The organism is Streptomyces sp. NRRL S-118 (genome assembly GCF_000716335.1).
Classification (GTDB): domain Bacteria; phylum Actinomycetota; class Actinomycetes; order Streptomycetales; family Streptomycetaceae; genus Streptomyces.
The window spans coordinates 143,793-200,664 of sequence record NZ_KL591005.1; the positions used below are offsets into that span (position 1 = coordinate 143,793).

Consider the following 56,872-nt stretch of genomic DNA (forward strand, 5'->3'; position numbering starts at 1 on the left):
ACCAGCGTCGCGATGAGCGCGCCCACCCCGACGTTCGTCAGGGTGGTGGCCACGCACAGGGCGCGCTGGGTGGCATCCCGCCACAGCACCCGCAGCCCCTCGGCCATCTCCGCCCGCAGGGTGGAGCCGGGAGGGCGCGGGGCCCGTTGTGGCGCCGTCACGCGCAACGAGGCCACCAGCAGCGCCGCCAGGACGTACGTGGCGGCGTCCGCCGCGTACGGCACGGCGGCACCCGCCACCAGCAGCACCGGCACCAGCGGCGCGGCGAGGAACCCGCCGGCGAACTGCTGTCCCGTCATCAGGCGGGCGTTGGCGCTCGCCAGCGTCTCCGGCGGCACCAGCGACGGCAGCAGCGCGGTGGCGGCATTGTCGAAGAGCGTCTGGAGCGTGGTGAGCGCGAACGCGAGCGCGAGCAACAGGCCTATCGACGCGTGTCCGAGGGCGATCGCGGCGGCGAAGCCGGCCATGAGCACCCCGCGGACGAGGTCGACCGCCCACATGGCGCGCCGCTGGTCGATCCGGTCGGCGACGGCCCCGCCCAGCAGCCCGAAGAGGAGCCACGGCAGGTAGCCGCACGCGGTCACCGCGGCGATCAGCAGCGGGTCACGGGTCAGCGAGGCGGCCAGCAGCGGCAGCGCGGCGGTGCGCAGCGAGTCGCCGAACTTCGAGACGACCGCGGCGGCCCACAGCCGCCCGAACCCACCGCGCCACGCGGGAACGGCCCGCGCCGGGCGCACAGCCTGAGCTTCCGCCACAACTCCCCCTCCGCGCCGGGCCGTCCGACACGACCAACGGTAGGGGGCACCACTGACAACGGGGCTGCGCCGGCCGGCGGGGGCCGCGACGGCAACGGGCTCCGCCGGTGGTGTCCACCGGCGGAGCCCGTCACTCACACATCAGATCTCGCCCCGCAGTTTGGCGAGCGCCTCGGCCAGGATCGCCTCGCCGTCCGCGTCGCTGCGCCGCTCGCGCACGTACGCGAGGTGCGTCTTGTACGGCTCCGTGCGCGGCGGGTCCGGCGGGTTGTCCCGGTCCTGTCCGGCCGGGAACCCGCACCGCGGGCAGTCCCAGGTGTCCGGAACCTGTGCGTCGCTGGCGAAGCTGGGCTGGGTCTCGTGCCCGTTCGAGCACCAGAAGGAGATCCGGAGACGCGGCGCGGATTCGCCCCGCTCGGCCTCCCCCATCGGCCCCGCCCCGACCCGGCTTCCCCGGATCGCGTTGCCACTTGCCACGGTCGTAACTCCCTGCGTGATGGTGCTCGAAGATGCCCCAGTCTACGTAAGGCCCAACGCGCGTCCAGTGATTGGAGTTACACCCGGCCACCGGACGCGGAACCGCCGGCTCAGCCGTCCAGCTTCACCAGCAGCGCAAGTACGACAATGCACGCGAACCACAGCAGACCGACCACTACGGTGATGCGGTCCAGGTTGCGTTCGGCGACGGACGAGCCACCGACGGACGACTGCATGCCGCCGCCGAACATGTCGGAGAGGCCGCCGCCCTTCCCCTTGTGCATCAGCACCAGCAGCATCAGCAGCAGGCTGAAGACGATCAGGGCGATCGAGAACCCCATAACCACGGCTGGACCCTACTTCCTGGCAATTCTCGGACTTCTGGACTTCTACGGACGACGGGGGCCGGGCTCACCCAGAGCCCCGGCCCCCGCAAGGGTACGACGGATCCGCCCTACCGCATACTCACACCTGCCGGTTCGCCACCAGGGCTACCGGGCACCGGCTCACTGGTCGCGGAAGCGGACGATCCTGACGAACTCGTCGGCGTCCAGTGCCGCGCCGCCCACGAGGGCGCCGTCCACGTCCGGCTGCGCCATGATCGCGGCCACGTTCGAGGCCTTCACGGAACCGCCGTACTGGATACGGACCTTGTCCGCCAGCTCCTGCGAGTACAGCTCGGCCAGCCGTCCGCGGATCGCCCCGCAGACCTCCTGGGCGTCCTCGGGCGTGGCGACCTCGCCGGTGCCGATGGCCCAGACCGGCTCGTACGCGATCACGATCGACTCGGCCTGCTCGGCCGGGACGTCCTTCAGCGCGCCGTCGAGCTGGGCGAGCGTGTAGGAGACCTGGTCACCGGCCTTGCGGATGTCCAGTCCCTCGCCGACGCAGAGGATCGGGGTGAGTCCGTGCCGGTACGCGGCCTTGACCTTGGCGTTGCAGAGCTCGTCGCTCTCGCCGTGGTACTGCCGGCGCTCGGAGTGGCCGACGGCCACGTACGCGCACTTCAGCTTGGCCAGCATGGCGCCGGAGATCTCACCGGTGTACGCGCCGGAGTCGTGCGCCGAGATGTCCTGGGCGCCGTACTTGATCTTGAGCTTGTCGCCCTCGACCAGGGTCTGCACGGAACGCAGGTCGGTGAAGGGGGTCAGGACCGCGACCTCGACGGCGTCGTAGTCCTTGTCGTTCAGGGCGAAGGCGAGCTTCTGGACGTGCGCGATGGCCTCGAGGTGGTTGAGGTTCATCTTCCAGTTGCCCGCCATCAGCGGGGTACGGGTGCTGCTCATGTAAGGGTCAGTCCTCCAGTGCGGCGAGGCCCGGAAGCGTCTTGCCCTCGAGGTACTCGAGGCTCGCGCCGCCGCCGGTCGAAATGTGGCCGAAAGCGTCCTCGTCGAAGCCCAGGATCCGCACGGCGGCGGCGGAGTCGCCACCGCCGACGACCGTGAAGGCCTTGGAGTCGACGAGCGCCTGGGCGACGGCCTTGGTGCCCTGGGCGTAGTCGGGGTGCTCGAAGACGCCCATCGGACCGTTCCAGAAGACGGTGGCCGCGTCGGCGAGCTTCGATGCGTACAGCTTGCGGGTCTCCGGACCGATGTCCAGGCCCTCCTGGTCGGCCGGGATCCCGGTGCTGGCGACCGTGGTCGGGTGGGCCGGGGCCTTGGTCTTCAGGTCGGGGAACTCGGCGGAGATCAGGACGTCGACGGGGAGGACGAACTCCACGCCCTTCTGCTCGGCGCGCGCCAGGTACTCCAGGCAGGCCGGGACCTGGTCCTCCTGCAGCAGCGAGATGCCGACCTCGTGGCCCTTGGCCTTGAGGAAGGTGTACGCCATGCCGCCGCCGATGAGGATGCGGTCGGCCTTCTCCAGCAGCTGGTCGATCACGCCCAGCTTGTCGGAGACCTTCGCACCGCCGAGGACGACGACGTACGGGCGCTGGACGTCCTCGGTCAGCCGCTTGAGGACGGCGACCTCGGAGGCGATCAGGTAACCGGCGTAGCTCGGGAGCAGCCGCGGCAGGTCGTACACGGAGGCGTGCCGGCGGTGCACCGCGCCGAAGCCGTCGCCGACGTAGACGTCCGCCAGGGCGGCGAGGCGAGCGGCGAACTCGGCGCGCTCGGCGTCGTCCTTGGAGGTCTCGCCGGCGTTGAAGCGGAGGTTCTCCAGGACGGCGACCTGGCCGGCTTCGAGGTTGGTGACCGCCGAGTGGGCCTCGGAGCCGATGGTGTCGCCCGCGAAGGACACCGGGCGGCCGAGCAGCTCACCGAGGCGGGAGGCGGCGAACCGCAGGGTGTAGGCGGGGTCCGGGGCACCCTTGGGGCGGCCGAGGTGGGAAGCCACGACGACCTTGGCGCCGGCGCCGGTCAGCGCCTTGATGGTGGGCAGCACGGCGCGGATGCGGCCGTCGTCGGTGATGGTGGTGCCGTCCATGGGCACGTTGAGGTCGGCGCGGACGAATACCCGCTTGCCCTCGACCCCTTGGCGGAGGAGTTCATCGATCGTCTTCATCTGTCCCTGTTGCTCCTTGGAGAATCGACGCAAGCGACAGGGCCCGTACAGCGCGGCGTTGCGCTGCCCGAGCCCTGTGCTCACATCGGGATGCCTGCCCTGGTGCTCAGACTGTCAGAGCTGGCCGCCGACGAAGACGGTGAGGTCGACGAGGCGGTTGGAGTAGCCCCACTCGTTGTCGTACCAGCCGACGACCTTGACCTGCTTGCCCTGGACCATCGTGAGCTTCGAGTCGAAGGTGCACGAGGCCGGCCAGTTGACGATGTCGGAGGAGACGATCGGGTCCTCGGTGTACTCGAGGATGCCCTTGAGCTGGCCCTCGGCGGCCTTCTGGAAGGCGGTGTTGATCTCGTCCTTGGTGACCTCGCGGTCGAGCTCCAGGACGAGGTCGGTGACCGAGCCGGTCGGGACCGGGACGCGCATGGCGATGCCGTCCAGCTTGCCCTTGAGCTGCGGGAGGACGAGCGCGGTGGCCTTGGCGGCGCCCGTGGAGGTGGGGATGATGTTCTCCGCGGCGGCGCGGGCGCGGCGCAGGTCCTTGTGCGGGAAGTCCAGGATGCGCTGGTCGTTCGTGTACGCGTGGACCGTCGTCATCATGCCCTTGACGATGCCGAAGTTCTCGTCGAGGACCTTGGCCATCGGCGCCACGCAGTTGGTGGTGCAGGAGGCGTTGGAGATGACGTGGTGGCTGGCCGCGTCGTACTTGTCCTGGTTGACGCCCATGACGATGGTGATGTCCTCGTCGGTGGCCGGAGCCGAGATGAGGACCTTCTTCGCGCCGCCGGCGATGTGCTTCTCGGCGTCGGCCTTCTTCGTGAAGATGCCGGTCGACTCGATGACGATGTCGACGCCGAGCTCGCCCCACGGGATGTCGGCCGGGTTGCGCTCGGAGAGCACCTTGATGGTGCGGCCGTCCACGGTGATGGTGTCGGCGGTGTGGCTGACCTCGGCCTTCAGACGGCCGAGGATGGTGTCGTACTTCAGCAGGTGAGCGGTGGTCGCGGTGTCACCCAGGTCGTTGACAGCCACGATCTCGATGTCTGCACCCTGCTCCAGCAGCGCGCGGAAGTAATTACGACCGATGCGGCCAAAGCCGTTGATGCCTACGCGGATCGTCACGAACCGATCTCCTCGTTAGGTACGCCGGTTTTCGACGCCGGCGAGTTTCATTAGGGATGTCCCCGACCGCTTACGACCCTACCTCTCCGGCAGCGCCGGAGTGACATCGAGCGCACCCGTACGTAGCCGGAACCCGTATCTACCGATGAGTACGGGTTCCGGCCGTCCGGAGCGGCTACAGAGGGTCAGCGGCGCAGTGCGGTGAGCGCTTTTCCGAGCAGCCGTGCGCGCTCCGCGGGGCTGGTCGCGTGCTCCAGTCCGAAGCCGAGCAGCACGGTGTCGCGGGTGGTGACGGCCGCCTGCGAGTGGAACAGCGCGGGCGAGCGGAGCCAGTCCGACGCGTTGCCGGGGCTGCCGGCCGGCGGCCCGGACACGGTCCAGGCGCCGAGCGAGCTCTCGAAGCCCTCGGCGTCCCGGGCGGTGCCGCCGACGACCAGCTGCGTGTCGTCGACGAAGACGCCGATCCCGCCGGTGCCCTGGTCGGTGACGTAGGAGAGGGAGAGCTCGACCTTCTTGCCGGCGTACGCGCCGAGGTCGACGGCGGCCCGGCGCCATCCGTTGGAGGCGCCGGTGAAGGCGTGCCAGGCGCCGGTGGTGCCGGTGGCGGTGCAGCCGTCGGTGCCGACGGTGAGGTAGTGGGAGAGGAAGGGGTGGCCGTCGGCGTAGAAGCCCTCCTCGCACTGGGTCGGGACCTCGGTGGAGGTGTTGCCGTTGGCGTCGGGCAGGGTCGTCCAGTCGTCCTGCCCCGCGGTGCGGGCCTCGATGATGACGTTGTCGTAGCCGGGTTCGGTGTCGTGGCTGAGGGCGAACCGGAGGGACGGTGCCGCGGAGGCGTCGACGCCGGTGAGGTCGATGGTGCGGGTGAGCCGCATCCAGGCGTCGTCGGCGTGGCGCGCGGCCACGAACGACGCGCCGTCGAACGGCTCGAAGGGGGTGCGCAGGCCCGGGTAGTCGCCGGCGGCGGCGCTGCGGAACTGCGGGAACCGGTCGGGGGTGAGGGTGTCGGAGGTGACCGTGTAGGCGCCGGCGTCGTCGAGCGGGTTGCCGGGCACCGCGGCGAGGCCGGCCTTCGTGCCGGCGAAGGGTCCGCTGCCGGCGAAGCCGGCCGGGTCCTTCAGCCCGGCGCGGTGGTAGGCACCGAGGTAGTACTGGGCGAAGTCGTCGGACTCGGCCCGCCCGATGTCGATCAGGCCGCCGGCCTGCTCCCCGGCGTTGACGAGCGTGCCGCCCTCGTTGAGGTAGTCGCGCACGGCGAACATGGTGGGGCCGCCGGGACGGCTCCCCGCGGTGTACCAGACGACGGTGCGGAAGTGGCCGAGGACGCCGAGCGCGTGCGGGGTGCCCTGCGTGGCCACGTCCCAGACCGCGGCCCTGCGGCCGGTGTCGGCGACCGCTCCGGTGTACGCGGCGGCGTGCCGCGCGGGCGCCGTGCCGCCCTCCTCGGCGAGCACCAGCACGTCACCGCGCGGGCGGGCGGCGATGGTGTACGTGAACGGGGTGGAGGACACGCGCTTGCCGTCGCGGGTGCGGCCGGTGAACCAGACCTCGACGGTGTCGCCCGGTTCGCCGTCCTGGACCTCGGCGCGGTACTCGTCGTAATAGATGTTGTCCTCGCCGCCGTACGTCTCGCCGCCCTCCCAGGCTTCGAGCCGCTGGTCGTGGACGCGTCCTCCGTTGACGCGGTACTTGAGCTCCTTGTCGCGCAGCGACCGGCGGGCGGTGACGGAGACCTCCTGGTCGTCGCCGTCGTCCGCGTACGAGGTGGTGAAGGGGTCGGGGACGAAGGCGGGCGCCTGGGCGCCGGCCGGGGAGACCGGGTCGTCGGGGCGGGCGGCGGACTCGGCGACGGCGAGCGCGAAGGGGATGTTCTTGGCGAACTCCTGCTGGATCAGCTTCTCGTCGTCGGGGAAGGTGAAGACGGAGGCGCAGTCGGCGGCCTCCCAGGCGTCGTCGGGGTCGACACGGGAGGCGGTGGCGCAGGTCGACATCTCCGGGGTGAACATCTGCATGCCGTTGACGTTGGCCGCGTGGCCGTCGGCCTCGCCGTTGGTGGTGTAGAGCTCGGAGGACAGCTGCGGGCGGTAGCCCGGGACGGCGGAGGCGGCGGGGGTGCCGGCCAGCGCCTTGAGGGGGACGTCGTCGGGGGTGTCGGTGCCGACCTGCCAGCCCACGCCGTAGAGGAGCAGCTGGGCCGCCGAGTGGTAGTTGATGCCGTACTGGAAGCCGATGCGCTTCTGGAAGGCGTCGAGCGCCTTCGTCTCGGGCTCGGACGACGGGGCGGGGCCGCGGTAGGTCTCGTCGGCCGGGTCGGGGGACGAGCCCTCGTTGTCGTAGCCCCACTTGTAGGCGAAGTTGCGGTTGAGGTCGACGCCGTCGCCCGGCGTGATCCTGCCGTCGCCGTTGTTGTCGCGGAGGTTCTTGCGCCACTGGCGGTGGGCGGGATCGGCGTGGGTGTGGTCGTAGCCGTCGGGGTTGGCGGAGAGGACGAACCACAGCTCGGTGGTGTCGACGATCCTGGTGATGCGGGGGTCCTTGCCGTAGCCGGCGAGGTAGTGGTGGAGCAGCCGCCGTGTCATCTCCGGGGTGATCCACTCGCGGGCGTGCTGGTTGGAGAGGTACAGCGCGGCGGGCTTGGAGCCGTCCTTGGACTTCTTGGCTCCCTTGGTGAGCTTCAGGGCGAGGATGTCCTGGCCGCGCACGGTTCTGCCGATGCTGACGACCTTGGTGACGCCAGGGTTCGCCCGGGCGGTCGCGAGGATCTCCTCCTTGAGTCCGCCCTTGCCGCCGTACGGGCGGAAGACGCCGTCCCCGGCGGCTGCGACGCGCTGCTCGGCGGCGGCGGGGACGGTGTGCTCGGTGAGGCGGACACCCTTGTCGCGCAGGCTCTCCGCCTGCTGCCCGGTGAGGTACAACTCGAGGGTCGCCGTGCCCTTTTCGGGGACCTGTTCGGTCAGCTCATGACCGTCGGTGCCGGCTTCGAGGAGGAGCGGCACCTGCGCCTTGCCGACCTTCGCGTGCCATACGGAGATGCCGTCGCCGTCCGCGTCCCGGTCGCGCGCCTGGTCCGCCCCGGCGACGGGTGCCGCCGCCAGGCCGGCTATCAGCAGTGAAGCCGCCGCGAGGATCGATCTCGCTCTGCGTCTCATTAGCCCCCCTTGCTGTTGTCTGCCACGAAAGTGAACAGATGCCAGGCTCATGACACTCCATGATCATGTCAATACCGCCTGGCACGGCGCGGCCGGGGAGCGGCTGGGCGCCGGGTGCGCGGTGGGAGGCGGCACCGCCGGGACGGGAGACGCGGACTGCCGGCGCCCCGTGGCGGGGCGCCGGCAGTCCGCGAGTGGGCCGGAGGGTCGCGCGGTGGCGCCGAAAGGACGGGGCCCCCGCCGGGGGCAGGGGGAGCGTGGAGGTGCCGCGGAACGAGGAAGCGGGCGGTGGTGCCTCCCCCGCCGTCGGACGCGGGGGGGGAACCCACCGTCGGCACCGCCTCGGCCGCCGCGGAGGCCGACCGAGCGGTGAGGACGAAGCGGTGTGCGGACGAGGTCCGGTCAGCCGACCAGGCCGTCGGCCATCTCCTCGGTCAGGTTGGACTCGGTACCCGGGATGCCCAGGTCCTGGGCCCGCTTGTCGGCCATGGCCAGCAGGCGGCGGATACGGCCGGCGACCGCGTCCTTGGTCAGCGGCGGGTCCGCGAGAGCGCCCAGTTCCTCCAGCGAGGCCTGCTTGTGCTCCATGCGCAGCCGCCCCGCCGCCGCGAGGTGCTCGGGCACCTCGTCGCCGAGGATCTCCAGGGCGCGCTGCACCCGGGCACCGGCGGCGACGGCCGCGCGCGCGGAGCGGCGCAGGTTGGCGTCGTCGAAGTTGGCCAGGCGGTTCGCGGTGGCGCGGACCTCGCGGCGCATCCGCCGCTCCTCCCAGGCCAGCACGGACTCGTGCGCCCCGAGCCGGGTCAGCAGCGCGCCGATCGCGTCACCGTCCCGTACCACCACGCGGTCCACACCGCGGACCTCGCGGGCCTTGGCGGCGATGGACAGCCGGCGGGCGGCGCCGACCAGCGCGAGGGCGGCCTCCGGGCCCGGGCAGGTGACCTCCAGCGAGGAGGAGCGGCCCGGCTCGGTCAGCGAGCCGTGCGCCAGGAAGGCGCCGCGCCACGCCGCCTCCGCGTCACAGGTCGCCCCGGACACCACCTGCGGCGGCAGGCCCCGGATGGGACGGCCGCGGCCGTCGACGAGCCCCGTCTGGCGGGCCAGCTGGTCGCCGCCGGCCACCACCCGTACGACGAACCGCGAGCCGCGCCGCAGACCGCCGGGCGCCATCACGATCAGCTCGGAACCGTGGCCGAAGATCTCGGCGATGTCCCGCTTCAGGCGGCGCGCCGCCATCGCGGTGTCCAGCTCCGCCTCGATCACGATCCGCCCGCTGACCAGGTGCAGTCCGCCCGCGAACCGCAGGATCGACGAGACCTCCGCCTTTCTGCAGCAGGTCCGGGTGACGGGAAGCCGGGAGATTTCGTCCTTCACCGCTGCCGTCATCGCCATGGGCCGATCCTTCCATGCATCCGAAAAATACGGTCGTACGCGGCGGCCAACAGCTCCGGGTCGTGCTTCGGCAAGCCGTCCTTCCTGGCCACCGGGGCCAGCTCGACCGCGGCACCGAGCCGCTGGGCGGCATCTGCGAGGGACTCGCGGTCGGGTACGGCGGCCTCGTCGGCCAGCACCACGTCCAGGGCGAGTTTAGGGGCGTGTCGTCCCAAAACCTCCAAATGACGCTGCGGGGAGAAGCCTTCGGTTTCCCCGGGCTGCGGCGCGAGGTTGAGCGAGAGGACCCGCCGGGCCTTGGTCTCGATCAGGGCGTCGAGCAGCTCGGGCACCAGCAGGTGCGGTATCACCGACGAGAACCACGAGCCCGGCCCGAGGACGACCCAGTCGGCGTCCAGCACGGCGGCGACCGCCTCGGGCACGGCGGGCGGATCGTTCGGCACCAGGTGCACCGACTGCACCTCGCCGGGCGTGAGCGCCACGGTCGCCTGTCCCCGCACCAGGTCGACGTCGTCCGGACGCGCCGGGTCGTGCCCCTTGACCAGGGCCTGCAGCTCCAGCGGAACGGCCGACATGGGCAGCACGCGGCCGTGCGCGCCGAGCAGCCTGCCGACCAGGTCCAGGGCCTGGACGTGGTCGCCGAGCTGCTCCCACAGGGCGACGATCAGCAGGTTGCCGACCGCGTGCTCGTGCAGCTCGCCCTGGGACTGGAAACGGTGCTGGATGACGCGGGCCCACGTCTGGCCCCAGTCGTCGTCGCCGCACAGCGCGGCCAGGGCCTTGCGCAGGTCCCCGGGCGGCAGCACGCCCAGCTCCTCGCGGAGCCGGCCGCTGGAACCGCCGTCGTCGGCGACCGTGACCACAGCGGTCAGGTCGCCGGTGATGCGGCGCAGCGCGGCGAGGGACGCGGACAGGCCCATGCCGCCGCCGAGGGCGACGACCTTGGGCTGCGCACCGCGTCTGCGGAGCGTACGGACCGGCAGGGTGCTCGTACGCCGGCGGTACGGCTTCACTCGCGCCCCATGTCCCGGTGGACGACGACGGTCTCGACTCCCGCGGCGGCGAGCCGGGCGGCGACCTTCTCGGACATGGCCACGGAGCGGTGCTTCCCGCCGGTGCAGCCGACCGCGATGGTGACGTACCGCTTCCCCTCGCGGCGGTAGCCGGCGGAGATCAGCTGGAGCAGCTCGGTGTAGCGGTCCAGGAACTCCTTGGCTCCCGGCTGGTTGAAGACGTACCCCGACACCTCTTCGTTGAGACCGGTGTACGGGCGCAGCTCGGGCACCCAGTGCGGGTTGGGCAGGAAGCGGCAGTCCACCACCAGGTCGGCGTCGACCGGCAGGCCGTACTTGTACCCGAACGACATGACGGTGGCGCGCAGCTCCGGCTCCTCGTCGCCCGCGAACTGGGCGTCCATCTTGGCGCGCAGCTCGTGGACGTTGAGGCTGGAGGTGTCGATCACCAGGTCGGCGTCACCGCGCAGCTCGCGGAGCAGGTCGCGCTCGGCGGCGATGCCGTCGACGATGCGGCCGTCGCCCTGGAGCGGGTGCGGGCGGCGCACCGACTCGAAGCGGCGGACGAGCGCCTCGTCGGACGACTCCAGGAAGACGATCCGGCGCGTGACCTGCTTGGCGTCGAGGTCGGCAAGGGACTCGCGCAGGCTCTCGAAGAACTGGCGGCCGCGTACGTCGACGACGACGGCGATGCGCGCGACGTTGCCCTGGGAGCGGGCGCCGAGCTCCACCATGGTGGGGATCAGCGCGGGCGGCAGGTTGTCCACGACGAACCAGCCGAGGTCCTCCAGACACTTGGCGGCGGTGCTGCGCCCGGCGCCGGACATGCCGGAGATGATCACCAGCTCGGGGATGGCCGCCTCCGCGGCCTCGCCGGCTTCGATCGTCGTGCCCGTACTCACGTGTGCTGCTCCGTCTTCTCGGTCTCGTGCCGGCTCTGCCGCTGGGTCGTGATCAATCATGGCTGGTACCCCCGTCGTCCTCTTCAATGATCTCTCCTGTCGCCGTGTTCACGGCGGGAGCGGCCGGAGCGGCCTGGGCGAGGGCGATGGCCACGGCTTCGGCGGTCTTCCGGCCGAGGCCCGGAACCTCGCAGATCTGCTCGATTGTCGCCTGCCTCAGCCGTTTCACCGAGCCGAAGTGCTTGATCAGCGCCTGCTTCCGGGTGTCGCCGAGCCCGGGGACGGCGTCCAGCGGGCTGGTCCGGATGCGCTTGGTGCGCTTGCTGCGCTGGTAGCGGATCGCGAAGTCGTGCGCCGTGTCCCGGACGCGCTGCAGGAGGTACAGGCCCTCGCTGGTGCGGGGCAGCACCACCGGGTCCTCCTCGTCCGGCAGCCAGACCTCCTCCAGCCGCTTGGCGAGGCCGCAGACAGCGACGTCGTCGATGCCGAGCTCGTCCAGGGCGCGCCGGGCGGCCGCGACCTGCGGCCGGCCGCCGTCGACCACCACGAGCTGCGGCGGGTAGGCGAACTTCTTGGGCCGGCCGTTCTCCTCGGCCGGGCCGGCCAGGACCTCGCCGCCCAGGCCGAGGCCGCTGCCCGCACCGGAGCCGGCCGGGCCGTCGGCGGCGCCGGAACCGTCCCGGCCGCCGGCCTCCTCCACCGCCCACTCGCCGGTCTTCTCGCGCTCGGCGAGGTACCGCTTGAAGCGACGGCTGATCACCTCGTGCATCGAGCGGACGTCGTCCTGGCCCTCGAAGCCCCTGATCTGGAAGCGGCGGTACTCGCTCTTGCGAGGCAGGCCGTCCTCGAAGACGACCATGGACGCGACGACGTCCTCACCCTGGAGGTGCGAGATGTCGAAGCACTCGATGCGCAGCGGAGCCGTGTCGAGGCCGAGGGCCTCGGCGATCTCCTCCAGGGCGCGGGAGCGGGTGGTCAGGTCGCTGGCGCGCTTGGTCTTGTGCAGGACGAGCGCCTGCTGGGCGTTGCGCCCCACCGTCTCCATCAGCGCCTTCTTGTCGCCGCGCTGCGGGATGCGCAGGGACACCTGGGAGCCGCGGCGGCCGCTCAGCCACTGCGTCACGGCGTCCAGGTCCTCGGGAAGCGCCGGGACGAGGACCTCCTTGGGGACGGCGTCGCCGGTCTCGTCGCCGTACAGCTGCTGCAGCGCGTGCTCGACGAGGCCGGCCGTGTCGACGGCCTCGACCTTGTCGGTGACCCAGCCGCGCTGGCCGCGCACCCGGCCGCCGCGGACGTGGAAGATCTGCACCGCGGCTTCCAGCTCGTCCTCGGCGACGGCGATCAGGTCGGCATCGGTGGCGTCGGCGAGGACGACGGCGTTCTTCTCCATGGCCCGCTTGAGGGCGCCTATGTCGTCGCGGAGGCGGGCGGCCTTCTCGTACTCCATGTCCTCGGCCGCCAGCATCATGTCCTTCTCCAGGCGGCGGAGGTAGGTGCCGGTGCGGCCTGCCATGAAGTCGCAGAACTCGTCGGCCAGTTCGCGGTGCTCCTCCGGGCCGACCCGGCCCACGCACGGGGCCGAGCACTTGCCGATGTAGCCGAGCAGGCAGGGGCGGCCGGTGCGCTCGGCGTTCTTGAACACCCCGGCGGAGCAGGTGCGCACCGGGAAGACGCGCAGCATCAGGTCGACGGTCTCGCGGATGGCCCAGGCATGGGCGTACGGCCCGAAGTAGCGCACGCCCTTCTTCTTCTGGCCGCGCATGACCTGTACGCGCGGGAACTCCTCATTGAGTGTGACGGCGAGGTAGGGGTAGCTCTTGTCGTCCCGGTACTTGACGTTGAACCGCGGGTCGAACTCCTTGATCCACGAGTACTCCAGCTGGAGCGCCTCGACCTCCGTGGACACCACGGTCCACTCGACGGAGGCGGCCGTGGTGACCATGGTGCGCGTGCGCGGGTGGAGGCCCGCCAGGTCCTGGAAGTAGTTGGCGAGCCGCTGGCGCAGGGACTTCGCCTTCCCGACGTAGATCACCCGGCGGTGCTCGTCGCGGAATTTGTAGACCCCCGGCGAGTCGGGGATCTGTCCCGGCTTGGGGCGGTAGCTGGAGGGGTCTGCCATGCTTCACACCCTACTGGCGCCCACCGACACTCCGGGTGTGGTCCCGGGCCCGTACCGGGGCCCGCGGAGCGCCCCGGTGGGGACGGGAACGCTCCGCGGGCCGGCCCGGGCGGGTGCTCAAGGTCGACGGCGGTGACGCCGCCGGGCCCGGGCGCCCACCAGGGCGGTGGCGACGGCCGCGGCTGCGGCTGCGGCTGCGGCTGCGGGGCCTGCCGGGAAGGGGCTGCCCGGGGCGGCGGCCGCCGAGGCGGTGGCAGCCCGGGGTGCGGTACCGCGTGCGGTACCGGAGGCGCCCGCGGTGCCGGGAGGCGCGGCGGAGGTGCCGTAGCCGCCGGCTCTGCCCTCCTTCGCGTACGGGGAGCCGGGGAGCTTGTCCGCGTACGCCGCCCGCACCCGGTGGCGGTACCCGGCGAGCGTGGTGCCGTCCGCCCCGACCGCGCGTATCGCGTCCTCGTCCAGCGGAAGCACCTCGGTGCCCCGGTGGACGTACCAGGCGTCGATCCGGGGCTCGCGGAAGACGGTGCCGCCGGGCAGCCGGCGGGCGCCTTCGGCGGCGTACCGGACCTCGTCGTCGCCGGTCGCGATGTTCACGACCTGCCAGCCCGCCGTACCCCGGCGGACGGTCCGGACGGACGCCTTCCGGCCGTCCGCGGCGACCGCCGTGGCGGCGTGGAACGCGACCCGGGCGACCGGGGCGCCCGCCCTCCCCGCCACGAAGTCGTGGGACAGGACCCGCACCGGGACGGCCCGACCGTCGATACGGGGCCGGCTGTCCCGCGCGGCAGCGGCGGCGCCGTCCCGGGCGAAGAAGCGGGAGAGCGTGTCGAGGGTGGCGGGAGCGGCGACCGCGCGGTCCGGGGTGCCGGCCGCTCCGGTCGCGCCGGCCCGGGGTGCGGCGAGGCCCAGCAGCGCCACGGTGGTCAGGGCGCCGGCGGCGGCTCGTACGTGACGCATGCCGTTCACGCCCCGATCCGGTAGAGGGAGTGGGTCCACGAGAAGGAGCCGTTGTCCACGTACCAGGCGTGGGACGCCCAGTTGTAGCGGTCGTTGGACGGCCACGGGTCGCCCCAGTACACCCAGTTCCGGGAGTCGTCGTACCCGTGCAGGACGTGCATGTGTCCGCCGCCGCCGGACCACTGGATGCGGGTCTCGACCGGGCGGTCGGCGTTGATCTCGGTCTGGACGGTCGAGTAGCGCAGCCGGCCGTCGACGTACGAGCCCGGTGCGACGCAGGCTCCCAGCGCGACCCGGTCGCACGTTGCCGAGCGTGGCCTGCCAGTTGGGGCAGTCGGAGCCCCGCCCGCGGTCGAGCGCGGCGTTGCAGAACTGGTTCTGGGGGAATCCGCGGCCGAACCAGGTGGCGATGGTGTTGCCGGCGGCGGCCCAGCACCGGTTGGTCTTCTGCTGGGCCTGCATGGTGATGCCCCCTTGGATCGCGTCCGGACGCTACTGTTGAGCATTGAACTGTTGTCGGGGGCAGGTCAACGCGCTTCAGCGGGGTGACATCGCGCTGTGAACCCCTCCGGTCGCGTGTGAACGGCGTGCCCCGCCCCACCGGCCCGCCCGCCCTCACCGGTGCCGTGTCGCACAGCCCCGTCGTGAACGTTCACCGAGGAGTCCCCCATGGCGCCACCGGGACACACCGAGGCCGATCTGGCGCAGGTCCTGCACACCGGCCCGTTCCACCTGGCGCTGCGCACGGCGCTCGCGGTGCGCGGCCTGCCGCTCCAGCGGGTGCAGCACCACCTCGCGCACCGCGGCATCAAGGTCGGGGTGACGAGTCTGTGCTACTGGCAGCAGGGGGCCCGCCGCCCGCAGCGACCGGAGTCCCTGAAGGCCGTGAGGGGTCTGGAGGAGCTGCTCCGGTTGCCGGCCGGCTCGCTGATCCGGCTGCTGGGCGGGGCCGGTGCCACCGGGGGTCCGTCGGAGGCGGAACGGCCGGCGACGCGCTCGTACCGCAACCTGGTCGGTGTGCCGGGCACCGTCGAGGAGCTCCTCGCGGGGCTGGAGTCGCCGGCGGACGGCGGGCTGCACACGGTGGGGCACCACGAGCGGGTGCGGATCGGGGCGGCGCGGGAGCTGGTCGGGCGGGACTCGCAGCACGTGGTGCGCGCCCATCGGGACGGCGTCGACCGCTACCTCGCCATTCACCACGGGGATCCCGGGTGCGACGCGGAGCGGGTGGTGGTGCGCGCGGGCGAGAACTGCCGGACCGGGCGGGTGCGGCGGCACCCCGGCACGGGTGTCGTCGTCGCCGAGCTGCTCTTCGACGCACGGCTGCGGGCGGGTGAGACGTACCTCTTCGGGTACGGCTTCGAGGACGGCACCGGCGGGGTGAGCGGTGAGTACGTGCGCGGCTTCGGCTTCGCGGGCGGGCAGTACGTGCTGCAGGTGCGGTTCCACGAGGAAGCCCTGCCGGTACGGTGCCGGCGCTTCGCCCAGACGTCGGCGGGGGCGCCGCGCGGTGCCCGGGGCGACCTGACGCTGAGCGGCCGGCATCGCACGGTCCACTTCGTGGAGCAGGGCGTGCGGCCGGGGATCCTGGGGATCGACTGGGACTGGGACTGATCGCGTGACCCGTCCGGGGCGGGGCGCGGCCCGGTTCCCGGGACCCGGGCCCCTGGGCTCGCCCCCGGTGCGGGTGTGCCGGGTGCGGTCCGGCGCCGGTCCCGACGCCGGCGCCACGCCGGTCCGGCGATGGTGCCGGCCAGGTGCCGGTGCCGGTGCCGACGGCAACCGGATCGGGAGCGGCAGCGGCAGGCTTACGCGTCGGGGCCGGCGACCAGCTTGCCGTCGGTGACCTTGACCGGGACCTCGGGCAGGGCCGCGGTGGCCGGGCCCTTGATCGCCTTGCCGGTGGTGACGTCGAAGCGGCTGCCGTGGCAGGGGCAGTTCCCCTCCACGCCCTCGACCTTGTCGAACACGCAGCCCGCGTGGGTGCACTGGGCGCTGAACGCCTTGTACTGGCCCTTGGCGGGGCAGCTCACGACCAGGCGCTGCTCGCGGTAGAGCTTCGCGCCGCCGACGGGTACGTCGTCCGCCGCACCGAGGTCGACCGGGGCGGTCGGCGTCGGGTTCTCGGCGTGTCCGAGCTTGGACTCGGTGGAGCAGGCGGCGACGCCGAGTCCGGCGGCTCCGGCGAGGGCGGCGCCTTTCAGCACGGAACGGCGGGCGGGCGACTGGCCGGGCATGGGTGCTCTCCAAGGAGGACGTCGGTGACGGAACCCGACGATACCCGCGTAGAACGGAGGGCCTTCCACGGGGTCTGTCCTGGCCGGAGCGGGATGGGTTACGTTCGGCCCCGTGATCGTCGTCGCCGGAGAATCGCTGATCGACCTGGTCCCGGAGCCGTCCGCCGCCGAGGGGGCCGGCCCCCTGCCGGCGCTGGTGCCACGACGCGGCGGCGGCCCGTACAACACCGCTGTGGCGCTGGGGCGGCTCGGCGCGGAGACGGTGTTCTGCTCACGGATCTCGACCGACGCGTTCGGCGAGGCCCTGCTGGACGGGCTGCGGTCGGCGGGCGTCGCGACGGATCTCGTCCAGCGCGGCCCCGAGCCGACGACGCTGGCCGTCGCCACGGTCGCGGCGGACGGCTCCGCCCGGTACGGCTTCTACGCGCAGGGCACCGCCGACCGGCTCTTCGAGCTCCCGGAGCGGCTGCCCGAGCCTGTGCGGGCGATCTCCTTCGGGACCTGCTCGCTGGCGCTGGAGCCGGGCGCGAGCGCGTACGAGGCGCTGCTGCGGCGCGAGGCCGGGCGCGGGGTGCCGACGGTGCTGGACCCGAACGTCCGGCCCGGTCTCATCCCGGACGCCGACGCCTACCGGGCCCGGTTCACGGGCTGGCTGCCGTACGTGTCGCTGCTGAAGCTCTCCGAGGAGGACGCCGCGTGGCTGGGCGGCTCGCCCGAGGAGTGGCTCGCGCAGGGACCGGCGGCGGTGGTCATGACGCGCGGCGCGGGGGGTCTGTCGGTGTGGACGCGTGACGTGTCCCTCTCCGTACCGGCGGTCCCGGTGGAGGTCGCCGACACCATCGGCGCGGGCGACACGGTGACCGCGGCGCTGCTGCACGGTCTGGCGGGCCGGGACACCGGCAGCCTGGACGCGCCGGCCTGGCGCGACCTGCTGTCCTTCGCCGCCCGCGCCGCCGCGCTGACCTGCTCCCGCCCGGGCGCGGAGCCGCCGTACGCGTCCGAGCTGACGGCACCCGCCTGGATGATCGATTCCAAGGGGTTCAGTGGTCGTAGGCGGTGAGCGCGCGCATGGTCGGCCGGCCAGCGCGGTCGTCGTTCCGGACGGCGGCGGTGAACGCGAGGATGCGTTGCAGGACTCGGACTGCTGCCCCGTCGGCGGTTCGGCCTCGGTGTCGTTCGGGGCCGAGCTGGCCCTCGAAGGTCTCGTTGACCGACTCGATGACCTGCCGCAGTGGTTCGAAGAGCGGTGATCCAGCCCGTTGGGGCTCGCCCTTGCGGGCCGGCCGCAGGAGGCGGATGCCCAGGTCGGCGAGTCGTTGTTCGAACTCGCGGCCCCAAGCAGTTCGTGTCTCCCATCAGATCGACGGACTTGCGCAGCCGCTTGTTGCAGTCGGGCTACCGGGGAGGCGCTCCGCGCCTCTGATCTGCGGCATGAAGCCCACGGTCGGTGTGCTCAGTCGGGCGCAACGGGCTGTTCGAGAAGCTCGTCCGGGACGTCGAAGCCGCAGCGCCGGTACAGCGACGCACTGCGCTCGGACGGCCACACGATCAACGTATCCAGGCCGTGAGTGCGCGCATCGCGGGTGACCACGTCGAGCAGGGCCTTGCCCAGGCCGCGGTTGCGCTGTTCCGGGGTGACGTAGAAGTTCGTCACGTAACCGAGGGCGTCGGAGCCAGGGTAGGGACTCGGGACCTTCTCCACGAGACACACGAACACGTGACCACACGGCTGGCCGCCCACTTCAGCGAGCCAGACACGCTACGGCCCCGCCATCCGGGAACGTAGCCACCGCTCGCACTCGGCGGTGAACCCCTCTTCGTCCTGCGGGACTTCGTCTCCGCCGTCCTCCACCTTGAACCGCCAGCGCATGGCTGCCAACGCAGGCGCGTCGTTGAACTCGGCCCGACGGATGACGACGTCACTCATGGGCCACACTCTCGCAGGCCGATCCGCCGGAACGAAACCGTTTACGAGCGTCCGGAGACCCCCTGGAATCGATCATCCAGGGACGTCCTGAGGGTCGGCCCGGTGCGCCGTGCCGGCCCTTGTCCGTCCGCCGCCCGCGGGATGACGATGGTCGGGGGGATCCGCTCACGCGAGTGAGGAGAAGCGGATGACGTGGAGCCTGAAGGGGCAGCTGTACGAATCATGCAGCTGCAATATGTTCTGCCCCTGCTGGTTCGGGGTGCAGGACCTGATGATCATGGACCAGGGATGGTGTTCCGGCCTGCTGGGCTTCCGCGTCCACGAGGGCAGCTCGGACGGCCTGTCACTGAACGACCGTGAGATCGTCCTCGCGGTCCACTGGCCGGGGCCGACGCTGTTCGACGCCGACGGCACCGCGCGGCTGTCCCTGGACGACGGCGTGGACGACGACCAGCACGCCGAGCTGGAGTCGATCTTCCAGGGCAGGAAGGGCGGGCCGATGGCAGTCATCGATTCCCTCGTCTCCGCCTGGCTGCCCACACAGCGGGCACGCATCGAGGTGACCGAGGACGGCGACACCGTGTCGCTCGCCGTGGAGGGCGCGGGCGACGTCCGCTCGACGCTTCTGCGTGACCCGGGAGGAACCAGCTTCACTCTGCGGGGCGGTGGCTTCATCACCGGCCTGGGCCTGGAGGAGGCGGAGCTCGCCCCGAGCGGATCCCGCTGGGCCGACGCGGAGATGCCCCACGGCTTCGAAACCAAGTCCGGCGCGCGGGGCCACTTCGCCTGGGCCGGGTGACGTGAACCCCACCGGTGGACCGGGGCACGCGCACCCCGCCCGCTGACCCGGACCCCACGGGCGGCCCGGGAGACATGCGCCCTCGCCGGGCGACTCCGGCCCTCCGCGCCCGGCGGTGGCCTCATGCGCGGAGGCCCCCGGGTCCGAAGTCCGACGGGAGGCCTCCAGCGGCCGAGGGCCCCGCGGGAGGGCACCCGTAAGCGGCCGAGGGCCCCGCCGGAGGGCACCCGTACCGGGACCGGCACGCGACCGGAGCCCTTCATCCGCCGGAGGCCTTCCTCGGCCTCACGGCCCGGCGCCGGAGGCCTACGGGCCGGAGCCTGCCTCGAAGGACGCAGCCGACGCGACGCGACCCGACCCGGCGGCTCGACCCTGCCCGGGTCGAGCCGCCGGGTCGGGGCGCCCGGATCCTCCGTGTCAGGCCTTGCGGGCGCGGGCCGCCGTCTTCTTCGCCGTGGCGGTCTTGGCCGTGGACGTCTTGGCCGCGGCCGCCTTCGCCGTCGTCGTCCTGACCGTGGCCGTCTTGCGCGCCACGCCGTCCGCCGCCGCGGTCTTCTTGGCCGCGCGCTTGCGCGCCGCCGGAACCGTCGGCGTCGCGTCGCTGATCCGCTCGGCGTCGAGGATGTCGCGCAGGAACTTGCCGGTGTGGCTGGCCGGGACGGCCGCGACCTGCTCCGGAGTTCCCTCGGCGACGACGAGACCACCGCCGCTGCCGCCCTCGGGCCCCATGTCGACAACCCAGTCGGCCGTCTTGATCACATCGAGGTTGTGCTCGATGACGATCACCGAGTTGCCCTTGTCGACGAGGTTGGACAGCACCTTGATCAGCTTCGAGATGTCCTCGAAGTGCAGACCCGTCGTGGGCTCGTCCAGCACGTACACGGTCCGGCCCGTGGACCGCTTCTGCAGCTCGGAGGCGAGCTTCACGCGCTGCGCCTCTCCGCCGGAGAGTGTCGGCGCCGACTGGCCCAGCCGGACGTAGCCGAGGCCGACCTCGGTGAGGGTCCGCAGATGGCGCGCGATCGTCGGGACGGCCTCGAAGAAGCCCAGGGCCTCCTCGATCGGCATGTCCAGCACCTCGGCGATGGACTTGCCCTTGTAGTGGACCTCCAGGGTCTCCCGGTTGTAGCGCGCCCCGTGGCAGACCTCGCAGGGGACGTACACGTCCGGGAGGAAGTTCATCTCGATCTTGATCGTGCCGTCGCCCGAGCAGTTCTCGCAGCGGCCGCCCTTGACGTTGAAGGAGAAGCGTCCCGGCAGGTAGCCGCGGACCTTCGCCTCCATCGTCTCGGCGAACAGCTTGCGCACGTGGTCGAAGACGCCGGTGTACGTCGCCGGGTTGGACCGCGGGGTGCGGCCGATGGGCGACTGGTCGACGTGCACGACCTTGTCGACCAGGTCGTCGCCGTCCACGCGCGTGTGGCGCCCCGGAACGGACCTGGCGCCGTTCAGCTCGCGTGCCAGGTGCGTGTACAGGATGTCGTTGACCAGGGTCGACTTGCCGGAGCCGGACACACCGGTGACCGCCGTGAGGACGCCGAGCGGGAAGGAGACGTCGATGTCCCGCAGGTTGTTCTCCCGGGCGCCGTGCACCGTCAGCCGCCGGGACGGGTCCACCGGCCGCCGCACCTCCGGCGTCGGGATGGACCGCTTCCCGGACAGGTACTGCCCGGTCATCGACTCCTTGTTGCTGAGCAGCTGCTTCAACGGGCCGGAGTGGACGACCTTGCCGCCGTGCTCACCGGCGCCCGGACCGATGTCCACGACCCAGTCGGCGACCTTGATGGTGTCCTCGTCGTGCTCGACGACGATGAGCGTGTTGCCCATGTCGCGCAGCCGTACCAGCGTCTCGATGAGCCGGTGGTTGTCGCGCTGGTGGAGGCCGATGGACGGCTCGTCCAGGACGTACAGCACGCCCACCAGGCCGGAGCCGATCTGGGTGGCGAGGCGGATGCGCTGGGCCTCGCCGCCGGAGAGGGTGCCGGCGGCGCGGTTCAGCGAGAGGTAGTCCAGGCCCACGTCGACCAGGAAGCGCAGCCGCTCGTTGACCTCCTTCAGCACCCGCTCGGCGATCTTCTTGTCCCGGGCGTTCAGCGTGAGCCGGCCGAGGAACTCGGCGCACTCGCTGATGGACATCGCCGAGACCTCGGCGATGGACTTGTCCATGATCGTGACGGCGAGCACGATCGGCTTGAGGCGGGTGCCCTCACAGGTGGGGCAGGGCACCTCGCGCATGTACCCCTCGAAGCGCTCACGGCTGGAGTCGCTCTCGGCCTCGCTGTGCCGCCGCTTGACGAAGGAAACGGCCCCCTCGAAGGCCGGTGTGGTGTACGCCCGCTCCCTGCCGTACCGGTTGCGGTAGCGGACCTCCACCTGGGTCCGGTGGCCGTACAGCAGCGCCTTCTTGGCACGGGCCGGCAGCCCGGCCCAGGGGATGTCGGTGCGGAAGCCGAGGGCCTGCGCCAGCCCGCCGATCAGCCGGCCGAAGTACTCCTTGGTGTGGCCGTGCGACCACGGGTGGATGGCCCCCTCGTCGAGGGAGCGCTCCTCGTCCGGGACGATGAGCTCGGGGTCGACCTCCATGCGCGTACCGATGCCGGTGCAGTCGGGGCAGGCGCCGAACGGCGAGTTGAAGGAGAAGGAGCGGGGCTCCAGCTCCTCGAAGGACAGGTCGTCGTACGGGCAGTACAGGTGCTCCGAGTACATCCGCTCGCGCTCGGGGTCGTCCTCGGGGAGGTCGACGAAGTCGAGCACGACCATGCCGCCGGACAGCCCCAGCGCGGTCTCGACGGAGTCGGTGAGCCGGCGCTTGGCGCTGTCCTTCACCGTCAGGCGGTCGACGACCACCTCGATGGTGTGCTTCTCCTGCTTCTTCAGGGCCGGCGGCTCGGCGAGGTGGATGGTCTGCCCGTCCACCCGGGCCCGGCTGTAGCCCTTGGTCTGGAGGTCGGCGAAGAGGTCGACGAACTCGCCCTTGCGCTCGCGCACCAGTGGCGAGAGCACCTGGAAACGGCTGCCCTCGGGCAGCTCCAGCACCTTGTCGACGATGGCCTGCGGCGACTGGCGCGAGATGGGGCGGCGGCACTCGGGGCAGTGCGGCTTGCCGATGCGCGCGAAGAGCAGGCGCAGGTAGTCGTACACCTCGGTGATGGTGCCGACGGTGGAGCGGGGGTTGCGCGAGGTCGACTTCTGGTCGATCGAGACGGCCGGCGAGAGGCCCTCGATGAAGTCGACGTCCGGCTTGTCCATCTGGCCGAGGAACTGCCGGGCGTACGAGGAGAGCGACTCGACATAGCGGCGCTGCCCCTCGGCGAAGATCGTGTCGAACGCGAGGGACGACTTGCCCGACCCCGAGAGCCCGGTGAAGACGATGAGGGAGTCGCGCGGGAGGTCGAGCGAGACGTTCTTCAGGTTGTGCTCTCGCGCGCCACGGACGATGAGACGGTCGGCCACGCCGGTCCGCACCTTTCTTGAGAGAAGCGGGGGCACAGCCCCCGTCCCAGACTCTTCAAGCCTACGGGGGGCCGCCAAATGGATGGATGCCTGCATTCAAGGATGCCTCCACCGAGCGTATAGCACGCGCATTCGATTTACGGCCGCGCTCTGCCACCTTCACCCGATCGTGTGGCGCCGCTAGGGTCAGCAGCATGATCGACCACGCGCATGACCTGGCCTCCGTACGCGAGGCGACCGACCGGCTCCTCAGTGCAGCCGCCTCTCTCGACAACGCGGCCGTCGCCGAGCCGTCACGGCTGCCGGGCTGGACCCGCGGGCACGTCCTCGCCCACCTGGCACGCAATGCCGACGCCCTCGTGAACGTCCTCAAGGGCCGTCCCATGTACCTCAGCGGCGAGGCGCGCGACGCCGACATCGAGCGCGACGCCCCGCGCCCGCTCGCCGCCCAGCTCGACGACGTACGCGACAGTGCGGCCCGCTTCCAGGCCGCGAGCGAGGTTCCGGCCGACTGGAGCCGCACGGTCGAGCTCCGCAACGGCGTGACCGACCGGGCCGCCCGGATCCCCTTCCGCCGCCTCGTCGAGGTGGAGCTGCACCATGTCGACCTCGGCATCGGCTACGAGCTCGAAGACCTGCCGAAGGAGTTCACGGAGCGCGAGATCGCGTTCCTCGCCGACCGCTTCTCCGGCAACCCGGCCGTCCCGCCGACCCTGCTGCTGACGGCCGGCCAGGAATGGCGCACGGGCGGATCCGGCGGCGGCGAGGTGACCGTCTCCGGACCGGCGGCGGACCTGCTGGGCTGGCTCGCGGGCCGCCGGGACGGGGCCGCCCTCGATGTCTCGGGTCCCGCTCTCCCGGCGCTTCCCCCGCTATAGGCTGGTGCCATGACGTACAGCGGAGTGGTCAAGGTCGGCGGGCCCGCCGATGTGCACGAGCTGGCGGACCTGATCATCTCCAAGGTCGCCGTCGGGCCGATGGACAACAACGCCTACCTGCTCCGCTGCCGCACCACAGGGGAACAGCTGCTGATCGACGCGGCGAACGAGCCGCGAACCCTGCTGCGGCTGATCGGTGACGACGGCATCGCCTCCGTCGTCACCACCCACCGCCACCCCGATCACTGGCAGGCGCTCGGCGAGGTGGTGGCGGCCACCGGCGCCCGTACCCACGCCGGGCGGTACGACGCCGAGGGCATCCCCGTCCCGACGGACGTACCCGTCGAGGACGGGGACACGATCCGGGTGGGCCGGGTGGAGCTGACGGCCCGCCGGATGGTGGGGCACACCCCCGGCTCGATCGTCCTGGTCTACGACGACCCGCACGGTCACCCGCACGTCTTCACCGGCGACTGCCTCTTCCCGGGCGGCGTCGGCAACACGCGCAAGGACCCCGACGCCTTCGCCAGCCTGATCCGGGACGTCGAGACGAAGCTGTTCGACGCGCTGCCCGACGAAGCCTGGGTCTACCCGGGGCACGGCAAGGACACCACGCTGGGTGACGAGCGCCCGCATCTGCCGGAGTGGCGCGAACGCGGCTGGTGAGCGCACGCGCCACATCGGTGTGCTTCCGTGCGCTCCCGTAACCCCCGCGCACGCCGGGTAGTTGGCGCGGCATGCGCCCACGTCATAATCCTTCCGCACCGCCCTCGGGGCGGTCACCGTCCATGAGACGGCTCGCCGCGGCCTCGCTCGCCGGGACCGCTGTCGAGTTCTACGACTTCTTCGTCTACGGGACGGCCGCCGCGCTGGTCCTGGGTCCTCTGTTCTTTCCCACCTTCTCGCCCGTCGCCGGCACTCTGGCGGCGTTCGGCACCTTTGCGATCGGTTTTCTTTCACGCCCGCTCGGGTCTGTTGTTTTCGGACACATCGGTGATCGGTACGGGCGACGTCCGGTCATGTTCGCCTCCCTCCTGCTGACGGGCGCCGCGACGGTCGCGGTCGGCTGCGTGCCGTCGTACGCGACGCTGGGCGTGGCCGCCCCCGTCCTCCTGCTCGTGCTGCGGTTCCTGCAGGGCCTCGGGCTCGGCGGCGAGTGGGGCGGAGCGGTGCTGCTGACGGCCGAGCACGCGCCGGCGCACCGGCGGGCGCTGTGGTCCAGCTTTCCCCAGGTCGGGCCCGCGGTCGGGTTCCTGCTCGCGAACGGGGTGATGCTGGCACTGTCGACCGTGCTGAGCGACGCCCAGTTCCGGGAGTGGGGGTGGCGCGTTCCGTTCTGGGCGGCCGGGCTGCTGGCCGCCGGCGGTCTGCTGCTGCGCAGCTCGCTGGAGGAGACTCCGCAGTTCCGTGACCTGGCGGAGACCGGCACGCGGGCGAACGCCCCGTTGGTGGAGGTGGCCCGCGACCACTGGAGGCTGGTGCTGCTGACGGCCGGCGCACTGGCCGTCGGGTACGCGATCTTCTACGCGGTGTCCACCTGGGCGCTGGCGTACGGCACGGAGCAGCTCGGCGTGAGCCGTACGGTGATGCTCGTCTGCATCATGGCGGCGGTGGCCGTCAAGGGTGTGGCGACGCCGTTCGCGGCCATGTTGGGCGACCGCTACGGGCGGCGGCCGCTGTGTCTCGCGGGGTGCGCGGCCGCGGCACTGTGGATGTTCCCGATGGTGGCGTTGCTGCACACGGCGCAGCCGCTGCTGATGTTCCTCGGGTTCACGGGCGCGCTGCTCGCGTTCATCACCATGTTCGCGGTGGTCGCGGCGTACCTTCCGGAGCTGTACGAGCCGAGGGTGCGGTGCACCGGCGCGGCCGTCGGTTACAACCTGGCGGGGGTGCTGGGCGGTGCGCTGACGCCGATCGTGGCGACGGCGGCCACGGCGGGCGGTACGGGGGCGCCCTGGGGTGTGGCGACGTATCTGACAGCCATCGCGCTGCTCAGTCTCGCCTGTTTCGCCCTGCTCCCGGAGACCCTGCCCAAGCCGGTGGCCGAACCGGTCAAGGAGTCGGCGGCCGTGTGAGACGGGCCGTGGCCGCGGACGGACGCCGGCCGGCGCGGGTCGCCATGCGAGCCCGCACCGGCCGGGTGCCGCCCTCCGGACGGCGGGGGCCGTCAGGCCCCGATGCTGTCCTTCGAGGTCTTCCCTGCGGCCTCGGCCGCCTCGCGCTCGGCCTGCTTCCTCGACGCGATCAGGCTGGTGATCGTCGTGACGATCAGCACGGCGCAGATGAACCCCAGGGAGAACGGGATCGAGATCTCCGGGACGTGCACCCCCGACTCGTGCAGGGCGTGCAGCACCAGCTTCACACCGATGAAGCCGAGGATCACCGACAGGCCGTAGCTGAGGTGGACCAGCTTCTTCAGCAGACCGCCGATGAGGAAGTACAGCTGTCGCAGACCCATCAGCGCGAAGGCATTGGCCGTGAAGACGATGTACGGGTCCTGCGTGAGGCCGAAGATCGCGGGGATGGAGTCCAGGGCGAACAGGACGTCCGTGGTGCCGATCGCGAGCATGACCACCATCAGCGGGGTCATGACGCGCTTGCCGTTGACGCGGATGAACAGCTTGGTGCCGTGGTAGCGGTCGGCGACGCCGAAGCGGTTCTCGATGGACTTCAGGAGGCGGTTCTCCTCGAACTCCTCCTCCGGCTCGTCGGCCCGTGCCTCCTGGATGAGCTTCCAGGCGGTGTAGATCAGGAACGCGCCGAACAGGTAGAAGACCCACGCGAAGTTGGCGATGATCGCGGCACCGGCGGCGATGAAGATGGCGCGCAGGACCAGGGCGATCAGCACACCGATGAGCAGCACCCGCTGCTGCAGGTGGGTCGGCACCGCGAACTTCGCCATGATCAGGACGAAGACGAAGAGGTTGTCGACGCTGAGCGACTTCTCGGTGATGAAGCCGGCGAAGAACTCGCCGGACGCCTGGCTCTCGCCGAAGGCCAGCAGGCCCAGGCCGAACAGGGCGGCGAGAACGATCCAGACGACCGTCCAGATTCCGGCTTCCTTGACCGACACGTCATGGGGCTTGCGCCCGATGAAGAAGTCGACCGCGATCAGGGCGGACAGACCAAGAATGGTCGCCACCCACAGGGTCATCGAAACGTCCACTGCGCCTCCGGCGTCGTACGGCTACTGATCAGCGTCGTCGCTGCCGGAGGTCTCTTCCACCCGGGGCCACCCGGTCGTTCTCACCGGGCACCGCGCGGGCCGGCGCCCCGGGACCGGTCTCTGTCCGACCGTCCGTACTGACGGGCACGCCGCAGGTGGGAGTACTCCCCTCCGCGCAAAGAACAGTACCGCAAAGACCAAAGAAAGGTAAAGGGGACGGTAAAGACAACACCAAATGGGCAGGTCAGCGGCGCCAGTTGGTGCGCGCTGCCACGATCTGGGACAGCACGTGCCGCAGGATGTCGCTGCCCTCCGGGACACGGGGCGGCTCGTACGTCCAGGCGTGTCCGACCCAGGGATCGGCGAGGTGGTCGTCGGGGACGGGCGTGACCCGCAGCAGCGCCCGCCACAGCGGGTCGAGCACCGGGCCGTAGGCGCCGGCGTCCTCCCGGTCCGCGATCATCAGCAGGTGCACCCCCACGGCCGGGCCTTCGTCGGCGAGGTAGCGCAGCTGGTTGACGGTGCGGTCGTCGAAGCCGTGCGGGAAGTCGTTGACGATCAGCAGCTGCTCCGACTGGTCGAGGCCGGGCGGCAGCGCGTCCGCCGCACCGCCGCGCACCGCCATCTGCACCAGGTCGACACGCTCCGTGAGCCGGCCGAGAACCGCGGCGACTCCCCCGGCGCCGGTCGCCACGGGCCCCGCCAGGACGCCGGTGTCGGTCAGCGGCGCCAGCGAGGCGGCCGCCGTACCCGCCGGGTCGACGGCGTGGACCGTGTACTCGCCGACCGGATGGACCGCGACGAGCCGCGCGGCCAGGGACACGGCCGTGTCCATGGCGAGCCGGCGGAGTTCGGCGTCGTCCGTCCCGGCCGCCGCCTGTGAGCCGGAACGCCCGCTGTCCACCCACAGGCCGCGCTGCAGCGGCAGCCGCATCAGCATGGGGATGCGCAGCTCGGGGCTCTCCGGCAGCCGGAGGTCACCCAGGCGCAGGGCCATCGGAGCCTCCGTGGGGACGCGGTAGGCGTGCCAGGCGGGGTTGTCCCAGCCCGCGAAGGCCGGCGGCAGGGCCGGCTCCACGACCTGCGACTCGGCGGTGAGCTGCGCCAGGTCGCGGTCGAGTGCCTCGCGCGCCCGGGCCGTCAGCTCCTCGAACTTGGCCCGGGCCGCGGCGCGGGCCTCGTCACCCGCCGTGCCGATGCGGCTGCGCGGGTCGGACAGGACGCGGTCGAGCTCCTGGTCCATCCGCGACTCCGCGAAGTCCACGGCGCTGCGGTAGGCGGCGGTGGTGCGCGCCAGGTCCTCGAACATGCCCCACACCTGGTTGTACAGGCGCTCGTCCATGGTCCAGCCGCTCGCGTCACCGGCCACCGGCGCGGCCGGCCGGCCGGGCGGGGCGGCCGGCGGCGGGGACGGCGGGGCGGCGGGCCTGCGACGCGGGTGCGTGTAGTCGACCGGTCCGCCGGACACCGCCGGCTGCGGGGGCGCGTCCGACGGCACCTGTTCCGGACGCTGCACGGGCCCGGTGGACGGCAGCGAGGGGCCCGGGACGGGAGGGGTGGGGGGCGCGGTGGCGTCCGCCGGTGCGCCGACGCCGGACGCGGCCAGCGGCGCACCACGGCGTACCCGGTCGCCTTCGGCGGTCCGGGGCGGGGGCGCGGCGACGGCGCGGTTCATGCCGTGCGCGACGGCTTCGTGGATGGTTCCGGCGAGCTCGGCGGCCTGGCTCAGGCCCTGGTCGGCGAGCATGGCGGTGAGCCCGCCCGCGTACCCCTGCCCGACGGCACGGACCTTCCAGGCCCCCTGGCGGCGGTAGAGCTCCAGAGCCGCGACGGCGGACTCGCTGTCGAGGCCGGTGATGGTGTACTGCGCGACACCGGTGCCGTCGAGACCGGTGACCGCGACGAAGGGGGCAGGGAGGGCGCCGAAGCGGTCGGGGCCGCCGACGCCCACGGGGAGGGCGAGGAGCAGCGTGACCCGGTGCACGGCGGCCGGCAGGGCGTCCAGGTCGACGGCCAGCCGGTGCTCGGCGGCGGCCTGCCGGGAGACCTCCAGCCCGGGCAGCGCGGGCGCGCCGGGGTGGGCGACCCACTCGACGCCGTGGACCCTTCCGTCCTGGTCGCCGAGCGTGGCACCGGCCATGACCGGTTCGCCGGCCGACACCCGGATCTCGAGTCGGGTGTGGGGCAGGAGGTGGTTCTGCCCCCGGACCAGCTCGGCCGTCATCGCCTGTTTCCCCCTCGTGCTGCGGCAGCTGGACGCTGCGGCAGCTCCCGGGGCCGTGCCTCCGGGAGCTGCGGTCGGATACGGTGCCCGGCCCGTGGGTACGTCCCCGGACGGGCCCAGCGGACGCCCGCGGTTGCGGCCGGGCGGATTACAGGTGCGGCAGGATCGCCGGCATCAGGTCCTGGAAGGTCCTGCCGTTGGCCGGGTTGCCCAGGGCCGTCATCTGCCAGCCGGAGCCGGCCCGGTGCACCTTCGCCATGATCTGCGCGGTGTACTGGCCGCCGCCGTCGAGCGTGTAGCGGGCGAGCTCCTGGCCGTTCGTCTCGTCCACGATGCGGCAGAAGGCGTTCTGCACTTCCTGGAACGTCTGGCCGGTGAAGGAGTTCACCGTGAAGACGATCTGGTCGATGTGCACGGGGACCCGCTGCAGGTCGACGAGGATCGCCTCGTCGTCGCCGCCCTGGCCGGCGCCGCCCACCAGGTTGTCGCCGGTGTGGCGCACGGAGCCGTCGTCGCTGACCAGATGACGGAAGAAGACCACGTCGATCGGCTGCTTGTCGGCGAAGAGCACCGCCGAGGCGTCCAGGTCGATCTCGCGGGTGCGCGAACCGAACAGGCCGCGACGCGGTGCCGCCTGCCAGCCCAGCCCCATCCGCACGGCGGTCAGGGTCCCCCCGTCGCTCTTCTGCAGGCTGATGGCCTGACCCTTGGTCATGTTGACCGTCACGCGCTGTCCCCTCTCGTTGCGTTCCCCCGCGACCGTCTTCGAGTGCGGTTGCCAGCACCCTACGCAGGGGTGCCGGGACGGCAGCAGGCGCGTCCCGGTTTTGTGGCGGTGTTGCAACACACCCGGTCCCCGCGGATCCCTGCCGTCACAGGGTGCGCGGAAACCGGGTGTCGCGGCGTCAGGCGATGCCCGCCTCCTTCATCTGCCGCAGCTCCTTCTTCAGCTCGCTCACCTCGTCGCGCAGCCTCGCCGCCACCTCGAACTGCAGCTCGGCCGCGGCGGCCCGCATCCGCTCGGTCATCTCCTCGATGATCCCGGCCAGTTCGGCCGCGGGCCGGTCGCTGACGAGGGCGCCCTTGGCGGCCGCCTTCCCCGCCTTGCCGCCCTTGGCGTCCGCCTTGCCCGCGCCCTGTGCCGCCCTGCCGCCGAGCGACGGCACGGGGGCCTTGCCGGCCTTGCCGTCCTTCGACTTGCGGTAGCCGGTGCCGAGCAGCTGCTCGGTGTCGACCTCCTCGCGCGCGATGGTCGCGACGATGTCGTTGATCTTCTTGCGCAGCGGCTGCGGGTCGATGCCGTGGGCCGTGTTGTACGCGATCTGCTTCTCCCGGCGGCGGTTGGTCTCGTCGATCGCCTGGGCCATCGCCGGGGTGACGGTGTCCGCGTACATGTGGACCTGGCCGGAGACGTTGCGCGCGGCGCGGCCGATGGTCTGGATCAGCGAGGTGCCGGAGCGCAGGAAGCCCTGCTTGTCGGCGTCCAGGATGGCGACGAGGGACACCTCCGGCAGGTCCAGGCCCTCACGGAGCAGGTTGATGCCGACCAGGACGTCGTATTCACCGGCACGCAGTTCGCGCAGCAGCTCCACCCGGCGCAGGGTGTCGACGTCGCTGTGCAGGTACCGCACCTGGATGCCCAGTTCGAGGAAGTACTCGGTGAGGTCCTCGGCCATCTTCTTGGTGAGGGTCGTGACCAGGACGCGCTCGTCCCGCTCGGTGCGCACCCGGATCTCGTGCACCAGGTCGTCGATCTGCCCCTCGGTGGGCTTGACGACGACCTCGGGGTCGACCAGCCCGGTGGGGCGGATGATCTGCTCCACGAAGCCGTCGGAACGGGACAGCTCGTACGTGCCCGGGGTGGCCGACAGGTAGACGGTCTGGCCGATCCGCTCCTGGAACTCCTCCCACTTCAGCGGGCGGTTGTCGAGCGCGGACGGCAGCCGGAACCCGTGGTCGACCAGGGTGCGCTTGCGGGAGGCGTCGCCCTCGTACATCGCGCCGATCTGGGGGACGGTGACGTGGGACTCGTCGATGACGAGGAGGAAGTCCTCGGGGAAGTAGTCCAGAAGCGTGTTGGGCGGGGAGCCGGGCTCGCGGTCGTCGAAGTGCATCGAGTAGTTCTCGATGCCGGAGCAGGAGCCGATCTGGCGCATCATCTCGATGTCGTAGGTGGTGCGCATCCGCAGCCGCTGGGCCTCCAGCAGCTTGCCCTGCTTCTCCAGCTCCGCGAGTCGCTCCTCCAGCTCGCGCTCGATGCCGTTGACCGCCTTCTCCATGCGCTCCGGGCCCGCCACGTAGTGGCTGGCCGGGAAGACGTAGAGCTCGCGGTCGTCACTGATGACCTCGCCGGTGAGCGGGTGGAGCGTGGACAGCGCCTCGATCTCGTCGCCGAACATCTCGATGCGGACGGCGAGCTCCTCGTAGACCGGGAAGATCTCGATGGTGTCGCCGCGCACCCGGAACGTCCCCCGGCTGAAGGCCAGGTCGTTGCGGGTGTACTGGATGTCGACGAAGCGGCGCAGCAGTTCGTCGCGGTCGATCTCCTCGCCGACCTTGAGCCGCACCATCCGGTCGACGTACTCCTGCGGCGTGCCGAGGCCGTAGATGCAGGAGACGGACGCCACCACGATGACGTCCCGCCGGGTCAGCAGCGAATTGGTCGCGGAGTGGCGCAGCCGCTCGACCTCCTCGTTGATGGAGGAGTCCTTCTCGATGTAGGTGTCCGACTGGGGGACGTACGCCTCGGGCTGGTAGTAGTCGTAGTAGGAGACGAAGTACTCGACGGCGTTGTTCGGCAGCAGCTCGCGGAATTCATTGGCCAGCTGCGCGGCCAGCGTCTTGTTCGGCGCCATGACCAGGGTGGGGCGCTGAAGCTTCTCGATCATCCAGGCGGTGGTCGCCGACTTGCCGGTGCCGGTCGCACCGAGCAGGACGACGTCCTTCTCGCCCGCGCGGATGCGCCGGGCGAGGTCGGCGATCGCCGTCGGCTGGTCGCCGCTGGGCTGGTAGGGGCTGACGACCTCGAAGGGCGCCACCGTACGTTCGATCTGGGAAACGGGCCGCATGCAACCACCGTACGACCCCCCACTGACAGTCGGGGGCCGATCGGGGCCCCCGCCCCTGCGACCTGCGGTGACGCGGCTCGGCGCCCGGTCCGGGATCGCGCTCGGACCGGGGCGTCAGCGGGGGCCGGAGCGCTCGTGGCGGCGGGCCGGGGCCGCGGACCGGTCGGCGGGCTCCCCGTAGGCGGGGCTCCGGTTCCCGGCCGGGGCCTCCCGGCCCTGGGCGCGGCCCGGCGCAAAACGCCGTCGGTCGCGCTCCTGCGTCCCCGGCAGCGGGTCGAACGTCACCATGGCACCCGCGACGAGCAGGAAGACCGCGGGACCGATCAGCATGGGCCCGATGAGGGAGGTGGCGGTGTCCCCGCCGCCCGCGGCCGCAGCCTCGCCGTGCAGGTGGACGCTGACCGCGGCCATGCCCGTGTAGTGCATGCCGGTGACCGCGACACCCATGATCAGCCCGGCGCCCAGGCTGGGCATCAGCCCATGGACCGAGACGGCGGCCCAGAGCGCCGACGTGGCGGCCACCACCGCGATGACGACGGAGAGGGCGACGGTCGACGTGTCGTACTCGAGCCGGCCCGGGAGCCGCATGCCGGCCATCCCGAGGTAGTGCATGGTGGCGATGCCCAGTCCGGTGATGGTGCCACCGGTGACCAGCGCCATCGCGGTGGCTCCGCGGTGGCCCACGATCAGGAGGCCTATGCCGGCCATGGCGACGGCGACGGGCAGACCGGCGAAGGTCGTGGCCGCGTCGTAGCCGACCGGTGACTCCTCGATGCTGAAGCCCATCATCGCGATGAAGTGCATGGTCCAGATGCCGGAACCGATGGAGGCGGCGCCGAGGGCGAGCCAGCCGATCCGTGGCCGGCCGCCGGTGCGGAGCGATCTCGTGGTGCAGCGCAGGCCGAGCGCGCCGCCGAGGCACGCCATCAGAAAGGCGGCCACGGGTGTGACCAGGCCGTAGCTGAATCCGTCGACTGTGCCCTGCATACCCGTAAGCCCTTCGCCCCTGGTGCCCCGCCGCCTGCCCCGAGCCGTCGTACGTGGTGCGGTCGTGCTGGTGGTGCCATGTGTACCCGCTGGTAGGGGGGTGAGGCTACGGCCCGCGGCTCTCCGAACGAACATTCACGGGACGATCGGTTCCCGGAACCCCCGGAACCGGCGCTAGCCGGCGTTGTCGGTGGCCGGTCGTACCGTGGTCGACATGGGCAGCAACGGGGAGAGCAGCGGGCAGGTCGTGGAGTGGGCCGTCGTCGGGAGCGACATCGGTCCGCTGCTGCTCGCCGCCACGGGTGAAGGACTGGTCAGCGTGGTGTTCCACGCCGGTGAGGAGGTGCGCGACCGGGCGCTGGGCCGGCTGGCGGCGCAGCTCGGCGCGCGGCTCGTGGAGGACGCGTCCGGACGGCTCGCCGAGCCGGTCCGGGCCCTGGAGGCGTACTTCGCGGGCGGCCTGCGGGAATTCCGCCTGGCGCTGGACTGGTCGCTGACGGCCGGCTTCAACCGGCAGGTGCTGCGCGAGCTGGCGTCCGGGGTGCCGTACGGGACCGTCGTCGGGTACGGGGAGCTGGCGAAGCGCGTCGGGCAGCCGGGGGCGGCGCAGGCGGTCGGTGCGGCGATGGGGTCGAATCCGCTCCCGGTGGTGGTGCCGTGCCACCGGGTGGTGGAGAGCGGCGGAGGGCTCGGCGGGTTCGGCGGCGGGCTGGAGACGAAGCGTCGGCTGCTGGCGCTGGAGGGTGTGTTGCCACAGCCACTGTTCTGAGATCTGTTCCGAGCGTGTAAGGGGTGACACACTGCCGCAGTGACTACGCACTCCGACCTGCCCGGCGCTGTGCCGCCCGGCCCGTCGTCCGCTCCGGACCCGGTGGCGGTGGTCGCGCTGCCCTCCGTGAGACGGCGGATCACGGCCGTCCTCATCGCCAGCCAGATCCTCGGCGGGCTGGGGGTGGCGATCGGCATCGCCCTCGCCTCCGTACTGGCGCAGGAGGTGAGCGGGACGGAAGCGCTCTCCGGGCTCGCGCCGACGTCCATGGTGGCCGGGACGGCGCTGCTGTCCATGCCGCTGGCCGCCCTGATGACCGCGCGAGGACGACGGCCCGGACTGGTCCTGGCGTATGTGATCGGCGCGGCCGGTGCGGGTGTGGTGGTGCTCGCCGCGGTCGCCGGGAGCTTCCCGCTGCTGCTCGTGGGCATGGCGGCCTTCGGTGCCGGGTCGTCGGCGAACCTCCAGGCCCGGTTCGCGGCCGCGGACCTGGCCGAGCCGGCGCACCGGGGCCGCGCCATCTCCACGGTCGTGTGGGCGACGACGATCGGGGCCGTGCTGGGGCCGAACATCGCCGCGCCCGCGGGACGCAGTGTCACGGGGATGGGCGTCCCCGCGGCGGCGGGGCCGTTTTTGTGGGCGGCGGGTGTCTTCCTGGTGTCCGCGGTGATGGTCGCCGTCCTGCTGCGGCCGGACCCTCTCCTCACCGCGCGTGCCCTGGCTGCAGGCACCGGGGAGGACGCGGAGGGGAAGCGCGGCCGCTCCCTGAGGGCGGGCATCCGGGCGGTCCGGGAGTCGCCGCGGGCCCGGCTCGCGCTGGTGACCGTGACGGCGTCGCACACCACGATGGTGTCGATCATGTCGATGACCCCGGTGGCGCTCAGCCACCACGGCGCCGGCATCCAGCTGATCGGCCTGGTCATCAGCGGTCACATCGCGGGGATGTACGCGTTCTCGCCCGTGATGGGCTGGCTGTCGGACAAGCTCGGCCGGCTGTCGGTCATCGGCCTGGCCGTCGGGCTGCTGTCCTGCGCGGCGCTCCTGGCCGGCACGGCCGGCGGGAGCCACGGCCGTACGGCTGCCGGGCTCTTCCTGCTGGGCCTGGGCTGGTCGGCGGGCCTGGTGTCCGGCTCCGCGCTGCTGACGGACTCCGTGCCGCAGGCCGCGCGGGCGGCCGTGCAGGGCCTGTCCGACCTGACGATGAACACCGCGGCCGGGGTCGGCGGGGCGGCGGCCGGCCTGATCGTCGCCGGGGCCGGTTACGGCTGGCTGAACGCGGTGGGGGCGTGCCTGCTCCTGCCGCTCGCGGTGCTGGCGCTCCGGTCGCTTTCGAAGGACCGCTGAGTCACGGAGCCCTTCGCCGCACCCGGTAGGAGGGCCCGGACGTCGCGTACGGGCTCCGCGTGCGGGCACGTGTACGGACCCCGCGGCCCTGGTCGAGCGCCGGTCACCGCTGAACGGCCGGCTGCCGGGGGCCGCCGGACCGCGAGCGACGACCGAGGTTTGCGGGACCCGTCACCGCGCCAGGGATGGGGACATGCCAGAGACCACAGTGGTGTTGTCCGAAGAGGTACGGGAGGCGACGGCCGCGCACCGCCCCGTCGTCGCCCTCGAATCGACGATCATCGCCCACGGGCTGCCCCGCCCGCGCAACCTGGCCGTGGCGGAGGAGCTGGAGGCGCTCGTCCGGGACGGTGGCGCCGTCCCGGCCACGATCGCCGTCCTGGACGGCGTGGCGCACATCGGCCTGGACAAGGAGCAGTTGGAGCGGGTCGCGGGCGATCCGGGGGTGCGGAAGCTCGGGCACCGCGATCTGGCGCCCGCTCTGGCGGTGGGGGCGAGCGGCGCGACGACCGTCTCCGCGACCGCGTTCCTGGCCGCGCGGGCGGGCATCCGGGTCTTCGCGACCGGCGGCCTCGGCGGCGTCCACCGGGAATGGGCACAGACCCAGGACGAGTCGGCGGACCTGCGGCTGCTGGCGACGACGCGGATCACGGTGGTGTGCGCGGGGGTCAAGTCCATCCTGGACGTACCGGCGACGCTGCAGCGGCTGGAGACGCTGGGCGTGGGCGTCCTCGGGTACGGCACGGAGCATTTCCCCGGCTTCTATCTGGCCTCATCCGGAGAGCGGGTCGACTGGACGGTGCGCTCCCCCGAGGAGGTGGCGGCCGTGATACGGGCCCAGGACACCCTGGGCGGACCGGGAGCGGCCCTGATCGTCGCCAACCCGGTGCCCGAGGCGGAGCAGCTGGACCCGGAACTGCACGACAGGGTGCTGGCGGAGGCGCTGGACGCCTGCCGGGAGCGGGGCATCGCGGGGCAGGCGGTGACGCCGTTCCTGCTGGAGTACATGATGCGGCACACCGACGGGGCGTCCCTGGAGGCCAACCTGGCGGCGGTGCGCGGCAATGTGCGGCTGGCAGCGCGCATCGCGGCGGCGGCAGCGGCAGCGGCCGGGCGGTGAGCGGCGGACTGCTGGTCGTCGGGGACGTCGTCACCGACGTGGTGGCCCGCCACCGCGCGCCGCTGGCCCGGGCGACGGACACGGCGGCGGAGATCCGTACGCTGCCGGGCGGCGCGGGCGCGAACGCTGCCTGCTGGGCGGCGCGTTCGGGCTGCGCGGACGTGCGGCTCCTGGCGCGGGTGGGCACCGACCGGGCGTCCTGGCACGAGGAGCGGTTGGCGGCCGCCGGGGTGCGCCCGCTGCTGGTACGGGACGAGGAGGCGCCGACCGCGACGGTCGTGGCGCTGGTCGACGCGGCGGCTGAACGGACGTTCCTCACGGACGGCGGTGCGGCACTGCGGCTGGAACGTGGCGACTGGTCGCCACATCTGCTGGACGGCGTGTCACACCTCCATCTGTCCGGGTACCTCTTCTTCGCGGGACCCAGCCGGGAGGTTGCGTCCCAGGCCATGGCCACGGCACGGGAGCGGGGCGTGCCGGTGAGCGTGGACCCCGCGTCGGCGGGCTTCATCGAGGACTCCGGTGTGCCCGGGTTCCTGGCGGCGGTGGAGGGCGCCGACGTTCTGCTGCCCAATGCCGACGAGGCCGTGCTGCTGACGGGACTACCCGACCCGTCGGACGCGGCCGCCGAGCTGAGCCGCGGCTTTCCGCTGGTGGCGGTGACGCTCGGCGCGTCCGGCGCCCTGGTGGCGGCGTCGGGCCGCACCCTCGCACGCGTGTCGGCACCACGCGTGCGTGCGGTCGACTCGACCGGCGCGGGCGACGCGTTCACCGGCGCGTTCCTGGCCGCCCGGCTCTCCGGCGCGCCCCCGGACGCGGCGGCGTCGGCGGGCTGCCGCGCGGGCGCGGAAGCGGTGACGGTACTGGGCGGCAGGCCACCGGCCCGGTGAGCGTCGCGCCGGCTTCCGGCAGGGCAGATGGGCAGGCGGGCAGGCGGGCAGGCGGGACGTAGCGGCCGCGGCCGCCTAACGGATGCCGGTCCAGGCCGGGTGCCGAAGGTCGTCGGCGCGGACGAGGACGTCCGCGGTGTCCGCGGGGGCGACCTCGGCGTCGTAGCGTTCGAACGCCGGCAGCGTCCAGCGCTCGGCCGTACGCCGGGCCAGGGCGCCCCGTGTCAGGCCCACGTGCACGGTCAGGTCGAACGGGAACCAGTGGCCCAGCAGGAAGGGGCCGTGCAGCACCAGCACGCCGCCCGGCGCGAGCCGTGTGTACGGGCTGCGTGTCGCGCGGTCCGTGTCCGGGTCCCACAGGTCGGGGAGGATCCGCCCGCTGCCACCCGGCTCCAGCGGTGCGAAGACCTCGCGCCACAGGGCTCCGGTGTCGAACCAGCCGCTGTAGTAGGTGTCGGCGTCCTCCTTGCCGTACTCGTACCGCAGCGATGCCGGTCGCAGGAAGCCGCCCGTGCCGATGACCGCGACGGCCCGTCCGCGCAGCCGCAGCGCGTCACCGAGCAGCGCGGCCGGCTCCTCGGGCCGCGCGGCCGGCGGCCCGTCGACACCCACCTTCAGCCAGGGCCCACCGTCTCCTGGGCTCAGCCCGTCCACGTGCGCGGCGAGGGCGTCGGCCAGCCGTTCCCAGGTGATCGGTTCGAGTCTCACGTCCCCATGCTGCCGCAACACCTGTGGACCGGCGTCCCGGACGCCGGCGCGGCGCCGCCCCCGCACCGGAGCGGGCCCTCAACCATGGTCGTACCGACCGTGGTTGGCGGTTCACAGCACCATGTTTCCCGCTCGGTCTGCCGGTGGCGGCGTCCGCGTCATAGGGTTCTGGACAGCGGCGTGCGGGATCGGACCACGGAGGAGCAGGGAAGCGATGGAGACGGCGCTGATTGCTGTGATCGGCACACTGCTCGGCTCGGTGGTCACGCACTTCTTCCAGGGCCGGGCGGCGCAGCGCACCGCCGCGCTCACCCGCGCCGAGCAGCTGCGCCAGGAACGGATCGCGACGTACAGCGCGTTCGCCGACGCGGTCGTCGAGTACCGGCAGGCCCAGAACGCACGCTGGTACCGCAGGAACGGCTCGCACGCCGAGACCACGCGCCTGGAGTCGTACGATCGGCGCGCCGCCGCCCGGCAGGCCCTGGTGCGCGTGCGGTTGGTGTGTTCGGACCCGGCGACCGTCCAGCTGGCCGAGCAGGTTTTCGAGTTGACGCACTGCATGCACGAGGCGAGGGACGAGGCGGACCGGGAGCGCCGCTCCGATCAGGCCGTCGAGGCGCTGACCGCCTTCATCGAGGCAGCGGCGCCGAGCGTGCGCTGACGTGACCGTGTCGGCCCCGATCGTGGTGATCAAGCCGCTGAGACGCCGCCGCCACTGCGCGGAGTGCCGCGGCGGCCCGCTGGCCCGGATGGTCCTGGAGTTCAACGCTCCGCTCTGCCTGGACTGCGCCGACCTCGGGCACCTGGTCTACCTGCCCCGCGGTGACGCGGCGCTCACCCGCCGCGCCCGTGAGGCGAGTGAGCTGTGGGCGGTGGTCGTACGGCACAACCGGCGCCGTACGCGCTACGAACGCCAGGGCATCCTCGTGGAGGAGGACGCCCTGGCGCGGGCGGAGGCCGCGTGCCTCGCCGACGCGGAGGCGCGGGCACGCCGCCGGGCGAGGGACGCGGAGCGGCGCGTGGCCGAGGACGCACGGTTCACGGCCGCCCTGGCCGCCGAGATCCGGCGGCTGTTCCCCGGCTGTCCACCGGAGCGCGCGGCCGGCATCGCGGCGCACGCCGCGGCCCGCGGCAGCGGGCGTGTGGGGCGTACGGCGGCGGGCCGGGCCCTGGACGAGGGCGCGGTCACGGCGGCGGTGCGGGCGTCGGTACGGCACCTCGACACCGAGTACGACGCGCTGCTGATGCGCGGTGTCCCCCGCCGCCAGGCGCGTACCCGCGTGGCACCGGCCATGGAGGCGGTGCTGGGGTCCTGGCGGCGGTGAGACCGTGTTGCCGGGGCGGGTTCAGGCAGCGTCGCGGGCGGCCCGGCGGGAGCGGCGGTAGAGGACCGCGCCTCCGAGCATCAGGCTCAGGGCGGCGGGCAGGCCGACGGCCAGCAGGTCGCTGTCGGAGCCGGTTTCGGCCAGCGGAGTCGTGCTGGTCTCCAGACCCGGCCCGGGGCGGGGCACGGACACCTCCGGCCCGTCCGGCAGCGGCGCGGTGGGCTTGTCCGCCTTGGGCGGCGTGACGGGATTCTCGGGCTTCGAGGGCTTCGGCGGCGTGACGGGCGTCTTGCTGCCTCCGTTGCTGGAGGCGTTGCCGAAGACGGGGTTGAGGACACCGACGAAGTTGACCGAGTTGCCGCTGACGTTCACGGGGAGATCGACGGGCAGCTGGACGCCGTTGCCCGAGATGACGCCGGCCGAGCCCGCGGTGACGCCTTCGGCGGTCGCGCCGCCGCCGTTCCCGCTGCCGGCGCCGGTGCTGCCGGTGCCACTGCCGTTGTGCGGCGTGCCCGGCTTGTCCTTGTGCGCGGACTTGCCGCCGCCCTTGTTCGCACACGTGTTGCCGGCCGCGGGGTTGAGCAGCCCGACCACGTTGACGGTGTTTCCGCACACATTGACGGGGACGTTCACCGGCAGCTGTACGGCGTTGCCGGAGACCAGCCCCGGCGATTCGGCGGCTACACCGGCCGCCTCGGAGTCGGCGTACGCGTAACTCGCAGCGAGGGCGAGCGCGCCACCGGTGGCCACCAGGGTGGCCAGACCACTTCGGCGAGTGTGCCTCATGGCTTCCTGCCTTCCGGAGACTTTCACGGGCACCCGCCCGCACCGGAATTAACGCCTTACAACCAAGCCGGGTTATGACGCATCCGCCATTCACTCCATCGAGTGGCGACGTAATCGAACCCTCACAGGTCCTCTACGGGTCGTGCTCCGGGGTGCCCGCCCGGGGCGCCGTTGGGCCGGCCGGCCCAAGGCGCCGGAACGGGTGGCGGTGTGCTCCTGCCGGCGGTCCGGCGCGGTCACGACCTCTGGGACCACGGGGTCTTCATGGTGCCGACGAAACCGGACTGGATCACGGGGGCGTGATGCACTCCCCCGTCGATACGGTTGTACGTCGTGACGGTGGTCTGCCCGACGGAGGGAGTGGGAGCCAACTGGTCGAGGATCTCGCGCAGTTCGGCCGCAGCCTCCGGATCCGCCTGGAGGGTGCGGCGGATCCGGGCGCGCCACTCGACGCGGGCGTCGTCCCGGGCCTCCGCCGTCGTCCGCTCGTCCCCGGACTCCGCGGCGGTGAGCAGTTCCTCCCGTACCGTGTCGAGTTCCTCACCGACGGCCTCCGGGTCGGAACCGGCGCGGCGGGCGAAGAACGTGGCGATCCGTCCTCTGGCCTGCTCCCACGTCTCACCGACCATCAGCTGGACGAGCGCGGTCGCCCCCGTCGTCGCCAGTGCCACCAACTCCGGTTCCATCGGGCCCCTTTCGCGGTCCTGCGCTGTCCCTGCAGCCTACCCGTCAGCGTCCGAGCAGGGCGGCCAGAGCGCCGACCGGGTCCGCGTCCGGGAAGCCGCGGGGCCACCAGTCCTCGCGGTCGGGGTCGGACTCGTACCCGTACCAGAGGCCGTCGCGGCCGTAGCGCAGCTGGAGCGACCGGGTGGAGAGGCGGTTGCGCCAGGGCCGGAAGTGCGGGAAGTCCGCGGCGATGAGGGCCGGGCGGGCGCGGTCGAACGGGCCGGCGGGCGGGTCCCACGCCTCCTCCAGGACGGCGAGGCCCGCCGGGCCGCCCTGCCGCCAGGCGGCGACGGCGCGGGCCAGGTCGGCGGGGGTCCGGTCGAGGGCGGCGGCGAGGTCGCGGTAGAGGGCGCGGGTGGACGCCGTCAGGCCGGAGCCGGGGTGGGCGGCGGCCAGGCGGACCGCGTCCTGCCAGGGCGTGAGGGAGGCCACCGGGTCGTGGCCCGTCACCAGGAAGGCGTGGGCGCGGGCGGCCGCCTCGGTGGCGAGCAGCTCCAGTGCCAGCGGGTCGGGGGCTTCGGGGTCCTCCGGGTAGACGGGCGGGCGGCCGGGCCGGTCGGGGGCGGGCAGCGGCGGCGGGAGGGCGGGGCCGTCCATGAGCGGACGGGCACCGGGCGCGGAGGTCCGGGCGAGGGCGTCGCGGGCGGGGACGGTCGGCATCCTCGGGGGCGCGGCGGTGGTCTCGGCCGCCGCGCGGGTGGCGTTGCGGTGGCTGAGGGCGGCGAGGATCTCCTGCTCACCGCGGCCCCGCATGAGGAACAGCACGAACGGATCCTCGTCGAGGAGCCGCGCCGCCTGGTAGCAGAGGGCCGCCGTGTGCTTGCAGGGGTAGCCGTGGTCCGGGCAGGAGCAGTCGGGGATGAGGTCCCCCGGCCCGGGCAGCAGGTCCACCGCGGCGGCCAGGGCGTGCGGGACGTCCTTGTCGAGGAGCGCCGCGATGTGGTCGGGGCGGGCCGCGGCCGCGTCGAGGAAGCGTTCCCAGTCGTCGTCGCCGAGGACGCGCAGGCGGATCTCGGCGCGGTACGGGCGGGGCCGGCTGCCGTGGACGTAGGCGACGACCCGGCCCGGCGTGACGGTGATCGCGTCCACGTGCCCGGTGGACGCGTAGGCCCGTCCGCGGGCCAGTCGCGCCGGGTCCAGGGCGGTGTCCTCCAGGGCTTCCACCCAGGCGTTGCCCCACCACGTGGCGGCGAACCTGCCGTCGGCGTGCTGCGCAGGAGCGAGCTGAGGGAACGAGCGGCGGTGGTCGTCGTGCAGCGGTACGCGCCGGGCGGGGCCGGGGCGGTGCGGGCTCATGCCGGCCTCCGCAGGGAGACGAGGTCGGCCAGCTCTCGGTCGGTGAGCTCCGTCAGCGCCGCCTCCCCGGACCCGAGGACGGCGTCGGCCAGGGCGCGCTTCGTGCGAAGCATCTCCGCGATGCTGTCCTCCACCGTGCCTTCGGCGATCAGCCGGTGTACCTGGACGGGCTGGGTCTGGCCGATGCGGTAGGCGCGGTCGGTGGCCTGCTCCTCGACGGCCGGGTTCCACCAGCGGTCGTAGTGCACGACGTGGCCCGCGCGCGTCAGGTTGAGGCCGGTGCCCGCCGCCTTGAGGGACAGGACGAACACCGGGACCTCCCCCGACTGGAACCGGTCTACCATCCGTTCCCGCTCCGCGACGGGTGTGCCTCCGTGCAGCAGCTGGGCGGGGACCGCGCGGGCGGCCAGATGGGCGGTGAGGAGCCGGGCCATGGTGACGTACTGGGTGAAGACCAGGACCGCGCCGTCCTCGGACAGGATCGTGTCGAGCAGTTCGTCGAGCAGCGAGAGCTTCCCGGAGCGGCCGGCCAGCCGGGCCGCCTCCTCCTTGAGGTACTGGGCGGGATGGTTGCAGATCTGCTTGAGGGAGGTGAGCAGCTTCATGATCAGCCCACGGCGTGCCATGCCCTCCGCGGCCTCGATCTGCGCCATCGTCTCGCGCACCACGGCCTCGTACAGGGACGCCTGCTCGCGGGTGAGGGCGACCGGGTGGTCGGACTCGGTCTTCGGCGGCAGCTCCGGGACGATGCCGGGGTCGGACTTCCGGCGCCGCAGGAGGAAGGGGCGCACGAGCCGGGCGAGGCGCTCGACCGCCTCGTCGTTCTCGATCTGTTCGGCGTTCTCCACGGCGCGGGCGTGGCGGGAGCGGAACGCCTTGAGCGGGCCGAGCAGCCCCGGGGTCGTCCAGTCGAGCAGCGCCCACAGCTCGGAGAGGTTGTTCTCGACGGGAGTGCCGGTGAGGGCGACGCGCGCCGGCGAGGGGATGGTGCGCAGTGCCTTGGCCGTGGCGGAGAAGGGGTTCTTGACGTGCTGCGCCTCGTCGGCGACGACCATTCCCCACTCCTGTGCGGCCAGCTGCTCGGCGCTGGTGCGCATGGTGCCGTACGTGGTGAGGACGAATCCCCCGCCGTCCGGGCCGTCCAGCCCGTCCAGGGTGCGGTCGGTGCCGTGGAAGCGGCGCACGGGCACTCCGGGCGCGAAGCGGGTGATCTCCCGCTGCCAGTTGCCGAGGAGGGAGGCCGGGCAGACCACGAGAGTGGGGGCGCGGCGGGCGCGGCGCAGGTGGAGGGCGATCAGCGTGACGGTCTTGCCCAGGCCCATGTCGTCGGCGAGGCAGCCGCCGAGGCCGAGGGAGGTCATGAGGTCCAGCCACGCCAGGCCGCGCAGCTGGTAGTCCCGCAGGGTTGCGTCGAGTCCGGGCGGCTGGGGGGCCTCCGCCGGGCCGGCGACCAGCCGGTCGCGCAGCGCGGCGAGCGCGCCGACCGGGACGGCCTCGACCGTTTCGCCGTCCACTTCGGCGGTCCCGGTCAGTGCGACGGCGAGCGCGTCGACCGGTTCGAGCAGCCCCAGCTCTCGCTTGCGGGCCTTGCGTACGAGCGCGGGGTCGACGACCACCCACTGGTCGCGCAGCCGCACGATCGGGCGGTGGGCCTCGGCGAGGGCGTCCATCTCGCGCTCGGTGAGCGGGTCGCCGTCCAGCGCCAGCTGCCAGTTGAACCGCAGCAGCTCCGCGCTGTCGAAGAACGCGGTGCCGTCGGTGGCCGAGCCGGGCGCCGGACGGACCACCGCGGCCGCGGTGAGCGACCGGGCCAGCTCCTTCGGCCAGTGGACGGTGACGCCCGCCGCGCCGAGCCTGGCCGCGGCAGGGCCGAGCAGCTCGTACAGCTCGTCCTCGGTGAGCGACAGCACATCGGGCACGTCCCGCTCCAGGAGGCGGGTCAGCGGCGGCCAGACGCGGGCGGCGCGGCGCAGCGCCAGCACGGCGTCGATGCGGGCACGCGGGCCGAAGAGCTCGTCGCCCTCCCCGGCCCACAGTCCGGCCGCGTCGACGACCAGGGACGGGTCCGCGAGGCTGTGCACCTGGACGAGTGCCGCCGCGGCCTGCCGCTCGTCGCCGCCCTCCTCGGCGGTGTCGAACAGTTCGTAGCCCGCCAGGTCGAGGCGGAGCGAGACGCGGACCCCGGCGTCCATGCCCGCCGCCGCCTCGGCGGCCCAGGCACGCGCGCGCGGCAGGTGCTGGGGCGTCCGGGCCGCGAACGGATCACCCGCGGCGTACGCGGCGGCGGGGGTGCGGGGCAGGGTGTCGGCCACCGCGTCGAGGAACGCCCGCACCAGCGCCTCCGGCTCGGGAAGCCGCAGCGGCCGCAGGCCGGGGACGGGCGCGGCGTGTGCTTCGTACGGCATGGCCGCGGCGATCGCCCGGAGGTGGGCGATGTCGTCGGCGTCCAGCGGCCCCGCCCGCCAGGCGTCCAGGTCGCCGCTGGTCAGCCCCGGCAGCAGCCGGCCGCGCGCGACCAGCTGGAGGGCGTGCAGCGCCGCGGCTCCCCAGCAGGCCGCCGCGGGGTGCGCGCCGGCCGTGCGCCGCGCGGCGACCAGCAGCGGCAGTGCCTCGTCCACCGGCACGACGAGCGCGGGCACGGCACGGCTGCGCACCCCGTCCCCGTGCGGCCGCACGACGGTGACGGTGGTCGGGGCTGCACCGGTGGTGACGTCCGGCCCGGCGTCGTGCGCCACGGACGCCAGGCCGGGCAGGGCCTCGCCCGTCACGGACCAGAAGGCGACGCGACCGTCACGGGGCAGGGCGGCGGGCAGGAAGGTGACCGCGCACATGGCCGGCAGGGCCGGCGGCACGGCGGGCGCAGCCGACGGCGCGGCGGATGTGCCGGACGACGGTACGGACCGCGGCGCGGCGGACGACGGTACGGACCGCGGCGCGGCGGATGGCCGGCTCGTGCCGGAGGCCGGCGCGGACGGCAGCCGATCGTGCTGCGACGGACCGGGGCGCATGGCCGGTCACCTCCCCTCACGTAAGTCGTGCCGGGCTGCTCACCTCGTGGAACCGCCCGGATCTACGACCTTACGGCCGGGGTCTGACAATCGGCCCGAGCGCCCTCCTCACCCGGGCGACCGGACGTCACGCCCCGCGGCGGACGAGGGCGAGCAGATGTCCCGTGCGGTGACGCCGGGTCCAGGCGATCAGCACGAGCGGCAGCGCGAGGAGGACCGGCGTGAGGGCGTACCGGCCGTCGAACACGGCGAGTTGGGTGATGAAGGCGCCGGCCATCAGGCCGGTCAGCGCCAGCGCGGACGCACCGGCGAGGAGAGGTACGACCAGCGCGACGGCACCGGCGAGCTCCAGAGTCCCGACCGCGTACATGAACCAGTCGCCGAAGCCGATCCTGTCGAACGACTCGGCTGCCGACCAGTGCCCCACCAGCTTGGGCCCGGCGCTCGGAACCGCGAAGAACAGGGCCAGGACGATCTGCAGCACCCGCACGCCGAGGTCGGTGCGACGGCTGAGGACGGCGGCGGAGGACGGGGAAGCAGCGGGCGTGGTCGCGGTCATGGTGGCGGTCTCCTCGGGTCCGGCCCGCGGGGTGGTCCCGCGGGCGCCTGCAGGAGATCGGACCGAGGACAGGAGGCGAACTCATCGCCGCAGCGGCGCGGAGTTCTGCTCCGCCGTGGGTACCCGGCGCCCGGGGGCGGACGGTCGGCGGACGGACGAAAGAGGGACGGAAGAGCCATCATGCGACGTACGGGCAGTGAACCGGCGACCGCACGCAGCGCGCTGCGGTTCCGGTTCTGGCTGACCGTCTGGGGGCTGATCTGGGCGGTCGCCGGAACCGTGGGCTTCGCCCTGGCCGGGCGGACCGGGTGGGCGGCGGCCTGCGGGGTGCTGTTCCTGGTGGTCACGGTGGATCTCGTCCTCGTGGTCCGCCATATCCGTCAGGGCCCGCACTACCAGCCGGGTCGCGACGTGCCTCCGTACGAGCCGTAGGCGTGCCGCTACGTCTCCGTGTCGAAGCGCGCCGCTTGCAGGTACTCGGGCTTCGGGTCGAGCGCGGCGGCCAGCCGGAAGTGGCGCTTGGCCTGGTCCGGGCGGCCGGAGCGCTGGAAGGTGCGGGCGAGGGCGAAGTGGGCGAAGGCGTTGTCCGGCTCACGCTCCAGGACCAGCTCGAATTCGAGCTGGGCAGGACGCAGCTGGGCGGCCGCGAAGAAGGCCCGGGCACGCAGCAGGCGCGCCGCGGTGTTCTCGGGGTGGGCCGCGATCACCGAGTCGAGCAGCTTGACGGCCCCGCGCGGGTCCCGCGCCGCGAGCAGTTGTTCGGCCGCGCGAAAGTCGATGACGTGGGTCTCCGGGTTGCTCTCGGGCACGGTCACATCCTTCCCCTTGCTGCGGCGGTTCAACATCGGTGGCGCAGCGGGTATTCCGCGGGGCCGACGACCGCGGCGAGCGGCCCGCCGCCCGGCCGGGACCAACCGGCCCGAGCCACCGAAGCCAACCGGCCACCCCCCGGAGCACACGGCCACCGTCCGGAGCCGGCCGGGCACCGCCGCGACGCGAGCCGCCGCCCGCCCCGCGCGCTAGCCGGCGGCTCGTTCCGTGAGCTCCGCCCACACCTTGCGCACCTGGGGCTCCAGCGCCTCCAGCGGCCCGTCGTTGTCGATGACCAGGTCGGCGACGGCCAGGCGCTGCTCACGGGTCGCCTGTACGGCCATGCGGGCCCGCGCCTCGGACTCGGTCATCCCGCGGAGCCGTACGAGCCGGTCCAGCTGGGTCTCGGGGGTCGCGTCGACGACGACCACCAGGTCGTAGAACGGCGCCAGGCCGTTCTCGGTGAGCAGGGGGACGTCGTGGATCACCACCGCGTCCGCCCCGGCGGCCGCCTCCAGTTCGGCGGACCGCGCGCCGACCAGGGGGTGGACGATGCCGTTCAGGGTGGCGAGGCGCTCGGGGTCGGAGAAGACGACGGCGCCGAGCGCGGGCCGGTCGAGGGTGCCCTCGGGCGTGAGGATCCCGGGCCCGAACGCCTCCACGACGGCCGCGAGCCCAGGGGTGCCGGGCTCGACGACCTCTCGAGCGATCCTGTCGGCATCGACGAGGACCGCTCCGTACGAGACCAGCAGCCGCGACACTTCGCTCTTGCCGGCCCCGATCCCGCCGGTCAGCCCCACTTTCAGCATGAGCGGAAGCTTAGGCCCTGGGGGGTGTCCCGTCGATCGGTCCGGAACAGCGAGCGGCGTCCGGTGCCGTGCCTCGCACGGCGGAGGAGGGTGTCGACGTGGGGGAAGCGCCCCCGTACCCGAAGGCGACAGGGGCGCCGGTGACCGGCGACGACGCGGCGAACGTGCGGGCGTGCCGGACGCCGCCGGGCGGACAGGCCTGTACGGACACGACGTTCTGTACGGACACGACGTGAGGACCTGTCGGCCCATGGACCCTCGTCCTGAGGCGCCGTCGTCACACCCCGTCGCCCCGAGGACCGGCCGTCGTCGTTCCGGCCCAACGGCCCGTCGTCACAGGTCGCCCTCCCGCTCAGCGAGGAAGCGCTCGAACTGGCGGCCCAGCTCGTCGGCGGACGGCAGGTCGACGGGCTCGGCGACCAGGCTGCCGCGGGTCTCCGCACCGGCGACCGCGTCGTACTGGTGTTCCAGGCCCCGCACCAGGGCAACCAGTTCCTCGTCGCCCTCGCCGATCTGGCGCTCGATCTCCGTCTGGGTCCGCTGGGCCTCGGCGCGCAGCGCGTGGGCGACGCCCGGCAGGACCAGTCCGGTCGCGGCCGTGATCGCCTCCAGGGCGGTCAGCGCGGCGTCCGGGTACGGGGAGCGGGACACGTAGTGCGGCACGTGCGCGGCGACGCCCAGGACGTCGTGGCCCGCGCCCATCAAGCGGTACTCGATCAGGGACTCGGCGCTGCCGGGGACCTGGGCCTCGTCGAACGGGCTGCGGTGCCCCGGCATGAGGTCGGTGCGGTTGCCGTGCGGGGTGAGCCCGACGGGGCGGGTGTGCGGAACGCCCATGGGGATGCCGTGGAAGTTGACCGACAGGCGGACGCCGAGCCGCTCGACGATCTGGCGCACGGCCACGGCGAAGCGCTCCCACTCGACGTCCGGCTCGGGCCCGGACAGCAGCAGGAAGGGCGCCCCGGTGGCGTCCTGAACGAGGCGGACCTCGATGGCCGGCGTCTCGTACCCGCTCCAGCGGTCGCGCCGGAAGGTGAGCAGCGGGCGGCGGGCCCGGTAGTCCACGAGCCTGTCGTGGTCGAAGCGGGCCACCACCTGGTGGGGCAGCGATTCCAGCAGGCCGTCGACGATCTGGTCGCCGGCCTCACCCGCGTCGATGTATCCGTCGAAGTGGTAGAGCATGACCAGGCCGGCCGACTCCTGTGCCAGCGCCATGTCGACGGCGGCCAGGCCCTTCGGCTCCCATTCGTACAAACCCTGCGGATCAAGCACGGTTACCGCTCCTCCTCGTGTCCATAGGGGAGAACGTCACTCAACGCACCCGCATTCCCACTCACCGGCCGGTTCCCCGGCCGGCCCCGCCGGTCCACGGCGGGTGCGCCCGGAGTCGGCGGGCGGGGCGGCGGGCGGCGGCGGCTACGGCACCGGCCGTGGCCGGGTGTCGCCGGGCCGGGCGGCGGCGAGAGCCGCAACGGCTTCGGGACCCACACCCAGGGGAGCGGCTGGGGCTACGGCGCCGTGTTCCGCGGCCGACGAGTCCGACCTCACCGGCGCGGCGGGGCCGGACCAGTACGCCCTTCACGTCCCGCACCACACGTCCCCGTGCCGGAAGACCGTGTACGCGGACAACACCCGCCCGGCGGACGCGGACTGGTCACGCCCGGCGTCCCCATCAGCCGGACCACCTCAGTCAGACCACTTCGGCCGGACCACTCGGCCGGATCCGTCGGCTGGACCCCCTCGGCCGGGCCGTGGGAAACCGGACCCCGGAAACACGACCGAGGCCCGCCCCCTACGGGGACGGGCCTCGGTGCTAGCTACTGCTCAGCCGTGAGCCGGGATTCAGCTCTGGCCGCCGGCCAGCTTCTCGCGGAGCGCGGCCAGCGCCTCGTCCGACGCCAGGGCGCCGGAGTTGTCGTCCGACTCCGAGGAGTACGAACCACCGGTCGGCGCGGCGGCCGGAGCGGCGGCGCCACCCTCGGCAGCGGCGGCCTCGTCGGCCTCGCGGGACTTGATGACCTGGGCCTGGTGCTGCTCGAAGCGCTGCTGCGCCTCGGCGTACTGGGTCTCCCACGCCTCGCGCTGGGCCTCGTAGCCCGGCAGCCAGTCGTTGGTCTCCGGGTCGAAGCCCTCGGGGTAGATGTAGTTGCCCTGGTCGTCGTACGACGCGGCCATGCCGTACAGGGTCGGGTCGAACTCGACCGAGGCCGGGTCGGCACCGAAGGACTCGTTGGCCTGCTTCAGCGAGAGGCTGATGCGGCGGCGCTCGAGGTCGATGTCGATGACCTTGACGAAGATCTCGTCGTTGACCTGGACGACCTGCTCCGGGATCTCCACGTGGCGCTCGGCCAGCTCGGAGATGTGGACCAGGCCCTCGATGCCCTCGTCCACGCGGACGAACGCACCGAACGGAACCAGCTTGGTGACCTTACCCGGGACGACCTGGCCGATCTGGTGCGTACGGGCGAACTGCTGCCACGGGTCCTCCTGCGTCGCCTTCAGCGACAGGGAGACACGCTCGCGGTCCATGTCCACGTCGAGAACCTCGACGGTGACCTCCTGGCCGACCTCGACGACCTCGGACGGGTGGTCGATGTGCTTCCAGGACAGCTCGGAGACGTGGACCAGACCGTCGACGCCACCCAGGTCCACGAAGGCACCGAAGTTGACGATCGAGGAGACGACGCCGGAACGGACCTGACCCTTCTGCAGGGTCGTGAGGAACGTCTGGCGGACCTCGGACTGGGTCTGCTCGAGCCAGGCGCGGCGGGACAGGACCACGTTGTTGCGGTTCTTGTCCAGCTCGATGATCTTGGCCTCGAGCTCCTTGCCCACGTAGGGCTGGAGGTCGCGGACACGACGCATCTCGACGAGGGAGGCCGGCAGGAAGCCACGGAGGCCGATGTCGAGGATGAGACCACCCTTGACGACCTCGATGACGGTGCCGGTGACGATGCCGTCCTCTTCCTTGATCTTCTCGATGGTGCCCCAGGCCCGCTCGTACTGGGCGCGCTTCTTCGAGAGGATCAGGCGGCCTTCCTTGTCCTCCTTCTGGAGAACAAGGGCCTCGATCTCGTCGCCGACCTTGACGACCTCGTTCGGGTCGACGTCGTGCTTGATCGAGAGCTCGCGGCTCGGGATGACACCTTCGGTCTTGTAACCGATGTCGAGCAGGACCTCGTCCCGGTCGACCTTCACGATGACGCCGTCGACGATGTCGCCGTCGTTGAAGTACTTGATCGTCTCGTCGATCGCGGCGAGGAAGGCTTCCTCGTTACCGATGTCGTTGACCGCAACCTGCGGGGTGGTGGCGGTGGTCTCGGTGCTGCTCGTCATGTGGGAAAGGGCTCCGGTACGGACATTGAAGTCGTAGGTACTGCTACGCCGAGAGCCCGTATCGCCTCTGCAGAAGCCGGACAGCCAAGGAAGCGCTCGTCCCGGGAAAGGGGGGCGCCTCGACAACCGAGGGGACATACATACAGATGCGAGCGCGGCCTGCTCCGTCTGAGGCGCGCAGGCCCGCAGCGCAACCTTTAGCATACGGGGACGGCCGGACACGGTCAATGCGCGAAGGCGCACACCCGGGGCAGAACGTCATATACCCGGCACATTTAAGGTTTCCCAAGGCCATCGTGGCCGCGGCTCGCGCGTCGACGCGGCGAGCCGTGCGCAACCTACAACGGCGGGCGGGATGATCCAAGAGTACGAGCCTGAGGCAACGCGGCGTGAAGCCGGTGACGCCGAGAGCAGCCGGGCCAACCGGAGCTGGTGGGACCGGAACGCCGACGAGTACCAGACCGAGCACGGAGCGTTCCTGGGGGACGACCGCTTCGTCTGGGGTCCCGAGGGGCTGGACGAGGCGGAGGCCGGGCTCCTGGGCGACGTCGCCGGACTGGACGTCCTGGAGATCGGCGCGGGAGCCGCCCAGTGCTCCCGCTGGCTGGCCGCGCGGGGCGCCCGCCCCGTGGCGCTGGACCTCTCCCACCGCCAGCTCCAGCACGCCCTGCGCATCGGCGGGGGCGTCCCCCTGGTCGAGGCCGACGCCGGCGCCCTCCCCTTCCGGGACGGCTCCTTCGACGCGGCCTGCTCCGCCTACGGAGCGGTGCCCTTCGTCGCCGACCCCGTACGGGTCTTCCGGGAGGTCCGCAGGGTGCTGCGCCCCGGGGGCAGGTGGGTGTTCTCAGTGACGCACCCGCTCCGGTGGGCCTTCCCGGACGAGCCCGGGCCGGAGGGCCTGTCCGTGGCCTCCTCGTACTTCGACCGGACGCCGTACGTCGAGCAGGACGAGGAGGGCCGGGCCGTCTACGTGGAGCACCACCGGACCCTGGGCGACCGGGTGCGGGACGTGGTCGCGGGCGGGTTCCGGCTCCTGGACCTGGTCGAGCCGGAGTGGCCCTCCTGGAACACCCAGGAGTGGGGCGGCTGGTCGCCCCTGCGCGGGAACCTGATCCCCGGAACGGCGATCTTCGTCTGCGAGCGGGCGTGAGGCTGCGCGCGGAGGCCCTGGAGCTTCCCGTACGCAGCGCCCTGCCCGCCCTGGAGCGGGCGCTCGAGGGCCACGGCACGGCGGTGCTGTGCGCTCCGCCCGGCACCGGCAAGACCACCCTGGTGCCGCTGGCACTCGCCGAGCGCGGTGCCAGGGTGCTGGTCGCCGAGCCGCGGAGGATCGCGGCACGGGCGGCGGCCCGGCGGATGGCGTGGCTGCTCGGCGAGGAGACGGGCGGCAGCGTCGGGTACACGGTGCGCGGGGAGCGGGTGGTGTCCCGCGCGACGGCCGTCGAGGTGGTGACGACGGGTGTCCTGCTCCAGCGGCTCCAGCGGGACCAGGAGCTCACCGGCGTCGACGTGGTGGTGCTCGACGAGTGCCACGAGCGCCACCTGGACGCGGACACGGCCGCGGCGTTCCTCCTCGACGTACGGGACGCCCTGCGGCCGGAACTGCGGCTGGTGGCGGCCTCCGCGACGACCGACGCCGAGGGCTGGGCGCGGCTGCTGGGCGGTGCGCCGGTGGTGGAGGCGACGGGCACGGCGCATCCGGTGCAGGTGGTGTGGGCTCCTCCGGCCGCGGCGGTGCGGCCGCCGCACGGGATGCGGGTGGATCCGGCGCAGCTCGCGCACGTCGCGTCGGTGGTGCGGCGGGCGCTGGCCGAGCGGGAGGGCGACGTGCTCTGCTTCCTGCCGGGGGCCGGGGAGATCGCGCGGGTGGCGGGGCTGCTGTCCTCGGTGGACGCGGAGGTCCTCCCGGTGCACGGGAGGGCTCCCGCGGCGGTCCAGGACGCGGTGCTCTCGCCCGGCCGCGGGCGCCGGGTCGTGCTGGCCACGTCGGTGGCGGAGTCGTCGCTGACGGTTCCCGGCGTGCGGGTGGTGGTCGACTCGGGTCTGGCGCGGGAGCCGCGGGTGGACCATGCGCGGGGCCTGGGGTCGCTGACCACGGTGCGTGCGTCCCGGGCGGCGGCGCGGCAGCGGGCCGGACGGGCCGGCCGTGAGGCGCCGGGCGTGGTCTACCGGTGCTGGGCGGAGGCGGAGGACGTTCTGCGGCCGCGGTTCCCGGCGCCCGAGATCCAGGTGGCGGACCTGAGCGCGTTCGCCCTGCAGGCCGCCTCCTGGGGCGACCCGGACGCGACGGGCCTGGCGCTGCTGGACCCGCCGCCCGCGGGTGCGATGGGTGCGGCGCGGGAGGTGCTCACGGCGGTCGGGGCGGTGGACGCGGCGGGCCGGGTGACGGCGCGGGGGGCCCGCATGTCGCGGCTGGGCGTGCATCCCCGGCTCGCCCGTGCGCTGCTGGACGCGGCGCCGCGGGTGGGTGCCCGGCGGGCCGCGGAGGTGGTGGCGCTGCTGAGCGAGGAACCGCCGCGCGAGTACGGCGACGACCTCGCCGCCGCATGGCGTGCGGCGCGGCGCGGCGGCGACGCGTACGGGGCTCGGTGGCGGCAGGAGGCGCGGCGGCTCGCGGGCCGGCTCGGCGACGTCGGCGCGCCGGAGAGCGCCGGGACGCTGCCCGAGGACGCCGCCGCCGGGCTGGTCGCCGCGCTGGCCTTCCCGGAGCGGGTGGCGCGGGCGCGCGGCGAGGGGTCGTTCCTCATGGCGTCCGGGACCCGGGCCGAGCTCGGGGACGGGTCCCGTCTGCGGGGCTCCGGGTGGCTGGCGGTCGCGGTGGCGGACCGGCCGGCGCACGCCGCGTCCGCGCGGGTGCGGCTGGCGGCCGTGATCGACGAGGGGACCGCGCGGGCGGCCGCCGGGGGGCTGCTGTCGGCGGGCGAGGAGGTGCGGTGGGAAGACGGCGACGTGGTCGCCCGGTCCGTGGAGCGGCTCGGCGCCGTCGAGCTGTCCGTACGGCCGCTGGCGGATCCCGACCCCGTTCTCGTACGGGAGGCCCTGGTGGAGGGGCTGCGGCGGGAGGGGCTGGGGCTGCTGCGCTGGTCGCGGGAGGCGGAGGGGCTGCGCCGGCGGCTGGCGTTCCTGCACCGGGTGCTGGGCGCGCCGTGGCCCGACGTGTCGGACGCCTCGCTGCTGGAGCGGTCCGGGGAGTGGCTGGAGCCGGAGCTGTCGCGGGCCGGGCGGCGGGCGGACCTGGGGCGCCTGGACGCCGGTCAGGCGCTGCAGCGGCTGCTGCCGTGGGCCACGGGCGACGCGGCGCGGCTGGACGAGCTGGCGCCCGAGCGCATCGAGGTGCCGAGCGGATCGCGGATCCGGGTCGAGTACGGCGAGGGGGAGCAGCCCGTCCTGGCCGTGAAGCTCCAGGAGATGTTCGGCCTGGCGGAGACCCCGTCCGTGGCGGGGGTTCCGGTGCTGGTGCACCTGTTGTCCCCGGCGGGCCGGCCCGCGGCCGTCACGGCGGACCTGGCGTCCTTCTGGCGCGACGGATACCGCTCCGTACGGGCCGAGCTGCGGGGCCGGTACCCGAAGCACCCGTGGCCGGAGGATCCGGTGGCGGCGGAGCCGACCCGGCGGACGAACGCGCACCGCTGAGGACCGGGCGCCGGGACCGCGCCTCCAGGTACAGGGAGAGGGCGAGCAGCCCTGTGCCGAGGAGCAGGGAGGTCCGGGGGAGGTACGAGGTCATCAGCAGCACCAGCCGCCGCTGGGAGGAGACCAGGGCGACGGTGTGGTCGACGTAGTCCCCGCGCATCCTGACGTGCCCGGCGAAGGCGGTGACCTTGTCTCGGCCGCCGAGCAGGGTGCCGCCGCGCAGCTCCTCCCGGTGGATCTCCTCGCCGTTGACGGGGGCCCCGGTGACCGGCTCCACCCAGAACATCCGCTTGGTGGTGTACCAGCGGGTGGTGCCGGTCCGCTGCTCCAGCCGGGTGGCGTCGATGCCGGGCAGGGGCATCTTCTTCGGGTACGGGACCTTCGTCCACGGGACGGTCTGCTCGAAGTAGTACACCTCGAGGCCGCGGAAGGAGCGGGTCCCCCTGTAGTGGATGGGGGCGGAGGTGCGGGTCTGGGCGTCGAAGTACCGGTAGTCGCGCTTCCCGGTGAGGAACGGCCACTTGAACTGGATGCCCTCGCGCCGCACCGGGTCGCCGTCGACCGACTCGCCGGTGGCGTGGACGGGCGCCTGGGTGTGGGCGTCGAAGATGTACCGCTCGGGGATCGCGGAGACCGTCTCGCCGCCGGGGCCGACGACGTGGGAGAGCGAGTCCCAGACGACGACGTCACGGCCGGCGTCGCGTTCGATCCGCCGGGACTCCTCCACGTTGCCCTTGAGGGTCTGGACGATGGTGACCTTGTCGACCTGGGCCGCCCGCATCGTGTCGTAGCGCAGGAGGGTGGCCGGCTTCGCCTCCAGGACCATGTCCTGGTACTGGCCCGCCGGGACCTTGGCGAGCCGCGGGAAGGCGTACCAGCGCAGTACGGGCGCCAGGGCGGCGCAGAACACGGCGAGGGAGAGGAGGACGAGACCGGTCCGGTGCCGCATGCCGGCCGCCTACCGCTTCGGTCCGGGCACGGTGGTCAGAAGGGGCCGGGGGGAGGTCTCGCCCTCCGGGGCGAGGTCCGCCACGGCGAGCAGCAGGACCAGGAGCAGGACGGGGACCAGTCCGATGGCGGCGGCTACGAGGGCGCGCATGGGCGGCCTCCCATCTGATGAACCGTCAGTTCGCGTCCGGCCCGCACCGTAGCAACGGCGCCGCGAGATGGGAACACGTCGTACCGCCCGCCTCCCCCGGGGGAGACGGGCGGTACGGAGACGGCCGGTGCGGCGACGGGCGGTGTGCGCGAAGCCGGGTCAGGCGACCTGGAGCTCGACGGTCAGGGTCGCACCGCCGGGGGCGGTCAGCCGGAGCAGGAACGTGCCGGTCTGGCCGTCCGCGTACATCTTCGGGAGCCGCAGGACGCCGTCGGCGTCGGTCTTCAGCCCCACGAGGGTGCGGACCGGCTTGCCTTCCTCGTCCTTGAAGAAGGGGCCCTTGTCGTTGACAGCCGGGGCGTCCGCGGACGTGATCATGGTGGCGGTCAGCGCGACACCGGCCGCGACGGCGCCCTTGTGGGTGGCCTTCACCTCGACCTGGTCGGCGAACTCCGCGTCGGGGGCCGCCGTCAGCGCCTTGTCGTCCGTGCGGGTCAGCGCGTCGGCCTGGCGCTCGGTGACGGTCGCGGTGAAGTCGAGGCCGGGCAGGGCGCGGCGTACGACGGTGGCGCGCACGGTGAACTCGCCCGTCCGCTCGCCCGCCTGGAGCGGGGGCGCGGTGGCGGTTCCGTCGGCGGAGGTGGTGACGACCGCGCTGGTGGCCGGGCCGGTGGCGGTCGCCAGGCGGGCGTCCGTCGCGCCGATGATCTCGAACTTGACCGCGACCTTGGCGACCGGCCGGCCGGCCCGGTCGAGCGCCACGACCGCGGGGCGCTCGATGAAGCGGCCGCCCGCCGTCGCGCTGAGCGCGCCCGTACCGGCGTCCTTGATGCGCGCCACCGTGTCGGAGGGCGACGGGGACGGCACGGGGGTGGGCGTCGGCGTCGGCTTGGCCGGCGGGACCGGCTTGGACGGGCCGGACGTGGGGGGCGGGGTCGGCTTCGGGCTCGGCGACGGCGAGGTGGTGGGCGGCGTGACGGACGGCGACGGGACCGGCGTCGGGCGGGTGACCGGCTTGTTGTCGCTGCGGTCGACCGGCAGGACGCCCGTGCCGTCGGGGACCTGGTGCGTACCGCGCTTGTAGTACTCGAACCAGGACAGGACCGTACGGAGGTACTCCGTCGAGCGGTTGTAGCTGAGGATCGCCCTGTCGAGGTCGGCCTTGACGGCGAGGTTGCGGTCGTTGGCGCACAGGTACATGCCGGCCGCCCGCGCGGCGTCGTAGATGTTGTTGGGGTCCTTCAGGCCGTCGCCGTTGGCGTCCTGTCCCCAGGTGGCCCAGGTGGACGGGATGAACTGCATCGGACCGACCGCGCGGTCGTGCGTCTTGTCGCCGTCGTACGCGCCGTCGTCGGTGTCGGAGATGTTGGCGAAGCCCACACCGTTGAGGACCGGGCCGAGGATGGGCGAGGTGGTGGTGCCGTTGGCGTCGACACGGCCGCCGCGGGCCTGCCCGGACTCCACCTTGCCGATGCCCGCGAGGAGCTGCCACGGGAGGTTGCAGCCGGGGTCGGCGGTCTTGAGGTGCGTCTC

Annotated in this window: 48 protein-coding genes and 3 pseudogenes (2 of these 51 only partly in view); 15 read left to right on the forward strand and 36 right to left on the reverse strand. The window is 72.8% G+C overall.

The window, feature by feature from the left end; genetic code table 11:
- The 13 genes and pseudogenes from IH00_RS0112235 to IH00_RS37260 all read right to left on the reverse strand — a co-directional run.
- Positions 1-755: the 5' portion of an MFS transporter gene (locus IH00_RS0112235; protein ID WP_052411340.1), read on the reverse strand. The gene continues 463 nt to the left of window position 1, outside the view; only the first 755 of its 1,218 coding nucleotides appear in the window; the start codon lies at positions 753-755; the stop codon falls past the left edge of the window.
- Positions 756-896: 141 nt separating this feature from the next.
- Positions 897-1,232, reverse strand: coding sequence for an RNA polymerase-binding protein RbpA (locus IH00_RS0112240; RefSeq protein ID WP_003957010.1), 336 nt, complete (start codon positions 1,230-1,232; stop codon positions 897-899).
- A 110-nt stretch (positions 1,233-1,342) separates the two neighbouring features.
- Positions 1,343-1,573, reverse strand: a complete 231-nt coding sequence (gene secG, locus IH00_RS0112245; RefSeq protein WP_031072642.1) for a preprotein translocase subunit SecG — start codon at positions 1,571-1,573, stop codon at positions 1,343-1,345.
- A 165-nt stretch (positions 1,574-1,738) separates the two neighbouring features.
- Positions 1,739-2,518 (reverse strand): triose-phosphate isomerase, encoded by a 780-nt coding sequence (gene tpiA / locus IH00_RS0112250; protein WP_031072644.1) that lies wholly within the window; start codon positions 2,516-2,518, stop codon positions 1,739-1,741.
- A gap of 7 nt (positions 2,519-2,525) precedes the next feature.
- The gene (locus IH00_RS0112255; protein WP_031072646.1) at positions 2,526-3,737 is read right to left on the reverse strand and encodes a phosphoglycerate kinase; all 1,212 of its coding nucleotides are present in this window, start codon (positions 3,735-3,737) and stop codon (positions 2,526-2,528) included.
- Positions 3,738-3,851: 114 nt separating this feature from the next.
- Positions 3,852-4,856 (reverse strand): type I glyceraldehyde-3-phosphate dehydrogenase, encoded by a 1,005-nt coding sequence (gene gap, locus IH00_RS0112260; RefSeq protein ID WP_031072648.1) that lies wholly within the window; start codon positions 4,854-4,856, stop codon positions 3,852-3,854.
- A 185-nt stretch (positions 4,857-5,041) separates the two neighbouring features.
- A complete protein-coding gene (locus tag IH00_RS0112265; protein WP_031072650.1) occupies positions 5,042-8,002 on the reverse strand; it encodes a M14 family metallopeptidase in 2,961 nt (986 codons plus the stop codon).
- A gap of 402 nt (positions 8,003-8,404) precedes the next feature.
- A complete protein-coding gene (gene whiA / locus IH00_RS0112270) occupies positions 8,405-9,394 on the reverse strand; it encodes a DNA-binding protein WhiA (RefSeq protein ID WP_031072652.1) in 990 nt (329 codons plus the stop codon).
- On the reverse strand, positions 9,385-10,407 hold the full coding sequence (locus tag IH00_RS0112275; RefSeq protein ID WP_031072655.1) for a gluconeogenesis factor YvcK family protein: 1,023 nt from the start codon (positions 10,405-10,407) through the stop codon (positions 9,385-9,387). The genes whiA and IH00_RS0112275 overlap by 10 nt, the downstream gene beginning before the upstream one ends.
- Positions 10,404-11,369: an RNase adapter RapZ gene (rapZ, locus tag IH00_RS0112280; RefSeq protein WP_078887705.1), complete on the reverse strand. Its 966-nt coding sequence runs from the start codon at positions 11,367-11,369 to the stop codon at positions 10,404-10,406. The genes IH00_RS0112275 and rapZ overlap by 4 nt, the downstream gene beginning before the upstream one ends.
- Complete coding sequence (gene uvrC, locus IH00_RS0112285) at positions 11,362-13,428, reverse strand: excinuclease ABC subunit UvrC (protein WP_031072658.1); 2,067 nt, start codon at positions 13,426-13,428, stop codon at positions 11,362-11,364. Before uvrC ends, rapZ begins: the two co-directional genes overlap by 8 nt.
- Positions 13,429-13,545: 117 nt before the next feature.
- Positions 13,546-14,382, reverse strand: coding sequence for a hypothetical protein (locus IH00_RS0112290; RefSeq protein WP_078887714.1), 837 nt, complete (start codon positions 14,380-14,382; stop codon positions 13,546-13,548).
- A 5-nt stretch (positions 14,383-14,387) separates the two neighbouring features.
- Positions 14,388-14,850 (reverse strand): annotated as a pseudogene (locus IH00_RS37260) (papain-like cysteine protease family protein); the annotation flags it as partial.
- 201 nt (positions 14,851-15,051) lie between these two features.
- Here IH00_RS37260 and IH00_RS0112300 point away from each other — a divergent pair.
- A complete protein-coding gene (locus tag IH00_RS0112300) occupies positions 15,052-15,996 on the forward strand; it encodes a hypothetical protein (protein WP_031072663.1) in 945 nt (314 codons plus the stop codon).
- 194 nt (positions 15,997-16,190) lie between these two features.
- Here the strand turns inward: IH00_RS0112300 and IH00_RS0112305 are convergent, their stop codons facing one another.
- Positions 16,191-16,619, reverse strand: coding sequence for a Rieske (2Fe-2S) protein (locus tag IH00_RS0112305; RefSeq protein ID WP_031072666.1), 429 nt, complete (start codon positions 16,617-16,619; stop codon positions 16,191-16,193).
- 112 nt (positions 16,620-16,731) lie between these two features.
- Here IH00_RS0112305 and IH00_RS0112310 point away from each other — a divergent pair, with 112 nt between their 5' ends.
- Positions 16,732-17,679 (forward strand): carbohydrate kinase family protein, encoded by a 948-nt coding sequence (locus IH00_RS0112310; RefSeq protein WP_052411342.1) that lies wholly within the window; start codon positions 16,732-16,734, stop codon positions 17,677-17,679.
- Here the strand turns inward: IH00_RS0112310 and IH00_RS45410 are convergent.
- The 3 genes and pseudogenes from IH00_RS45410 to IH00_RS43995 all read right to left on the reverse strand — a co-directional run.
- A pseudogene (locus IH00_RS45410) lies at positions 17,660-17,956 on the reverse strand (IS982 family transposase); the annotation flags it as partial. The gene IH00_RS0112310 and the pseudogene IH00_RS45410 sit on opposite strands and share 20 nt — an antisense overlap.
- A gap of 116 nt (positions 17,957-18,072) precedes the next feature.
- Positions 18,073-18,360, reverse strand: a complete 288-nt coding sequence (locus tag IH00_RS43990; protein WP_324615783.1) for a GNAT family N-acetyltransferase — start codon at positions 18,358-18,360, stop codon at positions 18,073-18,075.
- Between the two features lie 18 nt (positions 18,361-18,378).
- Positions 18,379-18,546, reverse strand: a complete 168-nt coding sequence (locus IH00_RS43995; RefSeq protein ID WP_234334835.1) for a hypothetical protein — start codon at positions 18,544-18,546, stop codon at positions 18,379-18,381.
- A 187-nt stretch (positions 18,547-18,733) separates the two neighbouring features.
- Between IH00_RS43995 and IH00_RS0112325 the strand changes: the two genes are divergently transcribed.
- Positions 18,734-19,345, forward strand: coding sequence for a DUF1326 domain-containing protein (locus IH00_RS0112325; protein WP_031072672.1), 612 nt, complete (start codon positions 18,734-18,736; stop codon positions 19,343-19,345).
- 417 nt (positions 19,346-19,762) lie between these two features.
- Here the strand turns inward: IH00_RS0112325 and uvrA are convergent, their stop codons facing one another.
- A complete protein-coding gene (gene uvrA / locus IH00_RS0112330) occupies positions 19,763-22,798 on the reverse strand; it encodes an excinuclease ABC subunit UvrA (protein WP_031072674.1) in 3,036 nt (1,011 codons plus the stop codon).
- Positions 22,799-22,992: 194 nt separating this feature from the next.
- Between uvrA and IH00_RS0112335 the strand changes: the two genes are divergently transcribed.
- From IH00_RS0112335 to IH00_RS0112345, 3 genes are all read left to right on the forward strand, one after another.
- Positions 22,993-23,676, forward strand: coding sequence for a maleylpyruvate isomerase family mycothiol-dependent enzyme (locus IH00_RS0112335; protein ID WP_031072676.1), 684 nt, complete (start codon positions 22,993-22,995; stop codon positions 23,674-23,676).
- A 9-nt stretch (positions 23,677-23,685) separates the two neighbouring features.
- Positions 23,686-24,342: an MBL fold metallo-hydrolase gene (locus IH00_RS0112340; protein WP_031072677.1), complete on the forward strand. Its 657-nt coding sequence runs from the start codon at positions 23,686-23,688 to the stop codon at positions 24,340-24,342.
- Between the two features lie 122 nt (positions 24,343-24,464).
- Positions 24,465-25,751 (forward strand): MFS transporter, encoded by a 1,287-nt coding sequence (locus tag IH00_RS0112345; protein WP_031072679.1) that lies wholly within the window; start codon positions 24,465-24,467, stop codon positions 25,749-25,751.
- Between the two features lie 92 nt (positions 25,752-25,843).
- Here IH00_RS0112345 and IH00_RS0112350 read toward each other — a convergent pair whose 3' ends face one another.
- The 5 genes from IH00_RS0112350 to IH00_RS0112370 all read right to left on the reverse strand — a co-directional run bounded on the left by IH00_RS0112350 (position 25,844) and on the right by IH00_RS0112370 (position 33,121).
- Positions 25,844-26,842, reverse strand: a complete 999-nt coding sequence (locus IH00_RS0112350) for a TerC/Alx family metal homeostasis membrane protein (protein ID WP_031072681.1) — start codon at positions 26,840-26,842, stop codon at positions 25,844-25,846.
- Positions 26,843-27,086: 244 nt separating this feature from the next.
- Positions 27,087-29,066 (reverse strand): TerD family protein, encoded by a 1,980-nt coding sequence (locus IH00_RS0112355; RefSeq protein ID WP_031072683.1) that lies wholly within the window; start codon positions 29,064-29,066, stop codon positions 27,087-27,089.
- A 148-nt stretch (positions 29,067-29,214) separates the two neighbouring features.
- Positions 29,215-29,793: a TerD family protein gene (locus tag IH00_RS0112360; RefSeq protein WP_031072685.1), complete on the reverse strand. Its 579-nt coding sequence runs from the start codon at positions 29,791-29,793 to the stop codon at positions 29,215-29,217.
- Positions 29,794-29,971: 178 nt separating this feature from the next.
- Positions 29,972-32,134, reverse strand: a complete 2,163-nt coding sequence (gene uvrB, locus IH00_RS0112365) for an excinuclease ABC subunit UvrB (protein ID WP_031072687.1) — start codon at positions 32,132-32,134, stop codon at positions 29,972-29,974.
- A gap of 114 nt (positions 32,135-32,248) precedes the next feature.
- A complete protein-coding gene (locus IH00_RS0112370; protein WP_031072689.1) occupies positions 32,249-33,121 on the reverse strand; it encodes an MHYT domain-containing protein in 873 nt (290 codons plus the stop codon).
- 214 nt (positions 33,122-33,335) lie between these two features.
- On the opposite strand from IH00_RS0112370, the gene IH00_RS0112375 reads away from it, so the two are divergent.
- The 4 genes from IH00_RS0112375 (at position 33,336) to IH00_RS0112390 (ending at position 37,244) form a co-directional block, all read left to right on the forward strand.
- A complete protein-coding gene (locus IH00_RS0112375; RefSeq protein ID WP_031072690.1) occupies positions 33,336-33,890 on the forward strand; it encodes a methylated-DNA--[protein]-cysteine S-methyltransferase in 555 nt (184 codons plus the stop codon).
- A gap of 69 nt (positions 33,891-33,959) precedes the next feature.
- Positions 33,960-35,234, forward strand: a complete 1,275-nt coding sequence (locus IH00_RS0112380; protein WP_052411343.1) for an MFS transporter — start codon at positions 33,960-33,962, stop codon at positions 35,232-35,234.
- A gap of 193 nt (positions 35,235-35,427) precedes the next feature.
- Positions 35,428-36,354 carry a pseudouridine-5'-phosphate glycosidase gene (locus tag IH00_RS0112385; protein ID WP_031072694.1) on the forward strand — a complete coding sequence of 309 codons (927 nt, stop codon included), beginning with the start codon at positions 35,428-35,430 and terminating at the stop codon, positions 36,352-36,354.
- Positions 36,351-37,244 carry a carbohydrate kinase family protein gene (locus IH00_RS0112390; protein ID WP_031072696.1) on the forward strand — a complete coding sequence of 298 codons (894 nt, stop codon included), beginning with the start codon at positions 36,351-36,353 and terminating at the stop codon, positions 37,242-37,244. Before IH00_RS0112385 ends, IH00_RS0112390 begins: the two co-directional genes overlap by 4 nt.
- A 75-nt stretch (positions 37,245-37,319) precedes the next feature.
- Here IH00_RS0112390 and IH00_RS0112395 read toward each other — a convergent pair whose 3' ends face one another.
- On the reverse strand, positions 37,320-37,952 hold the full coding sequence (locus IH00_RS0112395; protein WP_031072699.1) for a nucleoside/nucleotide kinase family protein: 633 nt from the start codon (positions 37,950-37,952) through the stop codon (positions 37,320-37,322).
- A gap of 214 nt (positions 37,953-38,166) precedes the next feature.
- Between IH00_RS0112395 and IH00_RS0112400 the strand changes: the two genes are divergently transcribed.
- Together IH00_RS0112400 and IH00_RS0112405 are read left to right on the forward strand one after the other, a co-directional pair.
- Positions 38,167-38,613 (forward strand): hypothetical protein, encoded by a 447-nt coding sequence (locus tag IH00_RS0112400; RefSeq protein ID WP_031072701.1) that lies wholly within the window; start codon positions 38,167-38,169, stop codon positions 38,611-38,613.
- A 1-nt stretch (position 38,614) separates the two neighbouring features.
- The gene (locus IH00_RS0112405; RefSeq protein WP_031072704.1) at positions 38,615-39,277 is read left to right on the forward strand and encodes a DUF2293 domain-containing protein; all 663 of its coding nucleotides are present in this window, start codon (positions 38,615-38,617) and stop codon (positions 39,275-39,277) included.
- A gap of 21 nt (positions 39,278-39,298) precedes the next feature.
- Here IH00_RS0112405 and IH00_RS0112410 read toward each other — a convergent pair whose 3' ends face one another.
- From IH00_RS0112410 to IH00_RS0112430, 5 genes are all read right to left on the reverse strand, one after another.
- On the reverse strand, positions 39,299-40,063 hold the full coding sequence (locus IH00_RS0112410; protein ID WP_031072706.1) for a chaplin family protein: 765 nt from the start codon (positions 40,061-40,063) through the stop codon (positions 39,299-39,301).
- Positions 40,064-40,299: 236 nt separating this feature from the next.
- Positions 40,300-40,749: a hypothetical protein gene (locus IH00_RS0112415; protein ID WP_031072708.1), complete on the reverse strand. Its 450-nt coding sequence runs from the start codon at positions 40,747-40,749 to the stop codon at positions 40,300-40,302.
- A gap of 43 nt (positions 40,750-40,792) precedes the next feature.
- A complete protein-coding gene (locus IH00_RS0112420) occupies positions 40,793-42,085 on the reverse strand; it encodes an SWIM zinc finger family protein (protein ID WP_031072710.1) in 1,293 nt (430 codons plus the stop codon).
- On the reverse strand, positions 42,082-44,916 hold the full coding sequence (locus IH00_RS0112425; RefSeq protein ID WP_031072712.1) for a DEAD/DEAH box helicase: 2,835 nt from the start codon (positions 44,914-44,916) through the stop codon (positions 42,082-42,084). The genes IH00_RS0112420 and IH00_RS0112425 overlap by 4 nt, the downstream gene beginning before the upstream one ends.
- Positions 44,917-45,220: 304 nt before the next feature.
- Complete coding sequence (locus tag IH00_RS0112430) at positions 45,221-45,652, reverse strand: DoxX family protein (protein WP_031072714.1); 432 nt, start codon at positions 45,650-45,652, stop codon at positions 45,221-45,223.
- 180 nt (positions 45,653-45,832) lie between these two features.
- Between IH00_RS0112430 and IH00_RS0112435 the strand changes: the two genes are divergently transcribed.
- Positions 45,833-46,084, forward strand: a complete 252-nt coding sequence (locus IH00_RS0112435; protein ID WP_031072716.1) for a DUF6343 family protein — start codon at positions 45,833-45,835, stop codon at positions 46,082-46,084.
- Between the two features lie 8 nt (positions 46,085-46,092).
- Here the strand turns inward: IH00_RS0112435 and IH00_RS0112440 are convergent, their stop codons facing one another.
- The 4 genes from IH00_RS0112440 to rpsA form a co-directional block, all read right to left on the reverse strand.
- Positions 46,093-46,461: a tetratricopeptide repeat protein gene (locus IH00_RS0112440; RefSeq protein ID WP_031072717.1), complete on the reverse strand. Its 369-nt coding sequence runs from the start codon at positions 46,459-46,461 to the stop codon at positions 46,093-46,095.
- A gap of 210 nt (positions 46,462-46,671) precedes the next feature.
- Entirely contained in the window at positions 46,672-47,271 is a 600-nt protein-coding gene (coaE, locus tag IH00_RS0112445; protein ID WP_031072718.1) for a dephospho-CoA kinase, read from the reverse strand.
- Positions 47,272-47,604: 333 nt separating this feature from the next.
- The gene (locus tag IH00_RS0112450; protein ID WP_031072719.1) at positions 47,605-48,543 is read right to left on the reverse strand and encodes a PAC2 family protein; all 939 of its coding nucleotides are present in this window, start codon (positions 48,541-48,543) and stop codon (positions 47,605-47,607) included.
- 570 nt (positions 48,544-49,113) lie between these two features.
- Entirely contained in the window at positions 49,114-50,607 is a 1,494-nt protein-coding gene (gene rpsA / locus IH00_RS0112455; protein WP_031072721.1) for a 30S ribosomal protein S1, read from the reverse strand.
- Between the two features lie 355 nt (positions 50,608-50,962).
- Between rpsA and IH00_RS0112460 the strand changes: the two genes are divergently transcribed.
- Both IH00_RS0112460 and hrpB read left to right on the forward strand, forming a co-directional pair.
- Positions 50,963-51,757 (forward strand): class I SAM-dependent methyltransferase, encoded by a 795-nt coding sequence (locus IH00_RS0112460; RefSeq protein ID WP_031072723.1) that lies wholly within the window; start codon positions 50,963-50,965, stop codon positions 51,755-51,757.
- The gene (hrpB, locus tag IH00_RS0112465) at positions 51,754-54,240 is read left to right on the forward strand and encodes an ATP-dependent helicase HrpB (RefSeq protein WP_324615784.1); all 2,487 of its coding nucleotides are present in this window, start codon (positions 51,754-51,756) and stop codon (positions 54,238-54,240) included. Before IH00_RS0112460 ends, hrpB begins: the two co-directional genes overlap by 4 nt.
- Before the next feature lie 4 nt (positions 54,241-54,244).
- Here hrpB and IH00_RS40145 read toward each other — a convergent pair.
- The 3 genes and pseudogenes from IH00_RS40145 to IH00_RS0112480 form a co-directional block, all read right to left on the reverse strand.
- Positions 54,245-55,189 (reverse strand): annotated as a pseudogene (locus IH00_RS40145) (DUF3068 domain-containing protein); the annotation flags it as partial.
- A 9-nt stretch (positions 55,190-55,198) separates the two neighbouring features.
- The gene (locus IH00_RS41785) at positions 55,199-55,339 is read right to left on the reverse strand and encodes an SPW_0924 family protein (protein WP_107064450.1); all 141 of its coding nucleotides are present in this window, start codon (positions 55,337-55,339) and stop codon (positions 55,199-55,201) included.
- Between the two features lie 159 nt (positions 55,340-55,498).
- Positions 55,499-56,872, reverse strand: the 3' portion of a protein-coding gene (locus tag IH00_RS0112480) for a lytic transglycosylase domain-containing protein (protein ID WP_031072728.1). The gene runs 315 nt beyond the window's last position; only the last 1,374 of its 1,689 coding nucleotides appear in the window; the start codon falls outside the window, past its right edge; its stop codon occupies positions 55,499-55,501.

Excerpts from the sequence above, each read along its gene's own strand:
- IH00_RS0112255 (WP_031072646.1), bottom strand. The coding sequence starts at position 3,737 with ATGAAGACGATCGATGAACTCCTCCGCCAAGGGGTCGAGGGCAAGCGG.
- IH00_RS0112300 (WP_031072663.1), top strand. The coding sequence starts at position 15,052 with ATGGCGCCACCGGGACACACCGAGGCCGATCTGGCGCAGGTCCTGCAC.
- IH00_RS0112340 (WP_031072677.1), top strand. The coding sequence starts at position 23,686 with ATGACGTACAGCGGAGTGGTCAAGGTCGGCGGGCCCGCCGATGTGCAC.
- rpsA (WP_031072721.1), bottom strand. The coding sequence starts at position 50,607 with ATGACGAGCAGCACCGAGACCACCGCCACCACCCCGCAGGTTGCGGTC.
- uvrB (WP_031072687.1), bottom strand. The coding sequence starts at position 32,134 with ATGCGGCCCGTTTCCCAGATCGAACGTACGGTGGCGCCCTTCGAGGTC.
- IH00_RS0112375 (WP_031072690.1), top strand. The coding sequence starts at position 33,336 with ATGGGCAGCAACGGGGAGAGCAGCGGGCAGGTCGTGGAGTGGGCCGTC.
- rapZ (WP_078887705.1), bottom strand. The coding sequence starts at position 11,369 with ATGATTGATCACGACCCAGCGGCAGAGCCGGCACGAGACCGAGAAGAC.
- IH00_RS0112385 (WP_031072694.1), top strand. The coding sequence starts at position 35,428 with ATGCCAGAGACCACAGTGGTGTTGTCCGAAGAGGTACGGGAGGCGACG.
- IH00_RS0112335 (WP_031072676.1), top strand. The coding sequence starts at position 22,993 with ATGATCGACCACGCGCATGACCTGGCCTCCGTACGCGAGGCGACCGAC.
- IH00_RS0112420 (WP_031072710.1), bottom strand. The coding sequence starts at position 42,085 with ATGAGCCCGCACCGCCCCGGCCCCGCCCGGCGCGTACCGCTGCACGAC.
- IH00_RS0112265 (WP_031072650.1), bottom strand. The coding sequence starts at position 8,002 with ATGAGACGCAGAGCGAGATCGATCCTCGCGGCGGCTTCACTGCTGATA.
- IH00_RS0112400 (WP_031072701.1), top strand. The coding sequence starts at position 38,167 with ATGGAGACGGCGCTGATTGCTGTGATCGGCACACTGCTCGGCTCGGTG.
- IH00_RS0112355 (WP_031072683.1), bottom strand. The coding sequence starts at position 29,066 with ATGACGGCCGAGCTGGTCCGGGGGCAGAACCACCTCCTGCCCCACACC.
- coaE (WP_031072718.1), bottom strand. The coding sequence starts at position 47,271 with ATGCTGAAAGTGGGGCTGACCGGCGGGATCGGGGCCGGCAAGAGCGAA.
- IH00_RS0112410 (WP_031072706.1), bottom strand. The coding sequence starts at position 40,063 with ATGAGGCACACTCGCCGAAGTGGTCTGGCCACCCTGGTGGCCACCGGT.
- IH00_RS0112460 (WP_031072723.1), top strand. The coding sequence starts at position 50,963 with ATGATCCAAGAGTACGAGCCTGAGGCAACGCGGCGTGAAGCCGGTGAC.
- IH00_RS0112430 (WP_031072714.1), bottom strand. The coding sequence starts at position 45,652 with ATGACCGCGACCACGCCCGCTGCTTCCCCGTCCTCCGCCGCCGTCCTC.
- secG (WP_031072642.1), bottom strand. The coding sequence starts at position 1,573 with ATGGGGTTCTCGATCGCCCTGATCGTCTTCAGCCTGCTGCTGATGCTG.
- IH00_RS0112290 (WP_078887714.1), bottom strand. The coding sequence starts at position 14,382 with ATGCGTCACGTACGAGCCGCCGCCGGCGCCCTGACCACCGTGGCGCTG.
- IH00_RS0112415 (WP_031072708.1), bottom strand. The coding sequence starts at position 40,749 with ATGGAACCGGAGTTGGTGGCACTGGCGACGACGGGGGCGACCGCGCTC.
- uvrC (WP_031072658.1), bottom strand. The coding sequence starts at position 13,428 with ATGGCAGACCCCTCCAGCTACCGCCCCAAGCCGGGACAGATCCCCGAC.
- IH00_RS0112370 (WP_031072689.1), bottom strand. The coding sequence starts at position 33,121 with ATGCAGGGCACAGTCGACGGATTCAGCTACGGCCTGGTCACACCCGTG.
- whiA (WP_031072652.1), bottom strand. The coding sequence starts at position 9,394 with ATGGCGATGACGGCAGCGGTGAAGGACGAAATCTCCCGGCTTCCCGTC.
- IH00_RS0112345 (WP_031072679.1), top strand. The coding sequence starts at position 24,465 with ATGAGACGGCTCGCCGCGGCCTCGCTCGCCGGGACCGCTGTCGAGTTC.
- IH00_RS0112325 (WP_031072672.1), top strand. The coding sequence starts at position 18,734 with ATGACGTGGAGCCTGAAGGGGCAGCTGTACGAATCATGCAGCTGCAAT.
- IH00_RS0112425 (WP_031072712.1), bottom strand. The coding sequence starts at position 44,916 with ATGTGCGCGGTCACCTTCCTGCCCGCCGCCCTGCCCCGTGACGGTCGC.
- IH00_RS43995 (WP_234334835.1), bottom strand. The coding sequence starts at position 18,546 with ATGAGTGACGTCGTCATCCGTCGGGCCGAGTTCAACGACGCGCCTGCG.
- IH00_RS41785 (WP_107064450.1), bottom strand. The coding sequence starts at position 55,339 with ATGCGCGCCCTCGTAGCCGCCGCCATCGGACTGGTCCCCGTCCTGCTC.
- IH00_RS0112435 (WP_031072716.1), top strand. The coding sequence starts at position 45,833 with ATGCGACGTACGGGCAGTGAACCGGCGACCGCACGCAGCGCGCTGCGG.
- tpiA (WP_031072644.1), bottom strand. The coding sequence starts at position 2,518 with ATGAGCAGCACCCGTACCCCGCTGATGGCGGGCAACTGGAAGATGAAC.
- IH00_RS0112305 (WP_031072666.1), bottom strand. The coding sequence starts at position 16,619 with ATGCCCGGCCAGTCGCCCGCCCGCCGTTCCGTGCTGAAAGGCGCCGCC.